Raw genomic sequence first — 57,671 nt, 5'->3', positions numbered from 1 at the left:
CCACCCGGCCACCGGCGTTTTCCACCAGCGCAGCATCCAGCTGTACCGGCCCGGCGCCGCTTAGCAAGCCGCCCCGGTTGTCCAGTGTCGTGCCCAGGTAGTTGACCGCCGAGCGCCCCAGCAGCAGGCCGTTGAGACGGTTATCCAGATGGCCGACGTTAAGTTGCAGGCGCTGCCCGGCACTGACCTTGCCGTGGCGGTTGTCCAGTAGCGCGCTGTCGAGAGTGAGCAGGTCCTGGCCAATGAGGTGGCCTTGACGGTTGTCAAAACTGCCCGCCTGGATCGCCAGTGCTCCTTGGGCACTGACTTGCCCCTGGCCCTGGTTGTCCAGCAGGCCGGCGACGATAGCCGTCAGGCGCGCTTCGCTGATCAGCTTGCCCGCGTGGTTGTCCAGGCTGGCCGCGTGCAGTTCGCCATCGGCGCCGCTGGACAGCTCCCCTTCGTGGTTGGTCAGGGCGCCGTCCAGGTTCAGGTTCAGCGCGTTCTGGCTGGTGAGTGTGCCGGAACTGTTGTCCAGCGCGGCCGCCCGGACTGTCAGGCCCTTGGCCGAGATCAGGCCGCCGGCGTTGTTCAGGGCCTGATCCAGGCGCAGGGTCAGGCCCTGGTCGCTCAGCAGTTCGCCGCCGCGATTATCCAGCCCCTGGGCGTTCAGCGTGAACGCCTGGGCGCTGGAGATCTCGCCGTCCTGGTTGCTGACCTGCGCCAGGTTGTTCAGGACCAGGCGCGGACCACGAATCAAGCCCCCCTGATTGTTCAGAAAGCCCTGGTTCAGATTCAGGTCAAGCGCCGTGGTGCTGGTCAGGCGTCCGCCATTACGCTGATCCAGCGTCGTGAGGCTGGCCGTCAGCTTGTTGTTGCTGGCGATGCGTCCTGCGTCACGGTTGTCCACCTGCCCGGCCTTGAGGTCCAGGGTCTGCAGGCTGGTGAGCTGGCCACCCTGGTTGTTCAGGGCCCCGTCGACGTTCAGGTGCAACTGGGTACCGGCCGTGACCAGCCCGGCGACGTTGTCCAGCGTCGCCACTTGCAGCTTCAGGCCAGCCAGACTCGAGAGTTCGCCCTGCCGGTTGTCCAGGGCTGAGGCCCGGGCGTTCAACTGGCCGGCGCTGTTGACCAGACCACCCTGGGTATTGAGCAGCTGGCCGGCAGTCAGGTCGGCGTTACCGGCGCTGAGCACCCGGCCCTGGTGGCGGTTGTCCAGGGTCCCGGCATTGACCGTGACCTGGCGCTGCCCGCTGAGGGTGCCGCCCTGGTTGTCCAGGGCTTGCGTGGTGGTCACGCTCAGATCACGGCTGGCCACCAGGCTCTTGCCGGCGTTGTTCAGGCTCTGCGCACGCAGGCTCAAATCGCCCTGGGCATTGCGACTGTTGTCGGCATTGACCCCGGCCTCGATGATGCCCTGGTTGTTCAAGGTGCCGCCGCTGGTGAGCGTGATGCGGTCCCGGGCCACCAGGTTGTTGCGGTTGTGCAGGTCGCCCTGGGTTTCAACCTTCAGTTCGGTCCCGGCATACACCGCGCCCTGGGTCTTTAGGCCCTGGGCCTTGATCGCCACTGCGCCCTTGTCGGCCGTCACTTGGGCCATGCGCAACTGGCCGTTGGCGTCGAGCTGGATATCGCCACCGCTGGCGATCAGCTTGCCGTCGAGCTTCACCCCCACGCCGGCTTCGGTGCCCACCAGCTTGATCGCCCCGGCGTACATGCCGCCCAGGGCCGAGGAGTCGATGGCCAGTTGCGGGGAATCCGCCGGGTTGGCGGCCCGGGCGGTGGCCTTGAGGGTCTGGGCGTCGACGTCGTTGGCGCCCGTGACCAGCGCCAGGTGCCGGGCCTGGATCTGGGCGTTGACCTTGGCGCTGCGGGTGATGATCTCGAACTGGTCGATATTGCTCGCGTTGAGCCCCGCACCTTCGATGGCCACGCTGCCCTGGTCCACCTGGTAGCGCTGCAATTGGCCATTCTCGATCACCGGCTTGCCGGTGGTCAGGGTGGTTTTCGGGGTGTTGATGAAGCCGCAGCCATTGCAGGTGACGCCGTAGGGGTTGGCGACGATCACATGGGCCGATTGCCCCGCCACTTCGGTGTAGCCCTTGAGCTGGCTGGGGCTGCCGCCGTTGACCTCGTTGAGGATCACATTGGCCGCGCGGCCACCCAGGTTGGGGTTGCCGAGAATGATCCCGCCCAGTTGCGTGGACTGGGTACGGTCGGTGGCGTTGTTGAGGATCACGCCCTGCTGGCCGACGTTGTAGTCGCTGAACTTGTTGTGGGACAACCCGCCGCCATTGGGCGTGGCGATGTTGACGACAGGCACGCCATTGCCCGCCTGGCCGAGCGTGGTGCCGCTGCCGTTGACCACGATGCCGTCGGCCATCACCACCAGCGGCTGCCAGAACATCATGTTGGCCAGGATGAACGCCAGGCCACGCTTGGGCAGGCCCCAGAACGAATCACGCGATTGCAGGGCGGCGGAGGGCTGGCGGGCCAGGAAGGCAAACTGACGAACGTCCATGTCGGGTATCTCGGGTAAAGAGCGAAATTAGAGAAAAAGATCCAGGCGGAAATAGATCGGGGCTTCGCGGTCACTCAGGGCATCTGGCCGCTCGAGGGAATGGGCGAAGGTCACGCTGGCGGCGAGGTGCTGGCCACGGGCGAACAACTCGATGGAGTCGCTGGACACCCGCCCGTGCTGCTCGGCGTTGTAGCGGTCGTGGCGAATGGCACCCACGTCATACCCCAGCCCCGTGCCGTACTCGGCGAACACCGGGCGCAGCCAGTCCCAGGTCACCGGGCGGCTCCAGCGCAGGTCGTTGCGCCAGTAGTAGCCGCTGTCGCCGTTGAGGCTCTGGTCCTTGTAGCCGCGGATCGAGGACTGGCTGCCCAGGCTCAAGCGCTGGGAGCTGAACAGGATGTCTTCGCTGCGCTGGCTGGTGACCAGGCTGCTGAACACCAGGGACTCGTCCCACAGCTTGAACGGCTGCAGGTAGCTGGCGGTGGCGGTGTACTTGCGGTAGCGGGCGTTGGCCTGGCGGTTGCCGTACCGGTCGCGCTCGGACTGGCGCTGGGCATCGAACAGGCCGACCCCCTCTTGCAGCCCCAGGTCGAGGTTGACGAAGGCCCCGCCAATGCGCCGGCCATGGTTGATGCCCCACTGCACTTCGCTCAAGCGGTTGCTGCTGGTGCTCAGCTTGCTGTCTTCGATGTAGTTGTTGGTGCGCAGGTGGGTCAGGCCGGCGTTGAGCGAAGTCTTGCTCACCGAGTCGCGATGGATCACCCGCTCCACGCGCAATTGGTGGTTCTGGCTGTCGCCGGTCTGCTTGAAGTTGAAGCCCTGGCCCTGGGCCAGGGAACGGTACTCGCTCTGGCTGTAGCTGTAGTTCAGGTTCCACCAGCCCAGCGGCAGGTTGTAGTAGAGCATCGCATTGCGCGAGGTCTTCTGGTGGTCGCTGATGGCGTCATGGCCGCCGCGCAGCACCAGCTGGTCAGCCAGGCCCAGGGGGCTGTCCCATTCCAAGGAGCTGCCCCATTGCTGCTCGCCGGTGCTCTTCTGCCCGTCGTTGCTGCGGGACAGACCGACCCGCCAGGGCTTTTGCGGGGTGTTCTTGACCAGCACCTCGCTGCCGCCCACCGCCTGGCCGGGGGCCAGTTCCATCTGTGCCTGGTTCGACGGCAGGCGGTTGAGCTGGTCGACCATCTGCTCGATCTGCCGCAGGTCGAGCAGTTGCCCGACACTCCCGGGAAACGCCATGTCCAGCTCGCGCGCCGTGAGCCTGCTGCCTTCGGCCGCCTTCAAGCCTTCAAGGCGGCCCTCAACCACCAGCACCTGCAAGTGCCCGCGGGACAGGTCCTGCTGCGGCAGGTAGGCACGACTGGTGACAAGGCCTTTGGCGATGTAGTGGTCGGTAATGACCTTGAGCAACTCGTTGAGCTGGGCCACGCCCAGGCACTGGCCGATGTAGGGCTTGAGCAGGCGTTCGCGCTCGGTGGCGGACAGGGCGTCGGCGCCCTTGAGCTCGATGTGTTCGATGGGGAAGCAGCGGCTGTCGGTCGGGGCCGTCGGCGCCACGGGCAGCGCGCTCTTGCCAGGCAGGTCCTTGAGGTCTTCGAGGCGCCGTTGCTGCTCTTCCAGCAGGCGGTTCTGGCGCTCGCGAATCAGGTCCTGGTCACCAGGATTGTTCAGCGGAGCGGCAGAGACACTGTTCAGTGAGCCGGCCAAAAACACCAGGCAGGACAGCACACAACACAACCTCATCCCGAGGGTAGGAAAATACATGTTCGATCCTTCGAAACAGCAGCAAGAGTCAACAAAGCGGGCGATGCTAATTTGCCACCATTGAGGCGTCAATTAACTATCGACAACTTAGACTGAACACTTTCCTGTCTATAAGAATGATCCATGGCGAACAAAAGAATGCTCTAAATAGTCACCATGAACATGAAAAAAACATATATATCAAAGTGTTATCCGCTATTCGAACCAGCCCTGCAAAACACCGGCAACCCCTTTGATCCCGGGGATTTACCCGCAAAAAAAGCGGTGCATTGACAGCGGCATTTCGGTTTCAGGCACAGGCACTTCCAGGTTGCTTGAAACTCTGGCGTACATGTTGGCGAATAGCGCTGCAGAGCATATCCGGGCAAACAGTCAGCAGTCACCCATGGCGTCAATAATTTACTGTTTTTCGGAAACCCCCTAAAAAATCAAATTAACTAGTTGATATAAAACAAGATTATAAATTTCTCACTGCGCCCCCGGATTGCCGACGAACGGTAATAAAAAACCCGGGCCTCAAAGCCCGGGTTATTCATTTCAAACCAGCCATGCGGGTGGATCGGTCATGGTCATCGCGCTAGGTCTTGCCCTCATCCCCCTCCGAGCGCAGGTGGATCACCCGTGGTGGCGGCTCCGCTACCAGGGGCGGGTGAGGCTGGGCCTCGGGCTGGATGCGGTAGAACTGGGTGGTGACATGGCTGATGCCGCCCTCCGCATCGTTGTGCACGATCAGGCTGCCGGGCTGGCGCATCTGGGCGAAGGTCTCGTCGCTGAGCTTGAAGGTCTCGCTCAGGCGCTTGTCGTCCACCGCCGGGGCCGGCAGGCGTGGCGGGTACTTGCGACTGCGCCGCTGGCGATAGCGGGCCCAGGAGATCAGCAGCACCGCGTTGATCACCGCCACCAACCCATAGAACTGCAAGGTGGTCAGGGCATCGAGTACACCGGCCTCGAACCTGGGCCCTTCGTGGGTGTAGAGCAACGGCCACAGCCCGCGGACCAGTAAATAGAGAAGCGCGCCCCAGGCCACGAGGGTGAAGAAGACATCGACTATCACCAGGAAGGGGCGCTGGCGGGTGCGGATGATTTTCATCAGCGCGCCTCCTCTTTGTCATCGATGGGCTTGATCCCACGGTCCGGGCTGATCCAGCGCGCGCGCTTGCGGTGCTCGCTGAACAACACCTTGGGAAAGCTCACCAGGGTGGTGAACAGGCTGATGAACCAGAACGCCAGGGGATACCAGACCACCCAGAACATGGTTTTCCACAGGTCCTTCTCGTAGCGGCGGTCGATCAGGATGCTCACCGCGAACTGGGTCAGGCAGACCATCGCCAGCACCAGGCCGGTGAAAGCCGGCGGCACGATGGTGTGCACCGCGATGGCCTCGGGCATGACGATGAACTTGCCCAGGGCCCAGAAGATCACCGACAGCAAGAAGGTGAAGGCCCAGCCGGTGGACAGGCAATAGTCGAACAACAGGGTCCACAGGTAGCGATGCCGCCATTCCCAGATGCCACGGATGTTCTTGAACAGCACCTCGGCGCCACCCTGGGCCCAGCGCAGCCGCTGCTTCCACAGGCCGCGCAGGGTTTCGGGCATCAGGATCCAGCACAGGGCGCGGGGCTCGAAGAACACATACCAATGGTCCAGCTGCAGCTTCCAGCTGACGTCGATGTCCTCGGTGATCATGTCCGGGCTCCAGTAGCCCACCCGATGCAGCGCCGTGCGGCGGAAGGCGACGATCACCCCGGAGACGGTGAAGACCTTGCCGAACACCCGCTGGGTACGCTTGATCAGGCCGATGATCGAGGAGAACTCGCCCACCTGCACCCGGCCCACCAGGGTCGAGCGGGTGCGAATGCGCGGGTTGCCGGTCACCGCGCCCAGGCGTGGGTTATCCAGCATCGGCGCCACCAGGTAGGCCGCCGTGTTGGGCGCCAGCAACGCATCGCCGTCGATGCACACCAGGTATTCGCTATGGGCCGCCACCGCGCCCATGCGCAGGGCCACCGCCTTGCCCTGGTTCTGCGCCAGGTGCAGTACCCGCAGGCGGGGGTCGAGGGCGGCCAACTGGTCGAGGATCTGCCCGGTGTTGTCCTTGGAGCCATCGTTGATGGCGATCACTTCGATGTTCGGATAGTGCTGGGCCAGGGCGGCCTGGATGGTATCGGCGACGTTATCCCCCTCGTTGTAGCAAGGGATGAGGATGCTGATCAGCGGCTCGCCGGCCAGCGGTGGCGGCAAGGTCTCGTCGTCCCAAGGCCAGTGCCGCTCCCAGTGCAGCCAGAAATACAGGCCCCCGGCGATCCACAGCGCCGACATGAACAATGGGTAGTAGAAGACGAAATCCATGAGGAATTCGCCAGTCACCACGAAGATCAGGCCCAGGGGCACCCCCATGACCAAGGCCAAGACCACTACAGCGAAGATACGATCCAGCATGATTCATGGACTCCATTTGTTGGAGAGCGCGGGCCGCAAGGTCTTCAGGTCCGGTGAGTTCTCGAGGAAGTTGTCCGGGTAGTAACCGAAGTTGATAGCGCCCTGGCGCTTGAGCCGGCCCATCCAGTCGGCCATCTGCCCGGCCGGTAAATCGCTGGCGGGCTTCTGGGTCCAGTCCCGGGCCTGGAGTTCGAATACCGTGCGCTGCAAGGCACCGGGGCGGGTGCGCACCTGATCCACCAGGGCTTCCAGCCAGGGCCCGGAGTGCCGTGGGCTTTGCCCTTCCATCAACGGCATGGCCATGGGCGCGGTCCAGTCATAGCTGGCGAGAAAATCGTCGAGGTTCTGGGCGAACCAGGTTTCGCTCTGGGGATTGATGATCGGCTCGGCGAACAGGTTGCGCGCGGTCTGCACCTGGGGCCCGCGGATCGCCCGGACCTTGGCCGCCAGTTCATGGGTGAAGTCGATCAGGTAACGACTCTTGAAGCGGGTCCAGCGTTGCAGCGCTGCGGGGTCGTCGCGCAGCCCGGCGATGGAGCCTGGCAAGCCCTGGGCGGCATAGGCACGCAAGGCTTGGGGGCTGGCGTCCTCGAAGTCCGAGAGCACGGCGTCGTCATGGAACAGGATGCCGTCCACCGAGGTCATGCGTGCCACATCCTCGTACAGGTCGCCGATCAGGCGGCGGACCTGCGGGTCGAAAGGCGACAGGCGCCGGTATTGCTTCGGATCGACCGCCACCTGGCCGGTTTGCGGGTCCCAGCGCGTGACCCGGGGCAGCCTGGCGTCCAGGTCGAAACTGAGCACCGGCATCCAGGCATAGACCTTGACGTGGGAGCGGGTGCGCAGTTGCCAGGCGACCCGGTCGAACAGGTCGGCACGCATCGGCAGGTGGCGATTGGGGAAGTACAGCGACTGCACCAGCCCGTCGCCCTTGGGATCGGCGAAGGCCTGGAGGAACACGGTATTGGCCCCCAGGTCGGCCATGCGCTGCACCAGCTTGCCGAGGTTGATCTCCTGCTGCTTGGGGTCCGGGTCGTAGACGTTGTCCAGGTCCACGTGCACCACACGCATTGGGGCCGCGGTCTCGACGCCGACGATGCTGTTGGAGAAATGGATGCCGTCCGGGTCCGAGACCACCAGGAAACGCGGGCTGCTCATCAGGTTGTCGAGGCGGTCCAGGCCATCGTCCAGGGTCAGCGCCAGCTTGAAGCCCTGGCTGTCGACCACCTGCAGCGTCGAGCCATCGGCCGTGCCATAGGGCCAGACCCAGACCCGCGGACGATAGCCGGTGGCGGCCTGGATCTTGTCCGAGATGGTGCTCACATCCTTGCGCATGCGCGCCTGGAACTGCGCCTCGCTTTCATAGCGTCCGGTGCGCGGGTCGTAGCGCCGGGTCGCAGCAGCAGGCTGCATGTTGCCCTGGGGGTTACCGAGGATGCCCAGGTGGCTGCTGTCGGTGTGGGCGGCGATCTCCACCAGGCCGGAGCGGGAGATCTCGCGGATCTGCGCCCAGGTCAAGAATTGCGAGCGCGGCCGCAGGTCGCCGGCGAAGTTCACCGGCTGGTCGGCGGGGGTGTCGATCCAGGTGCCCACCGGGGCCAGGAGGGCCGGCCAGCGATAACTGCGCAGCACCGGCATGACCCGGGTATAGAAGCTCGAATAGCCGTCGTCGAAACTCAGCAGGATGGCCTTGGCCGGCAAGTCCGGGCCGCCCCGCCGGGCCGCCAGGATCTGGTCCACGGTGACCGGCTTGTAGCCGTTCTCGCGCAGCCATGCCAGTTGCTGGAGCATACGGTCGGTGCGCACCGCCACCACGCGCTGGTCCGGGTTGCGATCCTCGATATCGTGGTAGGCGATGCCCAGCACGTGGTTCTTCGGCCAGGGCGCTTCGTTGTTCGGCATCGGCCGTTGCGCCGGGGCGACGAAGTCCGCGGCAGGCTGGGAACAAGCACTGAGCAGCAGTGCGCCCAGCAAGAGGATGCAACGCTCGATCAGGCTCATCGTCACCGTCCTCTAGAAGCGATAGGTAAGGTCCACGGCCAGGCGCAAGTCGGTTTCCCGCTCGCCGTCGTAGGGTCGGTTGATCACGCTCAGCACCGCGCCTATATCGAACACGTCGTTCCAGCTATAGCGCTGGCCGTAGCTGACCAGGCCGACACCGCCGGTGGAATAGTCGCGCTGGCTGTAGGTGCCGACGCCGAACTGGAACTGCTGGCTCCACGAGGTTTCGTAGCGGTGGTAGAGCACATGGTTGACGTTCACCGTCGGCAGGACGCTGAAGTCGGACTTGGGATTGAAGTACGGCGCGTCGTCCCGGGTGTTGTGGCTGGTACCGACCTCCAGGCCCAGGTCGACCTGGACTTCGGGAGAGCGGTACACCCCTTCGCGGCCGGTGAGCAGGGCTTCGAAACGGTTGTTGCCATCACTGAAGTGCGAGGGGCTCAGGGACAGTTTCCACTCCCGGCTTTCATTGGCGCGCCAGCGCAGGAAAGCGCTGCCGCCATTGGCGCTGATGTCGTTCTTGAGGGCCCGCAGCGGCGTCGCGGCGGTGAGGTAGTCGAGGCTGCCGCCGTACTGCCAATGGTCGTCGATGTCCCGGGCCAGGGCTATGCGGGCGCCGGTCTTGTTGCCGTAGCCGTAGGAGTGGTTGGAGACCTCGGCCTCCAGGGTCATGTCGCGGGTGCGCCGTTCCACACCTAGCAGCTGCCAGCGGTGGTTGCCCTTGCCCTCCTGGAAGTCGCCCATGGCGTAGCCGACGCCAGCGAACACGCGCCAGTCTTCATCGATGGGCGGGCTGTAGAGCCGGCTCTCGATGCCGAAATCGCGGCTCCCGGAGACCGCCCCGGCGCCGTTGTTGCCACCGCCATTGCTCTTGCCGCCATAGGTCGAGACCCGCAGCTCGGCCATGTCGTGGACCTCACGCTCTCGGGCCAGGCGCTGCACCGCGCGGTTCTGCGGATAGCGCGCGACCACATCGTCGGTCAGGGCATCCAGCTGCCGCCATTCCTGCAGGTCCTGGGCGGTGTGCCCCTGGGCAACCTCCAGGGCGACGTCGCGCGGCGCCACGCTTTCGACCTCCTTGAGCAGGTATTCGGAGCGGCGCGGCCACTCCCGGGCCAGGTACAGGTTGGCCTGGGCCAGGCGCACATTGACGTCGCCCGGGGCCTTGGTGGCCAGGTCGTCCAGGCGCTGCTCGCTGTCAGGCAGGTTATTGCCGTAGGTGCCGGCCTGGGCCGCCAGCAATTGCGCGTCCAGCCAATCGTCGTTGGGATCGCCCACCGTCTGCCCCACCAGCTGGATGCGCTGGGGTTCGCTGTTGGCCAGGTCGGTGGCCACCTTCAGCGCCGCCTCGGGCTGTTCGCTTTCCAGCAGCGAGTAGTACAGGCCGGTGGTGTCTTCGACGCGGTTGCCCCGGTCGGCATCCGGGGCGCTCAGCACCTTGCGGTACAGGTCGGCGGAAACCTCCGGCTGGCGCTGGTCGAGGTAGGCCGAAGCGACCCAGCGCAGGGCGTAGGTGGGAATGGCCACGCCGGCGGCGGTCAGTTGCTCGTACTCGCTGATCACCTCGGCGGTCCGCGCCCGGGACTTGAGCGCCCCCAGGCGGTCGATGCGCCAGCGGGTCACGTCGTCCTGGGCCTTGGGATCGTTGCCCCAGGCGGCGAACAGCGTGTCGTAGTCGGCGAGGGCGCGATCGGCCACCACGAAGCGTTCCTTCTCGCTGCGGCTGGCCAGCTCCGACAGGCGCACCCGCTCGGCAGCCAGGTCAGCTTCCATGCGCCGCTGGATGACCGGATCGATCAACCCGGGATGCTGGTGCGCCAGGCGCACGGCCGGCTCCGGCAGGCGGGCGCGCTGCAGGGCGTAGATGTACTCGCGCAGTACGTCGGGCCGCTCGCCGGCACGGACGAAGGCCTGGTCGTATTCCACCAGGGCATCCTGGGGCTGGTTGGCCCGGGTCAGGGCGTAGCCCAGGGCCAGGCGCCGGTTCGGATCCTCCGGCTTGGCGGCCACCAGCGCCCGGGCCCGGGCCACGGCTTCTGCGGGCTGGCCAGCGTCGGCCTGGGTCAGCGCCAGGCCCAGTTGCAGGTCGGCGTTCCTGGGGTCGCGCTCCAGCGCCTGGCGATAGAGCCGGGTGGCGTTGTCCCATTGCTTGAGGTTGCGATAGGCCCGGGCGGTGGCGGTCAGGGCCTGCACCGGCAGCACGCGATTGCGCCCCTGGGTCTCGTAGACATTCACCACTTCACTATCCAACCCGGCCCAGCTGGCGATCTGCAGGTGGTCGCTGACCAGCCCGTTGGTCAACTGGTTGGCCGGTACCTGGCGCAAGTGGCTCAGGGCCGGGGCATAACTGCCCGCCCGGGCCTGGATGATCAGTTGGTCATAGGCGGTGTCGGCGAACGCCAGCCCGGGCAACAACAGTTGGCTGCACAGTGCCAGACGAAACAATGGGCGCAGGCCAAAGCGGCGAGCAGGATGAACAGTGCATTGCATTTCGTCAGCACCTTTACATGGCTGGCCGGAGTGCCGCGTCCACGCCTGTACGCCCCGGCGACCGGGACCAAGCGACCCGGCGAAACTTTCCGGGAGAAGTCTTCCACGTAGGTTAGTTCAGAAATTGCGACGCAATAATTATTCAGAATCAGATCGGCAAAACGTGCCCAAGGCCCCGTGCACCGGGGCCTTGGACAGCACGACGCCCGGGCTGTGGCATCCACGGCACCGGGCGTCGAGGGTGATGCAACCGATCGCCAATGGCGATCGAGCGGCGGTCGCTTACTGCTGCGCGCCGGCGCCGGCTACCCTGCTCATGACGAAGCCAATGAACTGCTCGACCGTCATCTTCTGGCCGTTGAAGTTCACTTCGTTGTTGGCGTAGTGCAGCGCCGAGACCACGTTGTTGCCGTCCAGCTTGGCCAGTTGGGTGGCAACGGCCATGGCGCTGAGCATTTCCGCGGTGGCGGCGCCCTGTTCGGCGATCTGCTTGGCGTCGGTCATGCCTTCAGCCTGGGCCTGCAGGGCCGCCACGTCGGCAACCATCGGCTTGGACAACGACAGCTTGGCATCCAGTTGGCTGATCAACTGCTTGCCCAGCTCTGCGGTGGGCAGCTCCAGGCTCTGCGGCTTGGCCAGGTCCAGGCTCAGGCTGAAGCGGCTTTCGCCATTGCCGGTCTTGAGCGCCAGGCTTTCCAGGGCGATCTGAGGCTTGGCGGCCAGGACCTTGTTCACCGCCGCACGGATCTTGGCCTCCTCGGCTTCGCTCATTTGCAGCTCAGGTGCCTCTTCGCCCTTGGCCGAGGCCTCGGCGGCAGTTTTTTGGTACGGCTGCAATACGTTCTGATAGACCTGGACCAGCTCCAGCATGCCCTGGCTGTCCAGGTCCTTCATGCTCCAGAGCATCTCGGCGGAACCCACGGCCTTGCCATCGAAGGCGATCTCGCCCACACGGTAATCCGCGCGACCGGCCACGTTGCTGCCGGTTTCTTCAGTGGATGTCTTCTGTTCGAAGTTCTTCAGGGTCAATACCGACTGCTTGTCGCCGAAAGTAGCCTTCAGGCCGCTGAGCTCCAGGGTGTTCTGGCCCAGGTAGTAGTCGAAGCTGCTCTTGTGCAGGTTGCTGGCCAGGGTCAAGCCTTTGATTTCCATCTTGAGCGGGGCTTTGTCCGGCGAGCTGAGGAACAGGTCCAGGCTGTCCATATAGCCGTCGACCTTGGCCTTGCGGCGATTCTCGCTGACGCTGAAGGTGGCGTTCAGGCCAGAGAACTTGAGGTTGTTCAGCTCATCCAGGGCCAGTTCCATCGGAGCGAAATCCAGGGTGCCCTCGGCGGACAGGTCATAACCGACATTGACCACGCCGTTGAACGGTGCAGCGCCCTTGGTGGCCGCAAACCATTTGTCGGTCTGGGAGTTGTTCACCAGCTCGTAATGACTGGAAGCCATGACGGGTAGCCACTTGAAGCGAACCAGGCGCGAGAACGGCAGCGGGCCGTGCTCGATATGGTCGGCGATCAGCAGTTCCAGGTCACCGTGGAACAACTCGCCCTGGCCCTTCAAGCGATAGCGGGCGTTGCTGCTGAACACACCGCGCTCCAGGGACACCAGCTCCAGGGTCGCAGTGGCGTCGTAGCCGATCAGCGCTGCCTGCAGCTCCTTGTTGCTCTCCACGATCTGCTGCTGCAGAACCCCTTCCAGCTTGGTGCCGGTGTACCAGGCGCCGCCGGCACTGATTGCACCCACTGCGACGACGATTCCTAACAGTACGCCTGCTGACTTATTCATGTTTGACCCGATCGATATCCATAGTTTGAAAGTGTGCTGGTCTTCCCTGAACCCATGACGGGTCGCGGCTCGACTCCGCGTGAAACCGGCGCAGATTAGCATTGGCGGTGGGGCGCAGTGCAACAGTGGTGCAGCTGCAAGCTTCAAGCCGCAAGCGCCAAGCGAAAGCAAAAGGCAGGGGCCCGCTGGCTCCAGGCTTGTGGCTTGTGGCTTGTGGCTTGTGGCTTGTGGCTTGTGGCTTGTGGCTTGGAGTTTGCCGTTAGGAAAATTCGAGCTCGAGGGCATCGAGCTGATGGTCGAAGCTCTTGAGCCGGGCGCTCCAGGTGTAGACCAGCACTTCGAAGTCGCGATCGATCACCGCGCTGTTGCCTCGGGACTCGCCACGAGGGTCGCAGAAATCCAGTTGGTAGCGCTCCCGGGCCATGGCCGTGGCGACATCCGACAGCTCCCGGGCATTGCTCAGCCAGTGGTGGCCGTCGTCGGCTTGCTTGTCGAGCCGCATGCACTGCGCCTTCAGCGCCTCCAGGCTTTTTTCCAGCGGGGTGCCGGTGAGTTCGCCCATGACCTCGGCGAAGGTCCGCCCGGGCTGCCAGTAGCTACCCCAGAAGTATCGGTCAAAAACGGTTTCGACCCGGCGCAGGGCCACCTTGGTGTCCCAGATGGCCACCAGGGTCTTGCTCTGCTCGAGCTGCCTCTTCTTGATTTTCTGGCTCTGGAACGAGGACCACGCCACCACGCCGATGGCCATCACCGCGATCAAGGCGCTGGCGCTGTCGAGAAACACCATGGCCTTGTCGATCTGGTGGGCCAGCATGACCCCGTAGAAGTAGGTGGCAGACAGCAGTATCAGGGCGCAGAGCGCGCACCAGAAGCCCGGAGCATAAGGGTTTTTCATTATTGGAATCCCCATGGCCATCACGCTTTGATCATGGCAAGGCGCCCGGCACTCGGCGTCTTGCCAACTGATCAAAGCATAGCAACGGCCTCAGGGTTTCGTGGCTGGCGGAGCTTGCGTTCGTCCGCTTTCCCAACCGCCGCCCAGGGCCAGGAACAAGTCGATCTGGCTCATCGCTACCTGGGTGTTGGCCGCCGCCAGCTGGGCGCGCATGTCGGTGTAGGTACGAGTGGCCTGCAAGTCGGCGAGGAACGACGCCCGTCCGGCCTGGAAGAAGCGGTGGGTCTGGTCCGCCGCCACCTGTGCCGACTGCTCGGCGTCGGCCAGGGCATCGCGCCGTTGCAGCTGGGCGCTGTACTGGGCCAGGCCGGTCTGGGTTTCGCGAATGGCGTTGAGCACCACCCCGTCGAAATGCGCCAGGGCCGCCTGGCTCGTCGCCTCGGCTTCGTGGATGCGCTCACGGGCACCGTTGGCCGGCACCGTCCAGCTGATCACCGGGCCGAAACCCCAGCGATTGGTGGAAGCCTTGCCCAGGTTATCGAGGATACCCACGGTGCCCACGGTGGCACCGATGCTGATGTCCGGGTACAGGGCCCCGGTGGCTACCCCAATTTGTGCGGTGGCCGCCGCCAGGTGACGTTCGGCCTGGCGTACATCGGGACGGCGCTTGAGCAGCGCGGCGCCATCGCCCACCGGCAACAGCTGGGCGATATGCGGCAGCTCGGCGCAGCTGGCGGTGCCGGCCGGCAACTGGTCCACCGGCCTGGCCAGCAGCATCGACAGGCGGAACAGCCCCGACTGGCGCGCCGCTTCGTAGCGCGGCAACTCGGCCCGCAGGGACTTGAACTGGGTCTGGGAGCGGGTGACCTGGGTTTCGTCGCCGCGCCCGGCATCGCGCAGGCGCTGGGTCAACTCGGTGCTCTGGGCTTGCAGGCCCAGGGAGTGCTCGGCGATTTCCCGTTCTTCGTTGGCCGCGCAGACCTGGGTGTAGGCCCGCACCACATCCGCCACCAGGGTGATGCGGGCGATGTCCGCCGCGGCCTGGGTCGCATCGGCATTGGCCTTGGCCGCCTCGATGCCGCGCTGCAGGGTGCCGAACAGGTCGAACTGGTAGGAGGTGCTGATGGACAGGTTGCCGACGTTGGCCACCGGCACCTTCTCCGGCAGCAGGAAGGCCTCGCCGGACTCCTGCAGGCGCTCGACCCCAGCCTTGACCCCACCGCTCCAGCCGCCGGCGGCCTGGGCTTCGTCCACCTGGGCCCGGGCCCGGGCCAGGTTGGCCGCCGCTACGCGCAAATCGGTGCTGGAAGCCAGGGCCTGCTGCACCAGCTGGTCCAGGCGCGGATCGTGGTACAGGCGCCACCAATCGCCGGGCACCGGGGCCGAGACCACATTGGCGCCCTTGCCCGCCAACTCGCCTTGCAGGTCCGGGCGTTGCAGCGCCGCATCCTTGGGCAACTGGTAATCCGGCCCGACCTGGCAGGCCGAGAGCAGCAAGCCGAACCCGAGCAGGGCCAAACGCGCGCCGTGGTTCATTGCCCGGGCTCCTGCCGCGGCTGGTCGTCGATGATCGACACCGTGGCGGTGCGCCCGGCGATCATGCGAAAGTCCGCCGGCACATCGTCGAAGGCGATACGCACCGGGATCCGCTGGGCCAGGCGCACCCAGCTGAAAGCCGGGTTGACGTTGGGCAGCAGGTTGCTGCCGCTGCTGCGGTCACGGTCCTCGATCCCGGCGACGATACTCTCCACATGCCCGCGCAGGCGCGCACGGTCGCCCACCACGCGGATATCCACGGCCTGGCCGATATGGATGCCGTCGAGCTTGGTTTCCTCGAAGTAGCCGTCGATATGGAAGGAATTGCTGTCCACCACCGACAGCACCGGGCGCCCGGCAGTGACGAATTCCTGGGGCCGTGGCGCGCGGTCGTTGACGTAGCCATCCACCGGGCTGCGCACCACCGAGCGGTCGAGGTTGAGCTGGGCGCTGTCCACCGCCACCTGGGCCTCGGCCAGGGCCGACTGGGCCCGGGCCTCGCGGGATTGGCTCTCTTCCAGTTGCTCGCGCGGCACCAGGTTGCCCAGGCCGCGGTTGCGCTTGGCCTCGCGCTGGGCCTGGGCCAGGGTTTCCTGGCGGTCGGCCAGGTTCGCCCGGGCCTGGCGCAGGGCCAGGTGGAAGCGGTCCTGGTCGATGCTGAACAGCACCTGGCCACGCTTGACCAGCTGGTTGTCCTTGACCTCTACCTGCTGGATCAGCCCGGAGACATCCGGAGCGATCTGCACGATATCGGCACGGATATGCCCGTCCCGGGTCCAGGGCGCGAACATGTAGTACATCACCATGCGCCAGACCACCACGACCGCGAAGGTCACCACCAATAACGTCAGGACCACACGACCGATGGTCAATAAAGGTTTTTTCATGTCATCAGGTATCGGCTGAGAGAGTCGACGACGCCTAGCAACAAGGCGTAGAGACCCACGTTGAACAGTGCCCGGTGCCAGACCAGGCGATAGAAATGCAGGCGTGTCAGCAAGCCATGCACCAGCAGGTACACGCCATAGGTGATGCCCATCAGCACCAGCAGCGTGGGCAGGAACACCCCGCTGATATCCAGATCACCGATCATAGGGGCGCTCCATCGATGCCAGGGGGAAGGGGTGCTTCATGTTCGCCCGAGGCCACGAACTCGACGCCCGGCAACAGCGCCAGGCGCAGGCCGCTGAGGGCGTGCAGCAGGTGCCGGCGGGTTTCGTCGTCGCCTTGCAGCCGTTGGCTGTCCAGGGCCCGGCGGGTGCGATCCAGGGTCATCAGCAATGGGCTCGGCGCCTCGAGGCGCTCACCGGCCTTGAGGCAGGCCTTGAAGTACTCGCCCACCTCGGCCACCACCTGGCGCAACAGGCCCTGGGCCACGCCCTGGACCCGGGGCGCATAGGCCAGCAGATCCAGCACGTTGAGCGCCACCCGCAGTTCGCGCAGGGCGACGCCGGTGTCCTGGCCGGTCATGGCCAGGCGCGGCAGGTGCTGCATCAGCCGGTCGAGCATTTGCGCGCCCATGTGCCGGTGCTCGGCAAGGGTCGCCGGCTCCGAAAGGCTGACGATGTCGCGCCAGCTGAAGCGGGTCAGGCGCTTGGCCGCCAGTTCCGAACCGAACGGCCGGGCGACCAGGGTCCAGATGAAGGCGAACAGCAAGCCGATGGGGCCTGCCAGGTTGGAGTTGGAAAAGTTCAGGAAATCGGCGTCGTAGGCGCCCTGGATACTGATGAAGGACGCGGTGTTGACGATGGTCAGGAGCATGCCCAGGTAGAACCTGGGCTGCACGGTCAGGGTGCCGACGCAGATGAAGGGCACGGCGAACACCAGCACCAGCATGGCGAAATCGTGCAGGTTGGGCAGGATCAGGAACAGGTAGAGGCTGGCGAACAGCACCGACAGCGCAGTCCAGAAGAAGAACCGGTAGATCTGCGGCGCCGGGTCGTCCATGGCGGCGAAGAAACTGCAAGCCACCGCCGCCAGGATCACCGCGCTGCCACCGTCGGTCCAGCCCAGGAGGATCCACAGCACCGAGGCGACGATGATCGCCAGCACCGTGGAGCCCGCCGAATAGAGCATCAGTCCACGATCGAGGAAGGGCGTCAGCCGGCCCAGGCGCCAATGGCGGTAGACCGCGCGCCAGGTGTCCTGGCTTTCGCACTGGATGGCGTGCTGCAGGCTACGGCAGTCCTGCCACAGGTCGATCCACTCGCCCAGGCGGTACAGGGTATTGGAGAACAGCAACTGGCTCCGATCGTCCAGGGCCCGGGCATCGGGTTGCAGGGCTTCGAGCTCGCCGCGCAGGGCTTGCCAGCGCTGCGTCGAGGCATCCTGGGCGGTACTTTCCAGCCACTCGTCGGCCTTGGCCAGCAAGGGCGCGAAGCGTTCGGCCAGCTCCGGCGCCCGGCGCTCCAGGGCAGACAGGGCGTCGTCCAGGGCGTCCACCACCGGCAGCAGGTGGATCATCCGCCCACGCAGTTCCTTGGTGTTGCGCACCGTCTGCGGCCGCGCGCCTTCATGGGGCAACTGGCCGATCATCATTTCCAGGGTGTTGAAGGTCGCCACCATCGAGGCGCGCAGGGCACTGACTTCCTCGGGCTGCACATTGCGGGTGAGGAAGCGCCGGCTGTAGGTCGCGGCATCGGCGAACCACTTGCCCGCCGATCCGACGAATACCGGGGCCAGGCGCCGGGGCCAGAACATGCTGCCGACCACCGCCGCGCAGATGATGCCGAGGAAGATTTCCTCGGTTCGCGCTTGCGCCACGTCCCACACGGCCAGGGGGTTGTCCACCACCGGCAGGGCGATCATCGGCAAGGTGTAGCCGGCCAGCATCAGCGCGTAGTTGTTGGCGGTGCGCAGGTGCATGGACAGGAACAGCAGGATGCCGGTCCACAGCGCGATGATCACCACCAGCAGGTAGGGGCTCTGCACGAACATCGGTACCAACAGCACCGCGGCCGAGGCGCCAAGGAGGGTACCGATGGCGCGGTACAGCGCCTTGGAACTGGTAGGGCCGACGAACGGGCTGGAGACGATGTACACCGTGGCCATGGCCCAATAGGGACGGGGCATCTGCATCAGCATGGCGATGTACAGGGCGATCATCGAGGCGGCGAAGGTGCGCACGCCGTAGAACCAGTCCCGCGCGGGAGGCACACCGGTAAAAAATCCTTTCAAGATGGCTGCACCGGCGAGTGGTTGGCGGATTCGAAGGCCTGGATCACCCGCAAGGCCGCTTCCAGATCCTGGGCACTGATGCCCGCCAGGACTTCGTGACGCAGGCGCACCAGTTCGCCCTCCACTGCCTGCACCAACTCGCGACCGCTGTCGGTCAGGCTCAGGCACTTGGCCCGGCGGTCATGGGGGTCTTCGCTGCGGCAGACATAACCGGCGGTGCATAGCTGGTCCAGCAGGCGCACCAGGGACGGGCTTTCCATGCCTGCGGCCTGGGCCACGGCGACCTGGCGCACGCCCTCGCCCAGCCGCCCGATCATCAACAGGGGCACTGCGCAGGCTTCGGAGACCCCGAAGTTGATCAGGGTGTTCTGGCAGATCCGACGCCAATGCCGCGCCGCGACCACCATGCCACTGCTGATGTTCATGTGAAGAGATTCAAGGGATTTGGGCACAAGACTGTTCGCATACTGATAGTTTGCTAACTATCAATATGACATCAACGAATATTTTCAGTCAAGTTTTGTAACAAATACCCAGGACAGGTTCCGAATGCGCTTCAACGCTTCCTGGCTTGCTCGTAAACAGCCCCGCGCTCGCGCTTACCAACTGCGACAACAGCCACCACAACGCGCTGCTCGATAACCTTATAGACCAGCCGATAACCCGAGGCCTTGAGCTTGATCTTGTAGCATTCGGGTAAACCGTACAGGGCATCTGCGGGGACTTGGGGCATTTGCAGCCGTTGCGCGAGCTTCTTCTTGAATTGCTCGCGAAGCGTATGGCCCAGCTTGTTCCACTCCTTGAGCGCCGAAGGCAGGAACTCGAGTTTATAAGTCATCCAGACTGACCGGGACGGGAGTCTCCTGACTGCGCGCCCGAACGATCTCGGCCAGTTCCAGATCGTCCAAACGCTCCATCAACGCTTCGAAAACTTCGGCAGGAATCATGTAGCCCATGACCCGGTTGTGGTTCAACACAGCCACCGGGCCACCTTGAGCGCCGTTCAATACCGCTGAAGGATTCTTCTTCAATTCAGATACGCTGACGGCTTTGTCAGCCAGGATACTTTGCATTTTCATGACCTCAATTCAGGTCATGATTCTGGTCTAAATTATCGCTCCCAACAACCACAGCTCATCATCCACCCCGTCCCTTCCTCAACAACACATCCAGTTGGTCCACCACCTCGGCCCAGTCGGCATCGTCGAGGATTTCATCACGTAAAAAATCCGCCTGGCTCTTGCTCCAGAAAAACGCATCCGCCAGGTGCAGTTCCGGTTTCAGCGGGGAATGGGTGGTGATGAAGCGGTCGATGCTCACCGGGTCATCGGCCAGCCCCAGTTGCTTGAACAGCGCTGGCAGGTTGTGGGTCGGTGATTCCATGGTAGGGCTCCTGATCAGTGACAGACTTCGCAGACCTCGGCATTGGGCACCATCCGCAGGTATTCGGCCATGCTCATGTGCACCAGGCTGTGGTGGTTTCCGGCCTCCAGGTAGATGTCCTTCTGGCGGGTCAGCAATGGGTCGATGACCACGTCCAGCCCGTAGGACTCGCCCAGGGCCGGCACCGCGCCACGCTCGCAGTCGTTGAACAGGTACGCCAGGGTGCTTTCCCGGGTGACTCGCCACTGGTCGCTGCCGCGTACCTTGCCCAGGTCCAGGTGGCGGCTGGCCGGCAGCACCGCCATCAGGTAGCGCCCGTGCTGGTCGTCGAGGATCACCGACTTGGCCAGGCGCTCCGCCGGCACTCCCGCCACCCGAGCCGTTTCCAGGCTGCTGGCCGAATGGGGATGGGTTACCAGGTCGAACTGGCAGTGGGCTTGCTCCAGACTGTGTTGCACGGTTCTCGCCATACGCATGATGCACCTCGGTGCCCCGGCCACGGGGACAGGACTGTGACTCCCTGATGCAAGTCTAGGCCGGGTGCGGCCAGGTGCCGGAACAACTTCCCAACGGTGATCCCGGACACTCGCGGCGAGCCGGCGTTATCCACAGGCCGGGAGAGCGCCTGCTCAGCGCCCCGGGCAAGCCCAGCCGCAGGTTTCATAGAGCACGGCCTGGGTGTCGCCGCCGGCATGTTGGTCGAGCTTGCGCCAATGAGCTGGAATCACCGGGAATTCGTCCGGATCGACCCGGCTCATCACCAGCCAGACCCGGCCATTGCCCGGCGGCAGGTCGTCCAGGCGATCGAGGCTGACCTCGGCGTTTTCATCGATCAGGGTGCCGAAGCCATAGCGGTTGGGCCGGGTCGACACGCCTGCCGCGCCAGGCGGCGTGAACAGCCGCGGAGCGGTATGGCTGCGGTCGTAGTAACCCCAGGTCAGGTACCAGAACATATCGCCCAGCACCACCTGGTCGCCAGGCAGGGTATGGCGATTCATGTACTCGACCATGTTGTTGAACTGGTCGTCGGCATCCACGGTGTAGTTGTTCTTCAGGCCCACTGCGAACACCGCCAGCACCACCAGCAGCAGCGCCACGGCCAGGATCTTGAAGCGTTGCGCCAGCCGGTCGACGGCCAGGGCCAGGCACAACGGCAGCCCGAGGGCTGGCACCGTCAGGTAGCGCTCGATGAACACCGGGGAGATGAACGACACCGCGAACACCAGCAAAAGAGGCAAGACGCTGTAGATCACCAGCAAGGTAGCCAGGCGGGACCGGCTGCGATCGCTGCAAAGCAGGTAGGCCAGCACCGCCGCCAGTAATGCTGGCAGGCTGACGAACAACCACCAGGGCATGCCTTCGCCATCGTCCTGGGCCAGCAGTTGCCAGATCATCGAAGGCAATGAACGCAGGGTGACCGGTGGCTCCCAACCGACATCGCCGCCGGCCTTCAATTCATCCATGTGCAGCAGCAGGTCCACCAGCCCCGGCAGCCAGGGCAGGAACAGCAGCACGATGACGACGTTGGCCCACCACCAGCTCCGGCGCCGCAGGAAATGCCGGGCCGTTTCTTCCTGGGGCCGGGCCAGGGCCAGGTAGAGCCAGTGCGAGACCACGCAGAACGCCGTGAAGTAGTGGGTATAGAAACCGGCCGCCATCAGCAACGCGTAGATCACCAGGTAGCGGCGGCGATGTGGCGCCCGCACCCAGTAGACCAGGGCCAGGGTCGCTCCCAGCAGCCACACCCCCAGCAGCGAATACATGCGCACTTCCTGGCTGTAGCGCACGGCGGTAGGCAGCAGCGCCAGCAGCAGGCAGGCCAGCAGCGTGGCCCGCCGGCCGGCCACCAGGTGCATCAACCAGGTCCCGAGGAATACCGCGAGCGCCCCAGGCAACGCACTCATCAGGCGAATCGACAGGATCGAATCGCCGAACAGGCCGATCCAGCCATGCAGCAGGAGGAAATACAGCGGCGGATGGACATCGTAGGCGGCGTGGCTCCAGATGCCCGCCAGCGGGAACTGGGCCAACAAAACACTGGATCCCTCGTCGCCCCAGATCGCCGCCGCCGTCAGCTCGTAGAAACGCAAGGCCAGGGCCAGCAACAGCAGCGGCACCAGCCAGGGCTCACGAAGCAATTGCGCCAGGGGCTGCGAATGCGTGACAGCCTGGCGATACCGCTGCTTGGCCGTTTGCTCGGTACTCGGTACGCCCATCACCACCCTCTGCCGATAGATCTGCGCTCCCGCCCGGAGCCATGACGCGCTGATTGTAGGCCAGAACCCCCAGGGCTTGTGCGTAATGCCGATCAGTCAAGGAGCTTGTAGGAGCGAGGCTTGCCGGCGATGGACTTCAGGGCCTTGCGCCTATCCAGTAGACACGCGCTACCGGTAGCGACCCTCGCGAACAAGCGAGCATCGACCGGCTGCTCCTACAGGGGATCACCTTGCTTAAGTGAACAGCGTGACGTGGCTTGCCCGTGACCTACAGTTGCACGCACCTCGATTCATCACCCGCCTTCGCTACGCGCGCAGCCGCGCTGTCGATCGGCGCACAGCAGAACCGGGCGGATGGCCATATAATCCGCGCAACGGGCCGTCCGCCTCACTCATCAACAGCTGAAGGCTTGTCCTGATGGCCTCCTGAATTAGGGACAATTCATGCGCATCGCTCTCTTCTCGTCATTGCTCCTGGCCACTCTCTGTGCCGGCCAGGCCCAGGCCAGCTCCGACGACTTCTGTGCACCGACCTGGAAGCTCTACTCCCACCGACTGGACGGCTGCAGCAACCTGCCCTTCCTCAGCCCAGGCAACGACAGCCGGGTCAACCTGCGCCTGTTGATGGCCGACCAGGGCAGCCTGGCGCTGGTGCCCCGCGCGCTGACCAAAGATGACCTGAGCCTGGGTTTCGGCCCCGTGCCCTTCCCGACGTACCGCTTGCGGCCACTGGACCCGGCGGACGAGCACGACGGCGACAGCGCCAAGGCAAGCCTGTCTCCCGCTGCCACCGAGCTCAACAGCCGGCTGCAGGCCCTGGGCATCTCCCGCGACAACCAGAAGGCCGCCGGGGACAACTTCATCGAGGGCGAAGGCAGCCGCTGCCGCAGCAACTCGGACGCCAGCGCCCTGGCCTTCGTCGCTCAACTGGACAACCCGCAACTGAGTCCCGCTGACCGCCAGGCCCTGGCCCAGGCCCGGATCAAACTGCTGGGAGCCTGTTCCTGGGAAGCCAACCCGCTGGCCGACCTTCTGCCGGCAAACCTGGCTTCTGCCCCGGCTCGCGACCTGGCCAGCTATCTGCAGGCGAGCGTCCAGTTCTATGACGGTCACTTCGATGACGCGACCAGGGGCTTCACCAGCCTCAAGGACAACGCCCTGCCCTGGCTGGCCGAGACGGCCACCTACATGCTGGCGCGCACCGCTCTCAACCAGGCCCAGCAGAGCGCGCTGGACGAATGGGGCACGGTCAACCTCAAGCTTGTGGATAAGTCGGCGCTGCAACAAGCCGGGGCAGGCTTCGATGCCTACCTGAAAACTTATCCACAGGGGCTCTATGCTGTGTCCGCCCAGGGGCTGATCCGCCGTGTGCACTGGCTGCAAGGCGATACCCGGGCCCTGGCCGATGACTACGGCCAGCAACTGACCCGGAGATCGGACAACTCCGACGACAAGCGCCAGGACGACCTGGTGGCGGAGATCGACTACAAGCTGCTGGACAATCCCGATGCCGATATCCGGGTTCCGCTGCTGCTGGCGGTCCGGGACCTGATGGACATGCGCAAAGATCCATCGTCCAGGCTGACCCGCGAAGCCTTAACGCAACACAAGGCCCTGTTCAGCGAGCAACCGGCCTTGTACGACTATCTGCAAGCGGCCTTCACCTTGTTTGTCGAGCAGCAACCTGCAACAGCGCTCAAGCAATTGCCGACGCAGATTCCGGCCCAACTGGACTACCTGGCCTTCAGCCAGCAGACCCTGCGCGGCATGGCCATGCAGGCCCAGCAAGACTGGAAGGGCGCAACGCAGCTGTGGCTGCAACTGCTGCCCCTGGCCAAGCAACCGTTGCAACGCGAACAACTGGAACTGGCCCTGGCCTACACCTACGAACGCAGCGGCGAACTGGCCAAGGTGTTCGCCGCCGACTCGCCGATCGAGTCCGCCCAGGTGCGCGCCATCCTCCTGCGCCACGTGGCCTCGCCCGAGCTACTGCGCCAGCAAGCTAGCCAGGCCGATTCGCTCGAGGAACGCAACACCGCGTACTTCGTCCTGCTGTACAAGAGCCTGACCCGTGGCCGGTACGCCGCCTTCAGCGAAGACTTGCACAGCGTCAACCAGGGCCTGGATACGAGCCAGGGCAAGGGCGTCCTGTCCAACGACAACATCGGCAACTACCTGGGCTACATCTACGCCGACGGCCCTTCGCTGCAGGTGTTCAACTGGAATGGCCAGGGCGAGGCGGGCGAGAGCGCCAACTACACATGCCCGGGCATTGCCGAAACCGCGGCGAGCTTGCAGAAAGACCCCAAGTCCCCCGCTGGCCTGTTGTGCCTGGCGGAGTTCATACGGCTGAACAACTTCGACCAGATGCCCCTGGATACCAAGCCCGAGGCCGAGCGCCTGGGCGGCACTCCGGACCAGTTCCCGGGCAGCACCTACTCGCGGCTCGACAGCTACCGCAAGGTGATCGACAACCCCAAGGCCAGCCGCGATGAGCGGGCCTTCGCCCTGTACCGGGGGATCTACTGCTACGCCTCCTCCGGCAACAACCGCTGTGGCGGCCAGGGCGTGGAGCCAGAGGTACGCAAGGCCTGGTTCCGCCAGTTGAAGACCAAGCTGGGGGACACCCAGTGGGCCCAGTCGCTGCGTTACTACTGGTGAGGAAATACCTAGGCTGCTGCCTGCTGCCGCTGTGGCTGTGCTGGACGAATCCGGCGGCCGCAGCGGTGGACGCCGCCGACCACGATGCCTTCTGGCTGTGGAGCGGCGTCAAGACCCAACCGGTGCTGGCCCAGGCCAGGACCCTGTACATCCTCCAGGGCCAGGTCAGCCGTTCACGGCGCCAGCCGGCACGGGGTGTCGAGCTCATCGCCCAGGGCCTGCCGGTGTCGCGACTGCGCCAGGAACAGGTGTGGGTGGTGTATCGCGCCCACACCCTGGCCTGGCCGGAGAAGGTCTACCAGCAGTTGCTGGGCCAGGTGCAGCGCTGGCAGAACAGCGGCACCCGGGTGGTGGGTATCCAGATCGACTTCGACAGCGGCACCCGTGACCTGGAGCGCTACGGGCAGTTCCTGCGGGACCTGCGCCAGCGCCTGCCGGCGCAGTACCGCCTGAGCATCACCGGCCTGATGGACTGGGGCAGCAACGCCGACCCGCAAGCCATCGGCCAACTCCAGGGCGTGGTGGATGAAGTGGTGGTGCAGACCTACCAAGGCCGCCACAGCATCGCCAACTATGGCGCCTACCTGCCACGCCTGGACCGCATGGGCCTGCCCTACAAGGTCGGGTTGATCCAGGGTGGCGCCTGGCAGGAACCCCAGGCGCTGCGCGACAGCCCCTGGTTCAAAGGCTACGTGGTGTTCCTGCAGAACCCTGGCTAGCCAGCGGATACACCGACTCCCAGCCACCGCCCAGGGCCTTGTACAAACCGACCATGGCCAGGGATACCCCGGCGGAGCTTTCCACCAGCTGTTCCTGGGTGGCCAGCAAGGCGCCCTGCACGGTCAGGACGTTGACGAAGTCCACCACCCCCTCGATGTACTGCTGCTGCGCGGTACGCAGGGCGATCTGGTTCTGCCGCACCGCCTCGGCGAGGCTGTCGCGCCGCAGTTGGCTGGCGTTGTAGCGAGTCAGCTGGTCGTCGATTTCATGCCAGGCCCGCAGCACGGTCTGCTGGTAGGCCACCGCCGCTTCCTGCTGCTGGGCTTCACGCAGCTTGAGCACGCCGCGCAGGCGACCGCCGTCGAACAGCGGCAGGCTGAACTGCGGGCCGAAGCTGTACTGCCGGGAGTTCCAGGAGCCGAAGTCCGCCAACTGCATGGCCTGGGAGCCGAAGTTGCCGGACAGGGTGATGCGCGGATAGAAATCCCCCTTGGCCACGCCGATGCTGGCCGTGGCCGCATGCAACCGCGCCTCGGCCTGGCGGATGTCTGGACGGCGCTCGGCCAGTTGCGAAGGCAGGCCGATCGCCAACCGCACCGGTGGCTGCGGCACTGGCGCATCGCCGGCCAACTCCTTCTGCAAGGCCTGGGGCGGCTCGCCCAACAGCAGGCTCAGGGCATTGATCAACTGCGCCTGGCGCTGCTGCAACTCCGGCAGGCGCGCCTCGATGGTGGCGACCTGGGCCGCGGCCTCGGCCACGTCCAGGTCGGTGGCCACCCCGTCGGCCAGGCGCAATTGCGAAAGCTTCAGGCTGTGGCGCGCAACCTCCAGGTTCTGCTCGGTGACGGCCCGGGTGCTTTGTACGCTGCGTAATTGGATGTAGTCCTGGGCGGTTTCCGCCAGCACCGACAGCAACACTACGCGCCGGTCATTTTCCGCCACCTCCAGGCTGGCATCGGCGGCCTCGGTCTCGCGCCGCACGCGGCCCCAGAAATCCAGCTCCCAGGAGGCCGAGAAGCCGGCCTCCCAGAGGTTGAAGTCGGACTTGCCCTGGTGCCCGGAGGGGTCGTTCAGGCCTTCGGCGCTGTTGCGCTTGCGTCCATAGCCGCCATTGGCGGCAGTGCCAGGATAGCGTTGGGCGGTGATCACCTGGCGCGCTGCCCTGCTCTGCTGCAAGCGACTGGTGGCCAGTTGCAAGTCGAGGTTGTCGGCCAGGGCCCGACGGCTCAGGGCCGACAGTTGCGCATCGGCGAACACTTCCCACCAGCGCTCTTGCAGGGTGCTGTCCACCGCCTGGCTGTCGGCGGCCTGTGCCGGCGTCGGCCAGGCCTGGAGCTGGGTGGCTTGGGGCCGCTGGAAATCCGGGCCGACAGTGCACGCGGCCAGTGCCAACAAGCTCACTGCCAGCAGAGTACGGGCCCCGTGGCTGCTGTATTCAAGGCTCATCGCTGGGTCACCTCACGGGCGCTGGTGGCGGAGCTGCGGGTATCGACGCTGGCTTCCACCGACATGCCCACACGCAGGCGCTCGGCCATTGCCTGGTTGGGGTCCAGGAGAATCTTCACCGGGATGCGCTGCACCACCTTGGTGAAGTTGCCCGTGGCGTTGTCCGGCTTCACTGCGGCGAAGGTCACGCCAGTGGCCGGGGCCAGGCTTTCGACACGGCCATGCAGGGTCTCGCCGCCGAGGCTGTCGACACGCACCTCGGCCACTTGCCCGGCACGCATGGCAGCGAGCTGGGTTTCCTGGAAATTGGCCACGACATAGGCCTGTTGCAGCGGCACTACGGCGAGGATCTTGCTGCCGGGGGTGACGTAGGCACCGACCCGCACCGCGCGCTCGCCGACCATGCCGTCGACCGGGGCGACGATGCGGGTGTAGGACAGCTCGTAGCTGGCCATTTCCAGGGCCGCCTGGGCCCGTTTCAGGCCACCTTCGGCGGCATCGCGCTGGGCGGTGAGGACTTCCACCTGCTTGCGTTCCGCCGCCAGGGCCGCCGTGGTCGTCGCCAGCCGGGCGCTGGCCTGGTCGATGCGGGTACGTGCTTGCTGGGCGTTCTGCACGGTGCCGGCGCCGACCCCGGCCAGGTGGTTGTAGCGATTGAGCTCATGCTGGGCGAAATCCATCTCGGCCCGGGCAGCCACCACCGCGGCCTGGGCCTGGGCGATCACCGAGCTCTGGCGGTCCAGGGTCGCCCGGGCGTTCTGCAATTGCGCCTTGGCCACCAGGGTCTCGGCGTCCGCCGCCTGGGCCGCGGCCCGCAGGTCGCGATCATCGATCAGCGCCAGCAGTTGCCCGGCCTTGACCTGCTGGTTGTCTTCCACCAGCACCTCCTTGATGAACCCCGCCACGCGGGGCGCCACCAGGGTGTAGTCGGCGACGATGAAGGCATCGTTGGTGCTCTGCTCGCCGGAGCGGCCGAACAGCCCCGGCGCCACCAGGTAGGCCAGCACGCCGAGGGCCGCTACCGCCGCCACCGCGATGGCGATCTTGTCTTTGCTTGCAATAGTCATGGGAATTCTTCCGTATCAATCAGCGTTCAAACAGGCGCACGCGGCGGATACATCCGCGTCGGCAGCCAGAAAATCAGCAGGATCAGCGCAGCGGCCACCCCTGCCATGCACAAAAAGAGGTCGGCACAGGTCAGGACCACCGCCTGCTGGTGCAGGCGCGCGGCCAGGCCGGGCACCCGGTCGTCCACCAGGGGCGAGTTGCCCAGGCTGTCCACCAGCATGGTGGAGTGCACATGCAGGCGGTGCGTGGTCAGCGCGTCCAGGACCCCAGTGGCGACCACCGCCGCCAGGCCCTTGACCGTGTTGAACCAGGACGATGCGAAAGGCCCTTCCACCGGTGCGATGCTGCCCGTGGCGAGCATCAGCAAGGGCAGCACCGCCATCGGCTGGCCGAAGATCTGCAGCAGTTGCAGCACATAGAAATCATCGCGGATCCAGGCCGAGGTCAGGTGCGTGCCCCCCAGGCACGACAGGGTCAGCATGCCCAGGCCGATCCCCAGCACCCAGCGGCAGTCGACCCAGCTCAGGTTGCACAAGGCCGCCACCAGCGGCAGCGCAATCAGTTGCGGCAAGGCCATCACCAGCATCACCGGCGCCGTCTGCAACGGCCGGTAGCCCTGGACCTGGGCCAGGAAGGAAGACGGGATGATGATCACCGCGGTGAGCACCACCAGCACCCCGGCCAGGGTCAGCAGGGAGAACGACAGGTTGCGGATGCCCAGCATCTGCAGCTTGAAGAAGGGAATCGGCTGCGACCATTCATTGATCATGAACAACACCAGCAGGATCAGGCCGCCACCGAGCAACAGGGTGATCAATGACGACTCGAACCAGTCCAGGCGATTGCCCTGCAAGATGCCGATCACCAGCATGCAGATCGCCGGGAAGCCCAGCAGCAGGCCGCGCCAGTTGAATTGCTTGAAACGCTCCAGGCGCAGCGGGTCCTGGGGCAGGCCGTAGGCGACCGCCGCCATGGCCAGCAAGCAAGGCCCCACCACCTGCCAGAAGGCCCAGCGCCAGCCCACGTACTCGGTCCACAGCGCCGCCAGCGGCGTGCCCAGGCTCGGGCCGAAGGTGGCGGTCAGGGCATAGCTGGCCAGGCCGTAGAGCTTGACGTTGGCCGGCAGGAAACGCAGGGCCACGGTCATCAGCATCGGCGGCAAGGCGCCACCAGCCAGGCCTTGCAGGGTCCGCAGGAGCAACAGGCTTTCGTAGTTGGGGGCGAAGGGACACAAGATCCCCAGCAGGGTGAACAGCGCGATGGCACAGAGGGTGAAGCGCCGCAGGGAAAAGGTCACCGAACACCATGGCGCGAACGCCATGGCAGCCACCGAGGTGGCGGTGTAGCAGGCCACCAGCCAGGTGCCTTCGTCATAGCCGATGAACAGCGCGCCGCGGATATCCGCCAGGGCGATCTTGGTCACCATCTCGTTGAGGCCGGAGACCAGCACCGCCAACAACACACCCACCAGCCCGATGACAATCCGCAGCCCAAAGGCTTGCGCAGGGGGGGCCGCCGGCTTGCTGGCGGCTTCGACCGAAGCAGGCGCAGCGACAGCGAGGAAACTCATGGACGTACTGCTCCAGATAAAGAAATACCAGAGCAGTTTATGAACAGCCAGTACTGACGAAAACTGACTTATCGGAACTTAATAAATGCACCAAACGCAATGATCGGCGCCCCTGCGTCAGGATCCCTGCTGGGCTTGCTTCCAGGTCTCGTGGCAGCAGGTGCGGACCACCTCGCGAAACCACTTGTGGGCCTGGTCCTTGTCATCTCGCGGATGCCAGGACTGGTTGAGGATCAGGGTCGGCAGGGGGATCGGCAGTACGAAGGAGCGCAGCCGCAGGCCCAGGCGCCGAACGCTGAGTTGGGACTCCTTGGGCACCGGCAGGATCAGGTCCGAGTCCGGCAGCATGAACATCGCGGCGTGGAAGCCCGGGGCGATCATCGGTACCCGGCGCTTGAGCCCCAGTTCGGCCAGCGCTGCGTCGATCGGGCCACGGGCGATGCCGCGCCGGGACATGCTGATGTGGGGATAGGCGGCAAACCGCTCGGCGGTGATCTCTTCGGCCAGCAACGGATGGTCTTCACGCACCAGGCCGACGAAGTTGGTGGTGAACAGGTTCTGCACCTTCACTTCCGGGCTCAGGGGCCGGGTATTGCTGATGCGCAGGTCGATCCGCCCTTCGCGCAGGGCCTCGTCGTCACCATCGCCTACGGGGACGAAGCGCAGCTCGCACAGCGGCGCCTGACGCTCGAGGATATCGATCAGGCGACCACCGTAGACACCGACGAAGAAGTCGTTGGCACGCACGCTGAAGCGCCGCTGCAGCGAAGCGAGATCGATGGTGTCCGCCGAACGGAACACCAGTGCCGCCTGCTCCACCAGCTCATGCACCTGGGCCCGCAGCTCCAGGGCCTTGGACGTCGGCACCAGGCCGCGCCCGGCGCGCACCAGCACCGGATCGCCCAGGGCTTCGCGGATTCGCGTCAGGGTCCGGCTCATGGCCGCCGGGCTGAGGTTCATGCGGCGCGCGGCGCCCACCACGCTGCCCTCGTCCAGCAGGATGTCGAGGGCCACCAGGAGATTCATGTCCGGAAGTTGCATTCTGAGCACTCATGACTGATCGATGATGACTGGAACGCAATCCTAGCAGGATTGCGGGTCGCGATCCTGAGCGGGACCAACCCACGCCACGGCTTGCCGGGACAGACGGCCCCGAAGGGCCGTCCGGCGAACGAGCATGGCGCAGGGTAGGGATCAGCGTTCGTGCAGGGCTTCGGCGCGGGCGCGGATGATCGGCTTGAGCAGGTAGCTGAGGATGCTCTTCTTGCCGGTGATGATGTCCACCGAGGCCACCATCCCGGGGATGATCAGCAGCGGCTTGTCGTCACTGCCCAGGTGGCTGCGCTCGGTGCGCAGCTTGATCATGTAGTAGGTGGTCTTCTTGTCTTCGTCGGTGATGGTGTCGGCGCCGATCTGCTCCAGGCGGGCCTTGAGGCCGCCGTAGATGGTGTAGTCATAGGCGCTGAACTTGACGATCGCTTCTTGCCCCGGATGCAGGAAGGCGATGTCCTGGGGACGGATCTTGGCTTCCACCAGCAAGGTGTCGTCCAGCGGCACGATCTCCACCATGTCGCTGCCCGGCTGGATCACCCCGCCGATGGTGTTGACCATCAACTGCTTGACGATGCCGCGCACCGGTGTTGTGACCATGGTCCGGCTGACCCGGTCCTCCAGGGCCTTGCCGGTGGCGCTGGCCTTGTTCAGTTCGGTGCGGGCCTCGTTGAGCTGGGTCAGGGCCTCGCTGCGGAACTTGCCGCGGGTTTCGTCGATCTTGCGCTGCACTTCCTTGATCGCCGACTCGGCGCGTGGAATCGCCAGGGTGGTGGCGTCCAGCTGGCCACGGGTCTCGACCTCGGCCCGCTTGAGCCGCAGCACTTCCACCGGCGACACCGCGCCCTGGGCCACCAGCGGCTCGGACATGTTGATTTCCTGGCGTTGCAGGCCCAGTTGCTGGCGGTACTGCGCCTGCTTGGAGTTGAACTCGCGCAGCTCCTGCTGCTTCTGGATCAGTTGCTCTTGCATGCCACCGATCTCGTCATGCAGCTGCTGGCGCCGGCTCTCGTACAGGGACTTCTCGCTGGCCGCCTGGCCCGGGGCATCCCGCAGCGCGTCCTCGGGGAAGTTCAGCGGACGCTCCTCCACCTCGGCGCTCAGGCGCTCGACCCGCAGCAGCATGGACAGGCGCACGGTCTCGGTTTCGCCGACGTTGGACTGGAAGCGCGTGTCGTCCAGGCGGATCAGCGGCGCGCCGGCCTCTACCACCTGGCCTTCCTTGACGTACAGCTCGGCAACGATCCCGCCTTCAAGGTTCTGGATCTTCTGCACCTTGGAGGAAGGAATCGCCTTGCCCTCGCCCTTGGTCACTTCGTCGATCACCGCGAAGTTGGCCCACAGCAGCATGAACAGGAAGAAGGCGATGATGCCCCAGATGGTCAGGCGGATGACCCGTGGCGTATCTTCGATCAGGGCCTTGTTGACCTCGGGCAGCGGCTGCCCCTGGAGGGAATCGCTGCCCTTGAAGTAACGGCGGATCGAGTCCCTGATTTGCGGCTTAAGCAACACTGATCTGCCCCTTCTTCAACGCTTCCATGACCACTGCCTTCGGACCATCGGCCAGGATCTGCCCACGGTCGACCACCAGCAGCCGGTCGACCAACGACAACAGCGAGGCCCGGTGGGTCACCAGGACCACGGTCTTGGTCTGCACCACCGCTTCCAGGCGCTGTTTCAAGCGCTCCTCACCGGTGTTGTCCATGGCGCTGGTGGGCTCGTCGAGCAGCAGGATCTGCGGGTTGAGCAACAGGGCGCGGGCCAGGGCGACGTTCTGTCGCTGGCCGCCGGACAGGTTCTGCCCGCGCTCGCCAACTTGCAGTTCGTACCCCTGGGGATGCAGGCGGGCGAACTCGTGGACCCCCGCCAGCTCGGCGGCCTGCAGCACCAGCTCGTCCTCGACGTAGCGGGCGCCGGAAGTCAGGTTGTCGCGCAGGCTGCCGGCCAGCAGCTGGATGTCCTGGGGCACGTAGCCGATGTTGTGGCGCAGCTCGCTGACGTCGATTTGGCGGATGTCCACGCCGTCCACCAGCAAGGCTCCGGAGTCCGGCTGGTAGAGGCCCACCAGCAACTTGGCCAGGGAGCTCTTGCCCGAGCCGCTGCGGCCGATGATGCCGATCTTCTCGCCCGGCTTGATCACCAGGTTGATGTTCTTCAGCGCCGGATTCTGCTGGCCCGGGTAGGTGAAGTTCAGCTGCCGGCATTCGATGGCGCCCTGCAGCACGCTACGGCTCAGCGGACGCTCGCCGAAGTTGCGCTCCTGGGGCAGCTCCATCATCTGGTCCACCGAGGTCATGGTGACGCGGGCCTGCTGGTAGCGGGTCAGCAGGCCGGACAGCGAAGCCAGCGGGCTCAGGGCGCGGCCGCTGAGCATGTAGCAGGCGATCAGGCCGCCCATGCTGAGGTTGCCGTCGATGATCTGGTATACGCCGAAGATGATCATCACCACCCCGGCCAGTTGCTGGATCAGCAGGGTGATGTTCATCGCCAGGCTGGAGAGCATCTTGACCCGCAGCTCGAGGCGGCTGAGGGTGCCGATGGTCTGCTCCCACTGGTACTGGCGCTCGCTCTCGGCGTTGTTGACCTTGACCGCATCCAGCCCGGCCAGGGTCTCGATCAGGCTCGACTGGCGCTCGGCGCCCAGGGCCATGGTCTTTTCCATGGTCGCCACCAGGGGCTTCTGCAATGCATAGCCGATACCCAGGGCAATGGGGAAGGCCAGCACCGGGATCCACACCAGGTGCCCGCCGAGGATGGCGATCACCAGGAAGATCAGCAGGGTGAAGGGCAGGTCGATGAGACTGGTAAGGGTCAGCGAGGCAAGGAAGTCCCGCAGGCTCTGGAACTCGTGGATGTTCTGGGCAAAGCTGCCGACCCGCGGTGGACGGTACTTCATGGCCATGCCGACGATGCGCTCGAACAGCGTGGCGGAGATGATCAGGTCGGTCTTCTTCCCGGCAAGGTCCAGGCACAGACTGCGCAAACCCTTGAGGATCAGGTCGAAGACATAGGCGCCGATGATGCCGATGGACAACATCCACAGGGTCGCGGTCGCCTGGTTGGGCACCACCCGGTCGTAGACGTTCATCACGAACAGCGGCGCGGCCATGGCGATGATGTTGATCAGCAGGCTGGCGGCGACGGCATCGATGTACAGCCAGCGCGAGCGCTTGAGGGTATCGCGGAACCAGGAGCGGGCCCGAGGGATCAGCGAACCGTGGTTGACGTCGAACTTGTGCTGGGGCTGGGCGAAGAACACCTGCCCGATATAGTCGTCGGCCAGCAGCTCGCGGTTGACGCAGACCTCGCCGCCATCGCTCTCGCTGAGCAACAGCCGCGCCTGGTCATCGCCCTGCCAGCCCAGCAGCACGGCGCTGCGGCCGTCCTTGAGCAACAGCAGGGCGGGCATGGCGATGCTCGGGATCTGTTCCAGCTTGCGCCGCAGGACGCGGCCCTGGAGCCCGGCCCGGGCCGCTGCGCGAGGCAGCAGCGCGGCGCTCAGGCGCTGGGACGGCAATGGCAGGCCGGTGGTCAGCATTGCCGCGCTGGCGGGCTTCTGGTGCAAGAAGCAGAGGGTCAGCAAACCGTCCAGCAAAGGGTCGTCATGCATACCGCGTGGATCATGATGGAGCTGCACTCGACGGACTTCTGATTCCACTCTCGACACTCTTGGCTGGCTATAAGGATGAAATTAGCTCAATTCATCCCAGGCAGCTGGACCTTGGGCTTCACGTCGTTCTGCACGACGGAAGCCATGGGTGCGACCACTCCCTGGCTCTTGAGCAACTCGCCAATGGTCGCCTTGATTCGATACTGAGTAAATAACTGAATGTTCTTGATCTCGGCCAGGCGACGGGAAGCGGTGAACAGTTCGTTTTCACTGTCGAGCAAGTCCAGCAAGGTACGCTCGCCCAGGCTGAACTGCTTCTGGTAGGCGGTACGCACCGCGGTACTGCGATCGACGTATTCCTGGGCGATCGGCACCTGGGAGTTGGCGTTGTTCATGGCGTTCCAGGCCAGGCCCAGTTCTTCGTTCAGCACCCGCAGGGCATTGTTGCGGATATCCAGGGCCTGGTTCGACTGGTAGGCCTTGGACTCCAGGTCAGCCTTGTTGCTGCCGCCGGCGAACAGGTTGAAGCGCATGCGCAGCATGGCCTGCCATTCGTTGTTGTGGCCGTTCTGGCCGTCCAGGTCGTTGTCCGCGGTGCGTCCCAGCTCCGCATCGAAACGTGGGTAGAACGCCGACTTGGCCGCTTCGTACTGCTTCTCGGCCGCCACGATATCGGACTCGGCCGAACGCAGGATCGGGCTGTTCTCCAGCATCTGGCGGCGAGCCTCGTCGAGGTTGGCCGGCATCATCGCCATGAAGCTGGCAGGACGCTCCAGCTGGTCGGGCAGTTCCCCTACCGCACTCAGGTAGTTGGTCTGGGCGTCGGCCAGGTTGGTCTGCTCGGTGATCAGGTTGTTGCGGGCCTGGGCCAGGCGAGCTTCGGCCTGGTCGAGGTCGGCGCCGCTGCCTACGCCACGCTGGGTGCGCAGCTTGATCTGGTCGTAGATACGTTCGTGGTTGCGCAGGTTGTCTTCGGCCAGTTGGACGAACTGGCGACGGGTCAACACGTCCAGGTACACCTGGGCCACGGTCAGGCCGGTGCGCTCGGAGGTGCCCAGCAGAGAATAGGCCCGGGAGTTGACGGTGGCTTGTTGACGCCCAACCTCGCTGGAGGTGGCAAAACCGTCAAAAACCATCTGCTGAAGACGTAAACTTGACTCACCACGGGTCATGCTTTCCCAGTGATTGCTGCCACTACCCGCGCGAGTAGTGGGGTTATCTGTGCCTTCACGGCCATAGCCGGCGAGCATGTCGACACGGGGCAGGTACCCCCCCTTGGCGGCTTTCAATTGGTAATCGGCAGCCAGGCGGCTGTTCACACCGGCCTGGATTTCCGGGTGCACATCCAGTGCTTTCTGCATGGCTTCAGGGAGTGTCTGCGCCTGTACGAAACTGGCGGCAAGAGCGAAGGGCAGGGCCTTGAACAGGTGAAAACGCATGGTAAGAAATTTCCTCGGACGGTATGTCCAGATTCACGTCAGAACGTGGAACCACATCGAATGACTACAACCACAACGACCGTCTGTCGGAAAGTTCAAACTAAGAACTGGTTCACATACTTCAAGTCAGGTTACCGCGTGAATATCAATGTGACATTAATAGAGCGATTGTTTAGGATGGCACCCATAAGGTCAATAGTTTGGCATAAACTTAATCTCGAAAGAATATAGCCAAAATATTGACAATCCACCTGTCAATTACCCGTTCCCAAATACACAGCAATGTACCCCCAGACTGAGCTGCGGCCAGCGCCCGAGCCGGTACATGGAAGTCGAATGAGCGGTACACCGGAGAGTCCTTAATGAGCAGTGTTGTTGCCATCGTCAAAAGCATTGTCGGTCAAGTTTTCGTGGTATCCCCGGAAGGGATCCGGCGTGTACTCATCGAGGGTGACCGCCTGTTCGTGGGCGACCAGGTGGATACCGGCCCAGCGGGCGCCGTCAGCCTGGAGCTGACCGATGGCCGTACGCTCGACCTGGGACGTGACACTCAATGGAGCGGTGCCGCTCCGGACTCCGGCGCCGACCTGGCCCAGGCCGCCGCGCAAGCCGCGCCTTCGGTCGAAGAACTGCAGCAGGCCATCGCCGCCGGCGTCGACCCGACCACCGACCTTGAAGCCACTGCCGCCGGCCCGACCGCTGCCGGTACCGGGGGCAATGCCGGGGGCGGCCATAGCTTCGTCCAATTGCAGGAAACCGCCGGCCGGGTAGACCCCACCATCGGCTTCCCGACCGCCGGCCTGGGCCGGGCCACTTCGGCCCTGGACAACAACTTTGGCGGCCTGGCCAACAGCAATGGCACCACCAATGGCAGCGGCAGCGATAGCCTGCGTCCGGCCACCCTGACCCTCAACGCCACCCCGACCATCACCGAAGCCGGTGGCACCCTGGTCTACACCGCCACCGTGACCCAGGCTCCGCTGACTGACCTGAGCGTCACCCTGTCCAATGGCGCGGTCATCGTGATCAGCGCCGGCCAGCTGACCGGGACCGTACAGGTGCCCATGGCGCCCCAGGACAACGTCTATATCGACCCGGGCCAGATCAGCGTAAGCGTCACCGGCACCACCGGCGGCGGTGGCCTGCAGGTCACTGTCGATCCGAACCCGGCGGTGACCCAGATCACCGATACCATCGACACCACCACGGTAACCGTGACCGCCGATGCCAGTGTCACCGAAGGCGGGCAGATCACCTACACCGCAACCCTGACCAACCCGGCGCAGACCCCGGTGACCATCACCTTGTCCAACGGCTCGGTGATCACCATCGAGGCGGGCAAGTCCAGCGGCTCGATCAACGTCCCGGCACCAGCCGATGACGTCTACAAGAATGGCGACAAGGTTGAAGTCGGCATCACCAAGGCCGATGGCGGCAACTTCGAGAACCTGGTTGCCAACCCCGACAAAGCGGTGACCACGGTTACCGACACCATCGACGATACTGGGCTGAACTTGAGTGCCACCGGCACCGTGGCTGAAGGTGGCTCGATCACCTACACCGCGACACTGACCAATCCTGCCGGTACTCCGGTGACTGTGACCCTGAGCAACGGCGCGGTCATCACCATTGAAGCGGGCAAGACCACCGGTACCGTGACCGTCCCTGCTCCGGCCGATGACGTCTATAAAGACGCCGGTAAAGTCGAAGCCACCATCACCAAAGCTGAAGGCGGTAATTTCGAGAACTTGGTGCCGAGTACAACTCCGGCTGTTACTGAAGTTACCGACACCATCGATGATTCGACCGTGTCGTTGAAGGCGACTCCGTCGGCGGCTGAAGGTGGCCAAATCACTTACACCGTGACCGTCACTGCCCCAGTGACTGGCTCGCCGGTCGTAGTGACCCTGGCCAATGGTGAAAAAATCACCATTCCAGTCGGTGAAACCACCGCCTCGATCAACGTCACCGCTCCAAACGACGCGCTGGTTGGCCACACTTCGGTGACCAACTCGATCACCGATGTGAGCGGTGGTAACTACGAAAACCTGGTCGCCGATAAGACCCCGGTGAATACCAACGTCACCGATACCGTTGATGACACCGGTCTGAGCTTAAGCGCTACCGGGACTGTCGCCGAAGGCGGTTCCATTATTTACACCGCCACCCTGACCAACGCCGCGGGCAGCCCAGTCACCGTAACGCTGTCTAACGGCGCCGTAATCACCATCGAAGCGGGCAAGACCACCGGTACCGTCACCGTTCCGGCTCCGGCAGACGACGTCTACAAAGACGCCGGTAAAGTCGAAGCGACCATCACCAAGGCTGAAGGCGGCAACTTCGAAAATCTGGTGACCAACCCGGCGCCAGCGGTCACGAACGTCACTGACACCATCGATGACTCGACGGTGACACTGAAGGCAACGCCTTCGGCAGCCGAAGGCGGTCAGATCACCTACACCGTGACCGTCACCGCCCCTGTGACAGGCTCTCCAGTCGTGGTGACCTTGGCCAATGGTGAAAAAATCACCATCCCAGTGGGTGAAACTACTGCTTCGATCAACATCACCGCACCGAACGATGCGTTGGTCGGCCACAGCTCCGTCACCAACTCCATCACCGATGTGAGCGGTGGCAACTACGAGAACCTGGTCGCCGATAAGACCCCGGTGAATACCAACGTCACCGACACCGTCGACGACACTGGCTTGAGCTTGAGTGCTACTGGAACTGTGGCTGAGGGTGGCCAGATCACCTACACCGCGACACTGACCAATGCCGCAGGTAGCCCAGTCACCGTAACGCTGTCTAACGGTGCGGTGATTACTATTGAGGCGGGTAAAACCACTGGCACCGTGACCGTTCCGGCGCCTGCCGATGACGTCTACAAGGACGCCGGCAAGGTCGAAGCGACCATTACCAAAGCCGAGGGCGGCAACTTCGAAAACCTGGTGACCAACCCGGCGCCAGCGGTCACCAACGTCACTGACACCATTGACGATTCGACGGTGTCGCTCAAGGCGACTCCGTCGGCGGCTGAAGGTGGCCAAATCACTTATACCGTCACCGTGACCGCGCCAGTTACCGGCTCGCCTGTGACCGTGACCCTGGCCAATGGTGAAAAAATCACCATCCCAGTGGGTGAAACCACCGCCTCGATCAACGTCACAGCTCCAAACGACGCACTGGTTGGCCATAGCTCCGTCACCAACTCGATCACTGACGTGACTGGCGGTAACTACGAGAACCTGGTTGCCGATAAGACCCCGGTGAATACCAACGTTACCGACACCGTTGATGACACCGGTCTGAGCTTGAGCGCTACCGGGACTGTCGCCGAAGGCGGTTCCATCGTCTACACCGCAACCCTGACCAACGCCGCGGGCAGCCCAGTCACCGTAACGCTGTCTAACGGCGCCGTAATCACCATCGAAGCGGGTAAAACCACCGGTACAGTCACCGTTCCGGCTCCTGCCGATGACGTCTACAAAGACGCCGGTAAAGTCGAAGCGACCATTACCAAGGCCGAAGGCGGTAATTTCGAGAACTTGGTAACCAATCCGGCCCCAGCCGTCACTAACGTGACCGACACCATCGATGATTCGACCGTATCGCTGAAGGCGACCCCTTCGGCAGCTGAAGGTGGACAGATCACCTACACAGTGACCGTCACTGCCCCAGTGACTGGCTCGCCGGTCGTAGTGACCCTGGCCAATGGTGAAAAGATCACCATTCCAGTGGGTGAAACCACTGCCTCGATCAACATCACAGCACCGAACGACGCGCTGGTTGGCCATAGCTCCGTCACCAACTCCATTACCGATGTGAGTGGTGGTAACTACGAGAACCTGGTCGCCGATAAAACGCCGGTGAATACCAACGTCACCGACACTGTTGATGACACTGGTTTGAGCTTGAGTGCTACTGGTACGGTCGCCGAAGGTGGCCAAATCACCTACACCGCCACCTTGACCAACGCCGCCGGCACTCCGGTCACCGTGACCTTGTCCAACGGCGCGGTGATTACCATTGAAGCGGGTAAAACCACCGGTACTGTCACTGTTCCGGCGCCTGCCGATGACGTCTATAAAGACGCCGGTAAGGTTGAAGCCACCATCACCAAGGCTGAAGGCGGCAACTTCGAGAATTTGGTGCCGAGTACAACTCCGGCCGTCACCAACGTCACCGACACCATCGATGATTCGACCGTATCGCTGAAGGCGACCCCTTCGGCAGCTGAAGGTGGACAGATCACCTACACAGTGACCGTCACTGCCCCAGTGACTGGCTCGCCGGTCGTAGTGACCCTGGCCAATGGTGAAAAGATCACCATTCCAGTGGGTGAAACCACTGCCTCGATCAACATCACAGCACCGAACGACGCGCTGGTTGGCCATAGCTCCGTCACCAACTCCATCACCGATGTGACTGGCGGTAACTACGAGAACCTGGTCGCCGATAAAACGCCGGTTAGCACCAACGTTACCGACACCGTCGATGACACCGGTCTCAGCCTCTCCGCTACTGGAACTGTGGCTGAAGGTGGCCAGATCACCTACACCGCCACCTTGACCAACGCCGCCGGCACTCCGGTCACCGTGACCTTGTCCAACGGCGCAGTGATCACCATTGAAGCGGGCAAGACCACAGGCACTGTCACCGTTCCGGCTCCGGCTGACGATGTGTACAAGGACGCCGGCAAGGTCGAGGCAACCATTACCAAGGCTGAAGGTGGTAATTTCGAGAACTTGGTTACCAACCCGGCGCCAGCGGTCACGAACGTCACTGACACCATCGATGACTCGACGGTGACGCTGAAGGCAACTCCGTCGGCAGCCGAAGGCGGTCAGATCACCTACACCGTGACCGTCACTGCACCCGTAACAGGTTCGCCTGTGGTCGTGACCCTGGCCAATGGCGAGAAGATTACTATCCCAGTCGGTGAAACCACCGCCTCGATCAACGTCACCGCACCGAACGATGCGTTGGTCGGCCACAGCTCCGTCACCAACTCCATCACCGATGTGACTGGTGGTAACTACGAGAACCTCGTAGCCGATAAGACTCCAGTTAATACCAACGTCACCGACACCGTCGACGACACTGGCCTCAGCCTCTCTGCCACTGGAACCGTGGCCGAAGGTGGCCAGATCACCTACACCGCTACCTTGACCAACGCTGCCGGCACGCCAGTCACCGTGACCCTGAGCAACGGTGCCGTAATCACTATCGAAGCCGGTAAAACCACTGGCACCGTGACCGTTCCGGCGCCTGCCGATGACGTCTACAAGGACGCCGGTAAAGTCGAAGCGACCATTACTAAAGCTGAAGGCGGCAACTTCGAAAACTTGGTGACCAATCCAGCCCCAGCCGTCACCAACGTCACTGACACCATCGATGATTCGACCGTTTCGCTCAAAGCGACTCCGTCGGCGGCTGAGGGCAGTCAAATCACTTACACCGTGACTGTCACTGCCCCAGTCACCGGTTCGCCGGTCGTAGTGACCCTGGCCAATGGTGAAAAGATCACCATTCCAGTGGGTGAAACCACCGCCTCGATCAACGTCACTGCACCGAACGACGCCCTGGTTGGTCACTCTTCCGTCACCAACTCGATCACTGATGTGAGCGGTGGCAACTACGAGAACTTGGTCGCCGATAAAACGCCGGTTAACACCAACGTCACCGATACCGTTGATGACACTGGCCTGAGCTTGAGTGCTACTGGTACGGTCGCCGAAGGTGGCCAAATCACCTACACCGCTACCTTGACCAACGCTGCCGGCACGCCGGTCACTGTGACTCTGAGCAACGGAGCCGTAATCACCATCGAGGCGGGCAAGACCACTGGTACCGTCACCGTCCCTGCCCCGGCAGATGATGTGTACAAGGACGCCGGCAAGGTCGAAGCGACCATTACCAAGGCCGAAGGCGGTAATTTCGAGAACCTGGTTACCAACCCTGCGCCAGCCGTCACCAACGTCACTGACACCATCGATGATTCGACCGTGTCGTTGAAGGCAACGCCTTCGGCAGCCGAAGGTGGCCAGATCACCTATACCGTGACCGTGACCGCGCCAGTTACCGGCTCGCCTGTGACCGTAACCCTGGCCAATGGTGAAAAAATCACCATTCCAGTGGGTGAAACCACCGCCTCGATCAACGTCACTGCACCTAATGACGCACTGGTTGGTCACTCTTCCGTCACCAACTCGATCACTGATGTGAGCGGTGGCAACTACGAGAACCTCGTAGCCGATAAGACCCCGGTCAACACCAACATCACCGACACTGTCGACGACACTGGGCTCAGCCTCTCCGCCACTGGAACTGTGGCTGAGGGTGGCCAGATCACCTACACCGCGACACTGACCAATGCCGCAGGTAGCCCAGTCACCGTAACGCTGTCTAACGGCGCCGTAATCACCATCGAAGCCGGTAAAACCACCGGTACCGTGACCGTCCCTGCTCCGGCCGACGACGTCTATAAAGACGCCGGCAAGGTCGAAGCCACCATTACCAAAGCCGAAGGCGGCAACTTCGAAAACCTGGTGACCAATCCAACCCCAGCCGTCACCAACGTCACTGACACCATCGACGACTCCACCGTGTCGTTGAAGGCGACGCCTTCGGCAGCCGAAGGTGGCCAGATCACCTACACCGTGACCGTCACTGCACCTGTGACTGGCTCGCCTGTGACTGTCACTTTGGCCAATGGTGAAAAAATCACCATTCCAGTGGGTGAAACCACCGCCTCGATCAACATCACTGCACCAAACGACGCGCTGGTTGGCCATAGCTCCGTCACCAACTCGATCACCGATGTGACTGGCGGTAACTACGAAAACCTGGTCGCCGATAAGACCCCGGTAAATACCTACGTCACTGACACTGTTGATGACACCGGTCTGAGCTTGAGCGCTACCGGGACTGTCGCCGAAGGCGGCTCCATTATTTACACCGCCACCCTGACCAACGCTGCCGGTACTCCAGTCACCGTAACGCTGTCTAACGGCGCGGTGATTACTATCGAAGCGGGCAAGACCACTGGCACCGTGACCATTCCGGCTCCGGCTGACGACGTCTATAAAGATGCTGGAAAAGTCGAAGCGACCATCACCAAAGCTGAAGGCGGTAACTTCGAGAACCTGGTGACTAACCCGGCGCCAGCTGTCACTAACGTGACCGACACCATCGATGATTCGACGGTGACGCTGAAGGCAACACCTTCGGCGGCCGAAGGTGGCCAAATCACCTACACCGTCACCGTGACCGCGCCAGTCACCGGTTCGCCTGTGACCGTCACGTTGACCAATGGTGAAAAAATCACCATCCCAGTCGGTGAAACCACCGCCTCGATCAACGTCACCGCTCCGAACGACGCCTTGGTTGGTCACTCTTCCGTCACTAACTCGATCACTGACGTAAGTGGCGGTAACTACGAGAACCTGGTCGCCGATAAAACCCCGGTTAACACCAACGTTACCGACACCGTTGATGACACTGGCCTGAGCCTGTCCGCCACCGGAACCGTGGCCGAAGGTGGCCAGATCACCTACACCGCTACCTTGACCAATGCTGCTGGTACTCCGGTCACCGTGACTTTGAGCAACGGTGCGGTGATTACTATCGAAGCAGGCAAGACCACCGGTACCGTCACTGTTCCGGCGCCGGCCGATGACGTCTATAAAGATGCCGGTAAAGTCGAAGCGACCATCACCAAGGCCGAAGGCGGTAATTTCGAGAACTTGGTGCCGAGTACAACTCCGGCTGTTACTGAAGTTACCGACACCATCGATGACTCGACTGTGTCGCTGAAGGCAACGCCTTCGACCGCTGAAGGTGGCCAAATCACTTATACCGTCACCGTGACCGCGCCAGTTACCGGCTCGCCTGTGACCGTGACCCTGGCCAATGGTGAAAAAATCACCATTCCAGTGGGTGAAACCACCGCCTCGATCAACGTCACCGCTCCAAACGACGCGCTGGTTGGCCACACTTCGGTGACCAACTCGATCACCGATGTGAGCGGTGGTAACTACGAAAACCTGGTCGCCGATAAGACCCCGGTGAATACCAACGTCACCGATACCGTCGATGACACTGGCCTCAGCCTCTCTGCCACTGGAACCGTGGCCGAAGGCGGTTCCATCGTCTACACCGCCACCTTGACCAACGCTGCCGGTACTCCGGTCACCGTGACCCTGAGCAACGGCGCCGTAATCACCATCGAAGCCGGTAAAACCACCGGTACCGTGACCGTCCCTGCTCCGGCCGACGACGTCTATAAAGACGCCGGAAAGGTCGAAGCCACCATCACCAAAGCCGAAGGCGGTAATTTCGAGAACCTGGTGACCAACCCGGCGCCAGCCGTCACTAACGTGACCGACACCATCGATGACTCGACTGTGTCGTTGAAAGCAACCCCATCGGCGGCTGAAGGCGGTCAGATCACCTACACCGTGACCGTCACTGCACCCGTAACAGGTTCGCCTGTGGTCGTGACCCTGGCCAATGGCGAGAAGATTACTATCCCAGTCGGTGAAACCACCGCCTCGATCAACGTCACTGCTCCAAACGACGCCCTGGTTGGCCATAGCTCCGTCACCAACTCGATCACTGACATGAGCGGTGGCAACTACGAGAACTTGGTCGCCGATAAGACCCCGGTGAATACCAACGTCACCGATACCGTCGACGACACTGGCCTCAGTCTCTCCGCCACTGGAACTGTCGCAGAAGGCGGCTCCATTGTTTATACCGCCACCCTGACCAACGCTGCCGGTACTCCGGTCACCGTGACCCTGAGCAACGGCGCCGTAATCACCATCGAGGCGGGCAAGACCACTGGTACCGTCACCGTCCCTGCCCCGGCAGATGATGTGTACAAGGACGCCGGCAAGGTCGAAGCGACCATTACCAAGGCCGAAGGCGGTAATTTCGAGAACCTGGTTACCAACCCTGCGCCAGCCGTCACCAACGTCACTGACACCATCGATGACTCCACCGTATCGTTGAAGGCAACACCTTCGGCGGCTGAAGGTGGCCAAATCACTTATACCGTCACCGTGACCGCGCCAGTTACCGGCTCGCCTGTGACCGTGACCCTGGCCAATGGTGAAAAGATCACTATCCCAGTCGGTGAAACCACTGCCTCGATCAACGTCACTGCACCTAATGACGCCCTGGTTGGTCACTCTTCCGTCACCAACTCGATCACTGATGTGAGCGGTGGCAACTACGAGAACTTGGTCGCCGATAAGACTCCAGTTAATACCAACGTCACCGATACCGTTGATGACACTGCTTTGACCCTGTCCGCCACCGGAACCGTGGCCGAAGGCGGTTCCATTGTTTACACCGCCACGCTGACCAACGCTGCGGGCAGCCCAGTCACCGTGACCCTGTCTAACGGCGCCGTAATCACCATCGAAGCCGGTAAAACCACTGGCACCGTGACCGTCCCTGCCCCGGCAGATGATGTGTACAAGGATGCTGGCAAGGTCGAAGCCACTATCACCAAGGCTGAAGGCGGCAACTTCGAGAACTTGGTGCCGAGTACAACTCCGGCTGTTACTGAAGTTACCGACACCATCGATGATTCGACCGTGTCGTTGAAGGCGACTCCGTCGGCGGCTGAAGGCGGTCAAATCACTTACACCGTGACTGTCACTGCCCCAGTCACCGGTTCGCCGGTCGTAGTGACCCTAGCCAATGGCGAGAAGATCACGATCCCGGTGGGTGAAACCACTGCCTCGATCAACGTCACCGCTCCAAACGACGCGCTGGTTGGCCACACTTCGGTGACCAACTCCATCACCGATGTGAGTGGTGGTAACTACGAGAACCTGGTCGCTGATAAGACCCCGGTGAATACCAACGTCACTGACACTGTTGATGACACTGGCCTCAGCCTCTCCGCCACCGGAACCGTGGCCGAAGGCGGTTCCATTGTTTATACCGCGACACTGACCAACGCTGCTGGTACTCCGGTCACCGTGACCCTGAGCAACGGCGCCGTAATCACCATCGAAGCCGGTAAAACCACCGGTACCGTGACCGTCCCTGCTCCGGCAGACGACGTCTATAAAGACGCCGGCAAGGTCGAAGCCACTATCACCAAAGCCGAAGGCGGTAATTTCGAAAACCTGGTTACCAACCCGGCGCCAGCTGTCACGAACGTGACCGACACCATCGATGATTCGACCGTGTCGTTGAAGGCGACTCCGTCGGCGGCTGAAGGCGGTCAAATCACTTACACCGTGACTGTCACTGCCCCAGTCACCGGTTCGCCGGTCGTAGTGACCCTAGCCAATGGCGAGAAGATCACGATCCCAGTCGGTGAAACCACCGCCTCGATCAACGTCACTGCACCTAATGACGCCCTGGTTGGTCACTCTTCCGTCACTAACTCGATTACCAATGTCAGCGGCGGTAACTACGAGAACCTGGTCGCTGATAAAACACCGGTCAGCACTACCGTGACCGACACCATCGACACCACCAACCTGTCGCTGACAGCTACACCGTCCGTGGCTGAAGGTGGCCAGATCACTTACACCGCGACACTGACCAACGCTGCCGGCACTCCCGTCACCGTGACCCTGAGCAACGGCGCAGTGATCATGATCGGTGCCGGCAAGACCACCGGTACTGTCACCGTTCCGGCTCCGGCCGACGATGTGTACAAGGACGCGGGCAAGGTCGAAGCGACCATCACCAAGGCCGAAGGCGGCAACTTCGAGAAGCTGGTCCCAAGCACCACGCCAGCCGTGACCGATGTCACCGATACCATCGATACCTCCACCGTGACCCTCAAGGCCACGTCTTCGGCGGCCGAAGGCGGAACCATCACCTACACCGCCACCGTGACCGCGCCGGTCACCGGTTCGCCGGTGACCGTCACCCTGGCCAACGGTGAGAAGATCACCATCCCGGTTGGCGAAAGCACTGGCTCGGTGAGTATCACTGCCCCGAACGATGCCCTGATCGGTCATAGCTCCGTGACCAACTCGATCACCGACGTCAGCGGCGGTAACTACGAGAAACTCGTAGGGGACAAGACTCCGGTCAATACCACCGTGACCGATACCGTCGACACCACGACCCTCAGCCTCAGCGCTACCGGCACCGTGGCCGAGGGCGGCTCGATCGTCTACACCGCCACCTTGAGCAACGCCGCCGGCACTCCGGTGACCGTGACCCTGAACAACGGCGCCGTCATCACCATCGCCGCGGGCAAGACCACCGGCACCGTGACCGTCGCCGCGCCAGCCGATGACGTGTACATCGACGCCGGCAAGGTCAACGCCAGCATCAGCGGCGCTACCGGTGGCAACTTCGAGAAGCTGGTCACCGACACCACTCCAGCCGTGACCAACGTCACCGATACCATCGACACCACGTCGGTCAGCATCACCGGCAGCGCTTCGGTGGTCGAGGGCCAGACCGCCAGCTACACCGTGAGCCTGACCCATCCGGCGCAAACCGAAGTCACCCTGAAGATCAGCTACAGCGGCACGGCCACCGACGGCTCGGACTTCACCGGCGTCTACACCGTGAAGATCCCGGCCGGCGCCAGCAGCGCCACCTTCAACGTAGCGACCATCGACGACAAGATCACCGAGAGCACGGAAAACTTCGTGGTCAAGATCGACTCGGCCACTGGCGGCAACTTCGAAAAACTGGTGGTCAGCGGCACCAACGGTAGCGTCACCACCTCGATCATCGACAACGACGCGCCGCCAGTCATCGACCTGGATGCCAACAACTCCAGCGGTGCCACCGGCGCCGACTACAAGGTCACCTTCACCGAGGGCACCAGCGGCCCTGGCGTGTCGATCGCCGATACCGACCTGAGCATCACCGATCCGGACAGCACCATGCTCACCGGCGCCACCATCGTGCTGACCAACCGTCAGCCCGGGGACTCGCTGAACCTGGGCAACAGCGTCAACGGCATCACGATCAACGCCAACAGCAAAGACGGTTCGATCACGCTGACCCTGTCGGGCAACGCGACCCTGGCCGACTACATGCAGCAGATCAAGAACATCACTTTCACCAACAACAGTGAAGATCCGAGCACCACGCCACGGACCATCACCGTGACCGTGACCGATGGCAGCAACTACTCCAACGTCGCCACCACCACGGTCAACGTGGTGGCGGTCAACGATGCTCCGGTAGCCACCGGCGGCGCAGTGACCGGTACCGAAGACACCGCGCTGACCCTGACCTGGAACAACTTCGGCGTCAGCGATGTCGACAGCCCGGCGTCCAGCCTCGGCGTGAAGATCACCCAGCTGCCGAGCGACGGTAAGCTGCAGTACCTCGACGGTTCGACCTGGAAGGACGTGGCCAACAACCAGACCTTCAGCAAGGCCGATATCGATGCCGGCAAGCTGCGCTTCACGCCTGATGCCAATGAATCCGGCACCAATGGTTACGGCGGCAACGGCGTGGGCAACCAGCAGGCGGATTACGCGCAGATCAAGTTCCAGCCCACCGACGGCCAGGCCCTGGGCAACACCGGCACGGTGAACATCGACATCACTCCGGTGGCCGATGCACCGAGCCTGGGCGTGGCGAACAACAATGTGAACTCCGTGGGCCTGCTCAAAGAGACCTGGACCAGCCTCAACGGCCTGGGAACCAACGGCAACGGCATTACCGGCGACGCGCTCAAGGCGGTGTTCGACAACTCCGGCAAACCGACCAGCAGCACGACGGTGACCAATGCCCAGTCCGATGGCAGCGTCGCAGGTGGCAGCGGTTCGAAAACTTCCGGACTGATCTACCTCGAGGCCGGCAAGACCTACAGCTTCAGTGGTACCGGCGACGACAGCCTGCTGATCACCATTGGCGGCAAGAACGTGGCCACCGCACTGTGGGGCTCGGGTGGCGGTATCAGCGGCTCGTTCACCCCGACCACCAGCGGCTACTACACCCTGGACATCTACCATGCCAACCAGAGCGGCCCGGGAAGCTACGATGTCAACCTGTCGGTCAATGGCGGTGCGGCAGTCGACCTGAACAGCGCCAACATCCCGATGTACCCCAACGAGACCGCGCTGAACAATGCCGGCGTCACCCTTTCCGAGCTGCATGGCAGCAACGGTGAAGGCTACTACGACGGCTACAAGCTCAATGAAGGTGCCGAAGGTGGCAGCGTCAAGGTGTCGAAGATCACCACCGCCCTGACCGATACCGATGGTTCGGAAACCCTGAGCGTGAAGATCAGCGGCATGCCTGAAGGCTCGGTCCTGAGCGACGGCGCCGGCCACAGCTTCACCGTGACCGCGAGTTCCGGCGAAGCCAACGTCACCGGCTGGAACCTGGGCAGCCTGACGGTCACTCCGCCGCCTTACTACAACGGCACGTTCAACCTCAATGTGACGTCGACCTCCACCGAGTCCCTGGGCGGTTCGGCCAGCACCTCGGCGCAGATCCCGGTCAAGGTCTACCCGGCCGTATACAACCCGGTGGTCGGCACTTCCGGCGACGACACCTTCACCGGCACCGAAGGCAACGACATCGTGGTCGCCGACATCGGTGGCCTGACCGTGGTCCCGGGCACCAACTACAACATCGCCTTCATGGTGGACAGCTCGGGCAGCATGAGCAGCTCGTCCATCGCCGCAGCCAAGGAATCCCTGACCGCGGTGTTCAACACCCTGAAAAACAGCATTGGCGGCGCCGGTTCGGGCACGGTGAACATCTTCCTCGCGGACTTCGACACCCAGGTCAACAAGACGGTGTCGGTGAACCTCAATGACCCGAACGCCCTGAACCAGCTCAAGGCAGTGCTGGACTCCATGAGCTCCGGCGGCGGTACCAACTACGAGGACGTGTTCAAGGCCACGGCCAACTTCTTCCAGAGCAACCAGGCCACCAGCAACACCAATGCCAAGAACCTGACGTACTTCATCACCGACGGCAAGCCGACCTACTACCAGGCCGGCGAGCAAACCAACCCGACGCTCTACAGCGGTGGTCCGAAGCTCGATGACTTGATCAACGTCAACAACTACAAGCTGGGCGACACCATCAATACCACGTACCTGGACAACACCCACGCCTACAGCGTGAGCAGCAACGGTACGCTGACCCTGCAGACCTATATCAATACCGGCTGGGGCGGGGGTTATTGGAGCGCCAGGGAGCTGGGCACCGTGCACGCCCAGGGCGACGGCACCTACGAGCTGTCGTACCGGGACGGTTCCGGCAACAGCACCGACTGGTACACCACCAACAACTCCAATTCCGGCTTCGCGTTGTTGAGCAAGCTTTCGGAAGTGGAGGCCATCGGCCTGAACAACGGGGTCAGCCTCAACGACCTCAAGCCGTACGACACCGATGGCAAGCCGCAGACCAATATCGATCCGAAGGACCTGGCCAACTCGATCATCGGCCATACCGAGGCCACCATGCCGGGTGCCGATACCATCAGCGGCGGCAATGGCAACGACATCCTGTTCGGCGACCTGGTGAGCTTCAACGGTGTGGCCGGCGAGGGCTACCAGGCCATGCAGGCCTATGTGGCCAAGCAGACCGGGGTCGATGTGAGCAAGGTCAGCGCCAGCAACGTGCACCAGTACATCACCGAGCACTACACCGAGTTCGATGTATCTGGCAGCCACGACGGCAACGACACGCTGCTGGGCGGCGCCGGCAATGACATTCTCTTCGGCCAGGGCGGCAACGACCTGCTGGACGGCGGCAAGGGCAATGACATCCTGCTGGGCGGCACCGGTAACGACACTCTGATCGGCGGCCAGGGCAACGACATCCTGATCGGCGGTTCGGGAGCCGATACCTTCGTCTGGAAGGCCGGCGACACTGGCAACGACGTGATCAAGGACTTCAAGGCCAGCGAGGGTGACCGGATCGACCTGCGGGACCTGCTGCAGGGCGAAAGCGCCAGCACCATCGACAACTTCCTCAAGATCACCACCGTGGACGGGGTCTCGACCCTGCAGGTCAGCTCCGAAGGCAAGCTCAACGCCGCCGGCGGCCTGGCCAACGCCGACGTGACGATCAAGCTGGAGGGCAACAACTGGTCCAATGCCAGCATCAACTCGTTGATCGCCGGCAGCGATCCGACCATCAAGATCGACCACAACAACAGCTGATCGGCTCCTGGCCACCGCCGCTCGCCAGCGGTGGCCAGGCCCCGGCAGACAGCAAGCGCCGTGACGATTGGCCCGGCACAACGCATACTCGCCTCCTGAGTACCGCGTTGGCCTATGCTGCCGGCGGCTAGACGCTGAGAAAAATGCCTGAGGGATATGCCATGTTCTACGTGCAACGCGATGCACAAGGTCAGCTGATTCGCGTGGAAGCCGCCGCTTACGCCGAAGCCACCGAGACGCTGCCCGCCGACCACCACGAGATCCAGACCTGGTACGCCAACGAGGCGGTGGAAGTCAGCCTGAAGCAACTCAAGCACAGTGACCTGGATATGATCCGGGTGCTGGACGACCTGATCCAGGTCCTGACCAGCAAGGGCGTGATCCGCATCACCGACTTGCCGGAAGCGGCCCAGGTCAAGCTGCTGGACCGTAGCAACGCCCGTGAGGCGTTAGGTGGCTTGAGCCGCTTGATCAACGATGATGAAACCGGATTGATCTGAATCCGCCCTACCGGCCTGCCGGCGTGGCGTGATCCGGTTCCTCAGTTCCAGGGCGCAGGTTCGCCGAACAACTGTCCCTGTACTCCGAACAAGCCCATTTCACGGATCACCTGCAGCTCGCCCTGGGTCTCGACCCGCTCGGCGATCAGCGGCAGGTCGATGCTGTGGGCGGCACGCTGGATGGCTTCGATGAACAGGCGCTTGTCGCTTTCCTGGTCGATATCGCGGATGTAGCTGCCGTCGATCTTCAAGTAGGCCAGGCCCAGCCGCGCCAGGTTGCCGATCATGCTGAAGCGACCGCCAAAACGCTGCAGGCTGAGGGAGAAGCCCAGCTCCCGCAGTTGCCGGGTCAATTGCTCCAGGCGGACCTGGTCCGGCAATTGCTCCTCGCCGATCTCCAGGGTCAGGCGAGGACCCAGGTCGGCGTGCTGGCGCAGAAGATCGAAGACCCGGTTAAGCGCATGCGGATCGGCCAGGGTGGCGGCCGACAGGTTCAACGCCAGGGCCTCCGAATGGCCTGCCAGGTGCCCGAGCACCTGTTCGAGCATCAGCAGGTCCAGGCGCGAGGTCCAGCCGAAACGCTCCAGCCAGGGCAGGAAGCGCCCGGCGGGGATGGTCTGGCCCTGTTCGTCGAGCAACCGCGACAACACCTTGTTGTGCAGTACCAGCGAGGTATCCCGGGCCGCCACCACCGGTTGGAAATACAGCTGGAAGCGCCGCTGCGACAGGGCCTGGTCCAGCAGCTTGTGCCAGGCATGGTGATCGTCCCCGACCTGGGCGCTGGCACTCTGGTCAAGACAGGCCCAGCTGGCATCGCCCTGGGCCTCGGCCTGGGCCAGGGCCTGGTCGCCAAGGCTGAGCACCGCCTGCGGCGAGTCGCCATGGGCAAAGGCCGCCAGGCCAATGGACGCGACCGACGCCACATCGGTGGCGCCCGTGGCGTGCAGGTTGCCCAGGGCGCTGTCCAGGTTCTGCGCCAGCTGGATGGCTTCCTCACGCACCAGCCCCGGAGCCAGCACCGCGAACTCGCCACCACGGACCCGGGTGACCAGGTTGTGGGTCTCGGGGTACTTGTCGCACTCGCGCAGCAGCTGTTCACCCACCGCCACCAGCAACTGGTCGGTGCGCTGACCACCCAGGCGCTGGTTCAGTCCGGCCAGATCCTTGACCCGCAACAGCAATAGGTAACCGGAGCTGGCCTGCTCCGGATTGCTGACCCGGGCATGCAGCTGCATTTCGAAATATCGCCGGTTGGCCAGCCCGGTAAGGCTGTCCTGGTAGGACTCGGCGCGCAGTTTTTCGCTGCGCTCGGCCTGCTCCTGGAACAGCGCCTTGAGCTTCTCGACCATCTGGTTCATAGCCTGCACCACCCGGCGCAGCTCGGGGGTCCGCGGCAGCTCCGGCAAGCTGAGGAACTCGCGCCGGGCAATGGCATGGGATTGCTTGACCATGTAGTCCAACGGCCGTAGTTGACGACGCAACAACAGCGCCCCGAGCACCGCGCTCACCGCTCCGCAGATCAACAGCCAGCCCAGGCTGCCCAGGGCGCTCTGCCACAGCTTGGCCACGGCGAACATCGGGTGGCTGAGCACCTCGACCCGGGCCGCCTGCTCCCAGCCGCGGCTGACGATGGCATCGCCACCGGCCGGCTCCAGGCCGATGAGGCTGACGAACCACTGGGGCACGTTGCCCACCTCGGGAATACCGCTGCGCTCGACGATGGTCTTGTCGGTGGCCAGGTCCACCACCCGGATGCTGGCGTAGTAGCCGCTGTCGAAGATGGAGCTGACCATCAGCTCGACCATCGCCGGATCGTCGATGTTCGGCGTCAGCGAAAGGGCCAGGGCGGTGGCCGCATCCTGGGCATGGGAGCGCAGTTGGTTGACGTACTGGGTGCGCGAGCTTTCCAGGCTGACCATGAAGCTGCCGCTGAAGGCCACCACCAGGAACACGCAGATTGCGATCAGCAGTTGTTTGAACAAAGACATCTGGGCTCGTGCTCCTAGTTAGTCGTCTCGACCGGGAATCCTTCGGCCTGCATTTTCTTCAGTACATCCTGCCAGCGCGACAGGCGCTTGGTATCACCGACGCGCTTGTTGCCCTTGGCTCCCGGCAGCCACAGCCCTTCGGCATTGAAGGAGTACACCGGCAACAGGTCGGTCCGTTCGCTGGCCGGGCGGATCGAGTCTTCCAGGCTGTCGAGTACCAGCGGCATGGCATCCGGGGTGGAATAGTAGGTCAGGACCATGTGCGCGCGGTTCTGGCGCAGGGCCTTGACGTAGGTGATGCGCAATTTGTCACTGGAGACCCCAAGGCGGCGCAGGCTGAAGTACTTGGCGATGGCATAGTCCTCGCAGTCGCCGGCGCCCTTCCACAAGGCCTCGATCGGTGTTTCCCAGTAGTCCACCTGGTGCCAGAGGTCGATGTCCTCGACATATCGCATGTTCTTGTTGAAGAACAGGTTGACCACCTTCAGTTGCTCGCGTTCGGCCACCTGCTTCTGGGTCGCCAGCAGGTGCTGCCAGGCGTCGATGCGTTGCTGGCCTTCGCCCAGGGGTCCATAGAGCGCCGTAGCCCGCCGGCTGATCAGGGAGAAGTCCCAGTCGGCGTGCAGGCCGCCCAACAGCATGCCGGCCAGCAGCAATGCCGAGCCGAACCAGCGCAGGGTCCGGGAAAGAGCTAAACGTGCCGCCAATGCGTCGCATCCATGGGAGCTATCGTGAATCGGCTGATGGTGAAGGCTGGCCCGGCAAAAAACAATGGCACCTTGAAATCAGTCACCGGCAGAATGTGCTCCGCAGCGGGCAGCCGTCGCCTGCTGTGCACGAGAGCCTGACGAGCGCGTGCATTGAGCAGCATCAGCCACTATTTTAGTGCCCTGTCGCGCCGGGAGAGGAACTGCCGGCCCCCATGCTTAAGGAAAAGCTGTGGATACCGATACCCGACAATGGACCCTGGTGGTCAACTCTGGACAAGCCACGCAGATCCGCCTGATCTGTTTTCCCCAGGCCGGGGCGGCCGCCGAGCAGCTGCGAGTCTGGTCCAGCGGGTTGGCCGACCATATCGAACTGGTGGTGGTGAACTTGCCGGGGCATGGTCCACGGCGCTACGAAGCCCCCTGTGACGACTGGCCGAGCCTGCTGGAGAATACCTTTGCAGCGCTGGCCCCCTGGCTGCACAAGCCCCATGCATTGTTCGGCCATGGCCTGGGGGCGCTGCTGGCCTATGAGGCCAGCAAATACGCCCAGGAGCGGTTCCCCCGGCAGACCCGCCACCTGTTCGTCTCCGGCTGTCGCAGCCCTGACAGCTTGCCCCGTCGTCCCCTGCTGCATACCCTGCCCGATGCGGCCTTTCGCGAGGCGATCCTGACCCTGGGCGGCAGTCCCCTGGAAATCCCCCGTGGACAGGACGACCTGCAAGCCTATGAACAATTGCTGCGCACCGGCCTGAAACTCTTCGAAACCTGGTACGACACCTCCAGCGGCTGCCTCAACGTACCACTCACGGCCTTCTACGGAAGCGAGGACCCACTGGCGACCGCCAGCCACATGCTCAATTGGCGAGAGTTCACCACCCGTGAGTTCGAGCTGATCGAGGTGCTGGGCAACCACTTCTTCATCAAGTCCCAACGCCAGCGCCTGCTGCAGGTGATCAATACCCACCTGGGGCTGTTAGGCGAACCCCTCGGCTGAATCCCGGCCATGAAAAAGCCCGCCCTGCCATGAGGCAGGAGCGGGCTTTGGAAACCCCGGGGCGGGCTTCAGATCTTGAAGCTGTCGACCAGTTGCTTCAGGCGGCTGGCCTGTTGCGATAGGGCATCGCAATCCTTCAGCGTTTCGTTGAGGTTGGCGACACCTTGCTGGTTCAGCAGGTTGATCTGGCTGATGTCGATGTTGAGGGCTTCCACCACCGCGGTCTGCTCCTCGGTCGCAGCAGCCACAGACTGGTTCATGCCGTCGATTTCGCCGATGCGCTGGGTCACGCTGATCAGGCGGGCACCGGCCTGGTTGGCCACTTCGACGCTCTCTTCGCTGGAAGCCTGGCTGGCGTTCATGGTCGACACCGCCTCGCGGGAACCGATCTGCAGGGAAGTGATCATTTTGTGGATCTCTTCCGCCGATTCCTGGGTGCGATGCGCCAGGTTGCGCACCTCGTCGGCCACCACGGCGAAACCACGGCCGGCTTCACCGGCGCGGGCCGCTTCAATGGCGGCGTTGAGTGCCAGCAGGTTGGTCTGCTGGGAGATGCCCTTGATCACGTCGAGGATGTGCCCGATGTTGTCGGTGCTGGCGTTCAGGGTCTCGATCTGGGTGCAGGACAGGCTGATCTTCTGCGACAGCTCGGTCATCGCCTGGATGGTCTGCTCGACCACTTGGCGCCCGTCTTCGGCCTGATCGCTGGCGCCACTGGCGTGCTCGGAGGCATCGGCAGCGTTACGGGCGATTTCCTGGGTGGCGGCACCCAGTTCGTTGATCGCTGCCGCTACGCTGTTGGTACGGGCGCTCTGCTCGTCGGAGCCGATGATCGAGGCGTTGGATGAGGTCATTACGCGCTGGGACAGATCGTGGACCTGGCGAGTGGCCGAGGACACTTCGGAGATCGAGGCGTGGATACGTTCCACGAACTGGTTGAAGGAGCTACCCAGTTCACCGAACTCATCCTTGCTCGCCACCACCAGGCGGCGGGTCAGGTCGCCCTCGCCCTGGGCAATATCCTGCATCGCACGACCCATGGTCACCAGTGGACGCATCAGGACCTGGATCAGCAGGGTCAGCAGCACGGCGATCGTGCCCACGGCGATGAACATTGCAATCAGCGCCGAGGTACGGAACTGGCTCAGCGGCGCATAGGCCTTGTCCTTGTCGATGGACAGGCCGATGTACCACTCGGCGTTCGGCAAGCCGGTCACCGGAGTGAAGGAAAGAATGCGCTCTTGTTTGTTCAGGACCACTTCCTGGTTGCCGTTCGCGATCCGTACGTTGGCGCCAGGGTAGATGTCCTTGAGGTTCTTCATCACCTGGTCCTTGTCCGGGCTGACGATCACCTGACCGTCGGCGCTGACCAGGAAGGCATGGCCGAGGCCGCCGAAGTCCACCGAGTTGATGATCTTGACCAGGGTCTCCAGGCTCAAGTCACCACCGACCACGCCCAGCAACTCGCCCTGTTTCTTCACCGGCATGGCGATGGTCACCACGAGGCCACCGACGGCCGCCATGTAGGGCGGGGTCAACATGGTCTTGTCGGCAGCGACAGCTTGCTTGTACCAGGGACGCTGGCGTGGATCGTAGCCGTCGGGCATCTTCGCGTCGGGACGCTGGGTGAAGGTGCCATTGGCCTGGCCAACGTAGGTGAACTGGAAGTTCGTGGTGAAGGCTGGCTGGTCGACCAGGCCCGGGAAGTCAGCGTTATGCCCCTGGTGAGCGACGTTCTGCGCCAGGTTCTCGAGCACCAGGATCCGTCCGCTCATCCAGTTCTGCACACTGCTGGAAGTGAGCTCGCCGGCTTGCTGGATAGAAGATTCGAGGTTCTGTCGAATGGTAGTGCGTTGCAGGTAGTCGTTGTACAGAGTGAACAACGCAAAAGCCAGAACCACTATGCCAGAGGCGGCCAAAAGGATTTTATGGCTGAACTTGAGATTCATTTCATGGGACTTCTTATGCCGAAAATGGGGATGCGTACGGAATGCAACATTCCAGGTAACAGCGCAGGCGACATTCTCTGACCGCTCTACTTGGTGCACGCATGTCTCAACACTCTGTCGGCAAGAATCCTCGAACCCTTAGGGAATTATCTGAATTACTCGCCTGAATTATCAGAATCCCGCCGAATGGCACGCTAGAGCGGTCGTGGCTCTTGGGTAGGGATACTTGTCCACAGGAAGTAGCGGGCTGGCATTGCCTGGAGGAATAGCACCACGGCCAAGGGCTGTGGATAAGTCGCCGTGAGGTTGCCTCTGCAGGACTGCGTCGAAGTGCAGCAGGCGAAACCCGGGGGATATTGATGACCATGCCATGGCTGGGCTGGGCTGGGCTGGGCTGGGCCGAGGAGCTTAAGCATGGGCCTGGATGATCGGCTTGCGCATGGCTGGGGTCGGCATTAATGCTGCGAGGAACACGCCGGGAAAAGGAATGCGCGAGGGCCTTGGCTCGCCCTGGTTTTCTTCCCTGGAAAAACAAAACCCCAACTGCTTTCGCAATTGGGGTTTCGGAATTCAATCTTGACGATGACCTACTCTCACATGGGGAAACCCCACACTACCATCGGCGATGCATCGTTTCACTGCTGAGTTC

At 63.3% G+C, this 57,671-nt stretch carries 33 protein-coding genes, 1 rRNA gene and 1 pseudogene (1 of these 35 running past the window's edge); 5 read left to right on the top strand and 30 right to left on the bottom strand.

The window, feature by feature from the left end:
* The 18 genes from AC3WK8_RS11740 to AC3WK8_RS11655 form a co-directional block, all read right to left on the bottom strand.
* Nucleotides 1-2,500, bottom strand: partial view of a two-partner secretion domain-containing protein gene (locus tag AC3WK8_RS11740; protein WP_103324799.1) — the beginning only. The gene continues 9,662 nt to the left of window position 1, outside the view; only the first 2,500 of its 12,162 coding nucleotides appear in the window; the start codon lies at nt 2,498-2,500; its stop codon lies beyond the left edge, outside the window.
* Between the two features lie 27 nt (nt 2,501-2,527).
* Complete coding sequence (locus AC3WK8_RS11735) at nt 2,528-4,261, bottom strand: ShlB/FhaC/HecB family hemolysin secretion/activation protein (RefSeq protein ID WP_085598067.1); 1,734 nt, start codon at nt 4,259-4,261, stop codon at nt 2,528-2,530.
* Between the two features lie 577 nt (nt 4,262-4,838).
* A complete protein-coding gene (pgaD, locus tag AC3WK8_RS11730; protein ID WP_085598066.1) occupies nt 4,839-5,351 on the bottom strand; it encodes a poly-beta-1,6-N-acetyl-D-glucosamine biosynthesis protein PgaD in 513 nt (170 codons plus the stop codon).
* Nucleotides 5,351-6,700 (bottom strand): poly-beta-1,6-N-acetyl-D-glucosamine synthase, encoded by a 1,350-nt coding sequence (pgaC, locus tag AC3WK8_RS11725; protein ID WP_085598065.1) that lies wholly within the window; start codon nt 6,698-6,700, stop codon nt 5,351-5,353. The genes pgaD and pgaC overlap by 1 nt, the downstream gene beginning before the upstream one ends.
* A 3-nt stretch (nt 6,701-6,703) precedes the next feature.
* Nucleotides 6,704-8,701, bottom strand: coding sequence for a poly-beta-1,6-N-acetyl-D-glucosamine N-deacetylase PgaB (pgaB, locus tag AC3WK8_RS11720; RefSeq protein WP_103324800.1), 1,998 nt, complete (start codon nt 8,699-8,701; stop codon nt 6,704-6,706).
* Nucleotides 8,702-8,713: 12 nt separating this feature from the next.
* Entirely contained in the window at nt 8,714-11,191 is a 2,478-nt protein-coding gene (pgaA, locus tag AC3WK8_RS11715; protein WP_103324801.1) for a poly-beta-1,6 N-acetyl-D-glucosamine export porin PgaA, read from the bottom strand.
* Nucleotides 11,192-11,473: 282 nt separating this feature from the next.
* Nucleotides 11,474-12,976, bottom strand: coding sequence for a YdgA family protein (locus AC3WK8_RS11710; protein WP_103324802.1), 1,503 nt, complete (start codon nt 12,974-12,976; stop codon nt 11,474-11,476).
* A gap of 259 nt (nt 12,977-13,235) precedes the next feature.
* Nucleotides 13,236-13,871, bottom strand: coding sequence for an NADH:ubiquinone oxidoreductase subunit N (locus AC3WK8_RS11705; RefSeq protein WP_085598060.1), 636 nt, complete (start codon nt 13,869-13,871; stop codon nt 13,236-13,238).
* Between the two features lie 90 nt (nt 13,872-13,961).
* Nucleotides 13,962-15,407, bottom strand: a complete 1,446-nt coding sequence (locus tag AC3WK8_RS11700) for an efflux transporter outer membrane subunit (RefSeq protein ID WP_103324803.1) — start codon at nt 15,405-15,407, stop codon at nt 13,962-13,964.
* On the bottom strand, nt 15,404-16,294 hold the full coding sequence (locus AC3WK8_RS11695) for an efflux RND transporter periplasmic adaptor subunit (RefSeq protein WP_031321298.1): 891 nt from the start codon (nt 16,292-16,294) through the stop codon (nt 15,404-15,406). Before AC3WK8_RS11695 ends, AC3WK8_RS11700 begins: the two co-directional genes overlap by 4 nt.
* Nucleotides 16,291-16,500, bottom strand: coding sequence for a DUF1656 domain-containing protein (locus AC3WK8_RS11690; protein ID WP_022643266.1), 210 nt, complete (start codon nt 16,498-16,500; stop codon nt 16,291-16,293). The genes AC3WK8_RS11695 and AC3WK8_RS11690 overlap by 4 nt, the downstream gene beginning before the upstream one ends.
* On the bottom strand, nt 16,497-18,584 hold the full coding sequence (locus AC3WK8_RS11685; RefSeq protein WP_103324804.1) for an FUSC family protein: 2,088 nt from the start codon (nt 18,582-18,584) through the stop codon (nt 16,497-16,499). Before AC3WK8_RS11685 ends, AC3WK8_RS11690 begins: the two co-directional genes overlap by 4 nt.
* Nucleotides 18,581-19,009: a MarR family winged helix-turn-helix transcriptional regulator gene (locus AC3WK8_RS11680; RefSeq protein WP_022643265.1), complete on the bottom strand. Its 429-nt coding sequence runs from the start codon at nt 19,007-19,009 to the stop codon at nt 18,581-18,583. The genes AC3WK8_RS11685 and AC3WK8_RS11680 overlap by 4 nt, the downstream gene beginning before the upstream one ends.
* Nucleotides 19,010-19,140: 131 nt before the next feature.
* The gene (locus AC3WK8_RS11675) at nt 19,141-19,422 is read right to left on the bottom strand and encodes a type II toxin-antitoxin system RelE family toxin (RefSeq protein WP_103324805.1); all 282 of its coding nucleotides are present in this window, start codon (nt 19,420-19,422) and stop codon (nt 19,141-19,143) included.
* Nucleotides 19,412-19,657, bottom strand: a complete 246-nt coding sequence (locus tag AC3WK8_RS11670; RefSeq protein WP_085598199.1) for a type II toxin-antitoxin system prevent-host-death family antitoxin — start codon at nt 19,655-19,657, stop codon at nt 19,412-19,414. The genes AC3WK8_RS11675 and AC3WK8_RS11670 overlap by 11 nt, the downstream gene beginning before the upstream one ends.
* A gap of 64 nt (nt 19,658-19,721) precedes the next feature.
* A complete protein-coding gene (locus AC3WK8_RS11665; protein ID WP_022643262.1) occupies nt 19,722-19,967 on the bottom strand; it encodes a DUF2789 domain-containing protein in 246 nt (81 codons plus the stop codon).
* 14 nt (nt 19,968-19,981) lie between these two features.
* Entirely contained in the window at nt 19,982-20,443 is a 462-nt protein-coding gene (locus AC3WK8_RS11660; protein WP_085598056.1) for an aminoacyl-tRNA deacylase, read from the bottom strand.
* 153 nt (nt 20,444-20,596) lie between these two features.
* Nucleotides 20,597-22,183, bottom strand: a complete 1,587-nt coding sequence (locus AC3WK8_RS11655) for a glycosyltransferase family 39 protein (RefSeq protein ID WP_085598055.1) — start codon at nt 22,181-22,183, stop codon at nt 20,597-20,599.
* 444 nt (nt 22,184-22,627) lie between these two features.
* Here AC3WK8_RS11655 and AC3WK8_RS11650 point away from each other — a divergent pair, with 444 nt between their 5' ends.
* Together AC3WK8_RS11650 and AC3WK8_RS11645 are read left to right on the top strand one after the other, a co-directional pair.
* Nucleotides 22,628-24,844: a PA5441 family protein gene (locus tag AC3WK8_RS11650; protein ID WP_103324806.1), complete on the top strand. Its 2,217-nt coding sequence runs from the start codon at nt 22,628-22,630 to the stop codon at nt 24,842-24,844.
* Entirely contained in the window at nt 24,814-25,563 is a 750-nt protein-coding gene (locus tag AC3WK8_RS11645) for a DUF3142 domain-containing protein (protein WP_103324807.1), read from the top strand. Before AC3WK8_RS11650 ends, AC3WK8_RS11645 begins: the two co-directional genes overlap by 31 nt.
* Here the strand turns inward: AC3WK8_RS11645 and AC3WK8_RS11640 are convergent.
* From AC3WK8_RS11640 to AC3WK8_RS11610, 7 genes are all read right to left on the bottom strand, one after another.
* On the bottom strand, nt 25,526-27,010 hold the full coding sequence (locus AC3WK8_RS11640; RefSeq protein WP_103324808.1) for an efflux transporter outer membrane subunit: 1,485 nt from the start codon (nt 27,008-27,010) through the stop codon (nt 25,526-25,528). The two genes, AC3WK8_RS11645 and AC3WK8_RS11640, sit on opposite strands and share 38 nt — an antisense overlap.
* The gene (locus AC3WK8_RS11635; protein WP_085598051.1) at nt 27,007-28,077 is read right to left on the bottom strand and encodes an HlyD family secretion protein; all 1,071 of its coding nucleotides are present in this window, start codon (nt 28,075-28,077) and stop codon (nt 27,007-27,009) included. Before AC3WK8_RS11635 ends, AC3WK8_RS11640 begins: the two co-directional genes overlap by 4 nt.
* A 26-nt stretch (nt 28,078-28,103) precedes the next feature.
* Entirely contained in the window at nt 28,104-29,648 is a 1,545-nt protein-coding gene (locus AC3WK8_RS11630) for an MFS transporter (protein WP_103324809.1), read from the bottom strand.
* A 117-nt stretch (nt 29,649-29,765) separates the two neighbouring features.
* Nucleotides 29,766-30,689 (bottom strand): LysR family transcriptional regulator, encoded by a 924-nt coding sequence (locus AC3WK8_RS11625; RefSeq protein ID WP_085598049.1) that lies wholly within the window; start codon nt 30,687-30,689, stop codon nt 29,766-29,768.
* A 153-nt stretch (nt 30,690-30,842) separates the two neighbouring features.
* Nucleotides 30,843-32,210, bottom strand: a complete 1,368-nt coding sequence (locus tag AC3WK8_RS11620; RefSeq protein WP_085598048.1) for an HlyD family type I secretion periplasmic adaptor subunit — start codon at nt 32,208-32,210, stop codon at nt 30,843-30,845.
* A complete protein-coding gene (locus AC3WK8_RS11615) occupies nt 32,200-34,356 on the bottom strand; it encodes a type I secretion system permease/ATPase (RefSeq protein ID WP_103324810.1) in 2,157 nt (718 codons plus the stop codon). The genes AC3WK8_RS11620 and AC3WK8_RS11615 overlap by 11 nt, the downstream gene beginning before the upstream one ends.
* A gap of 38 nt (nt 34,357-34,394) precedes the next feature.
* Complete coding sequence (locus AC3WK8_RS11610) at nt 34,395-35,747, bottom strand: TolC family outer membrane protein (RefSeq protein ID WP_022643250.1); 1,353 nt, start codon at nt 35,745-35,747, stop codon at nt 34,395-34,397.
* 362 nt (nt 35,748-36,109) lie between these two features.
* On the opposite strand from AC3WK8_RS11610, the gene AC3WK8_RS11605 reads away from it, so the two are divergent.
* Together AC3WK8_RS11605 and AC3WK8_RS11600 are read left to right on the top strand one after the other, a co-directional pair.
* Nucleotides 36,110-50,881 carry a LapA family giant adhesin gene (locus AC3WK8_RS11605; protein ID WP_103324811.1) on the top strand — a complete coding sequence of 4,924 codons (14,772 nt, stop codon included), beginning with the start codon at nt 36,110-36,112 and terminating at the stop codon, nt 50,879-50,881.
* Between the two features lie 161 nt (nt 50,882-51,042).
* Nucleotides 51,043-51,381, top strand: coding sequence for a tryptophan synthase subunit beta (locus tag AC3WK8_RS11600; RefSeq protein WP_085600775.1), 339 nt, complete (start codon nt 51,043-51,045; stop codon nt 51,379-51,381).
* A 41-nt stretch (nt 51,382-51,422) separates the two neighbouring features.
* On the opposite strand, the gene lapD is transcribed toward AC3WK8_RS11600, so the two are convergent.
* On the bottom strand, nt 51,423-53,369 hold the full coding sequence (gene lapD / locus AC3WK8_RS11595; protein ID WP_085600777.1) for a cyclic di-GMP receptor LapD: 1,947 nt from the start codon (nt 53,367-53,369) through the stop codon (nt 51,423-51,425).
* A gap of 14 nt (nt 53,370-53,383) precedes the next feature.
* Complete coding sequence (gene lapG / locus AC3WK8_RS11590; protein WP_031321178.1) at nt 53,384-54,076, bottom strand: cysteine protease LapG; 693 nt, start codon at nt 54,074-54,076, stop codon at nt 53,384-53,386.
* A gap of 232 nt (nt 54,077-54,308) precedes the next feature.
* Here lapG and AC3WK8_RS11585 point away from each other — a divergent pair, with 232 nt between their 5' ends.
* Nucleotides 54,309-55,073, top strand: coding sequence for a thioesterase II family protein (locus AC3WK8_RS11585; RefSeq protein ID WP_085600779.1), 765 nt, complete (start codon nt 54,309-54,311; stop codon nt 55,071-55,073).
* Nucleotides 55,074-55,141: 68 nt separating this feature from the next.
* Here the strand turns inward: AC3WK8_RS11585 and AC3WK8_RS11580 are convergent, their stop codons facing one another.
* The 3 genes and pseudogenes from AC3WK8_RS11580 to rrf all read right to left on the bottom strand — a co-directional run.
* Nucleotides 55,142-55,927 carry a methyl-accepting chemotaxis protein gene (locus tag AC3WK8_RS11580; protein ID WP_371857946.1) on the bottom strand — a complete coding sequence of 262 codons (786 nt, stop codon included), beginning with the start codon at nt 55,925-55,927 and terminating at the stop codon, nt 55,142-55,144.
* 69 nt (nt 55,928-55,996) lie between these two features.
* A pseudogene (locus AC3WK8_RS11575) lies at nt 55,997-57,022 on the bottom strand (HAMP domain-containing protein); the annotation flags it as partial.
* A 574-nt stretch (nt 57,023-57,596) separates the two neighbouring features.
* A 5S ribosomal RNA gene (rrf, locus tag AC3WK8_RS11570) occupies nt 57,597-57,671 on the bottom strand; the annotation flags it as partial.

The sequence above is a fragment of the Pseudomonas sp. FW507-12TSA genome (assembly GCF_058781435.1).
This window is presented reverse-complemented; position numbering and strand designations above follow the sequence as displayed.

What these genes read in the sequence shown, in the direction of transcription:
- AC3WK8_RS11735 (WP_085598067.1), bottom strand. Translation starts at nt 4,261, where the DNA reads ATGTATTTTCCTACCCTCGGGATGAGGTTGTGTTGTGTGCTGTCCTGC.
- pgaD (WP_085598066.1), bottom strand. Translation starts at nt 5,351, where the DNA reads ATGAAAATCATCCGCACCCGCCAGCGCCCCTTCCTGGTGATAGTCGAT.
- pgaC (WP_085598065.1), bottom strand. Translation starts at nt 6,700, where the DNA reads ATGCTGGATCGTATCTTCGCTGTAGTGGTCTTGGCCTTGGTCATGGGG.
- pgaB (WP_103324800.1), bottom strand. Translation starts at nt 8,701, where the DNA reads ATGAGCCTGATCGAGCGTTGCATCCTCTTGCTGGGCGCACTGCTGCTC.
- pgaA (WP_103324801.1), bottom strand. Translation starts at nt 11,191, where the DNA reads ATGCAATGCACTGTTCATCCTGCTCGCCGCTTTGGCCTGCGCCCATTG.
- AC3WK8_RS11710 (WP_103324802.1), bottom strand. Translation starts at nt 12,976, where the DNA reads ATGAATAAGTCAGCAGGCGTACTGTTAGGAATCGTCGTCGCAGTGGGT.
- AC3WK8_RS11705 (WP_085598060.1), bottom strand. Translation starts at nt 13,871, where the DNA reads ATGAAAAACCCTTATGCTCCGGGCTTCTGGTGCGCGCTCTGCGCCCTG.
- AC3WK8_RS11700 (WP_103324803.1), bottom strand. Translation starts at nt 15,407, where the DNA reads ATGAACCACGGCGCGCGTTTGGCCCTGCTCGGGTTCGGCTTGCTGCTC.
- AC3WK8_RS11695 (WP_031321298.1), bottom strand. Translation starts at nt 16,294, where the DNA reads ATGAAAAAACCTTTATTGACCATCGGTCGTGTGGTCCTGACGTTATTG.
- AC3WK8_RS11690 (WP_022643266.1), bottom strand. Translation starts at nt 16,500, where the DNA reads ATGATCGGTGATCTGGATATCAGCGGGGTGTTCCTGCCCACGCTGCTG.
- AC3WK8_RS11680 (WP_022643265.1), bottom strand. Translation starts at nt 19,009, where the DNA reads ATGAACATCAGCAGTGGCATGGTGGTCGCGGCGCGGCATTGGCGTCGG.
- AC3WK8_RS11675 (WP_103324805.1), bottom strand. Translation starts at nt 19,422, where the DNA reads ATGACTTATAAACTCGAGTTCCTGCCTTCGGCGCTCAAGGAGTGGAAC.
- AC3WK8_RS11670 (WP_085598199.1), bottom strand. Translation starts at nt 19,657, where the DNA reads ATGCAAAGTATCCTGGCTGACAAAGCCGTCAGCGTATCTGAATTGAAG.
- AC3WK8_RS11665 (WP_022643262.1), bottom strand. Translation starts at nt 19,967, where the DNA reads ATGGAATCACCGACCCACAACCTGCCAGCGCTGTTCAAGCAACTGGGG.
- AC3WK8_RS11660 (WP_085598056.1), bottom strand. Translation starts at nt 20,443, where the DNA reads ATGCGTATGGCGAGAACCGTGCAACACAGTCTGGAGCAAGCCCACTGC.
- AC3WK8_RS11655 (WP_085598055.1), bottom strand. Translation starts at nt 22,183, where the DNA reads ATGGGCGTACCGAGTACCGAGCAAACGGCCAAGCAGCGGTATCGCCAG.
- AC3WK8_RS11650 (WP_103324806.1), top strand. Translation starts at nt 22,628, where the DNA reads ATGCGCATCGCTCTCTTCTCGTCATTGCTCCTGGCCACTCTCTGTGCC.
- AC3WK8_RS11640 (WP_103324808.1), bottom strand. Translation starts at nt 27,010, where the DNA reads ATGAGCCTTGAATACAGCAGCCACGGGGCCCGTACTCTGCTGGCAGTG.
- AC3WK8_RS11635 (WP_085598051.1), bottom strand. Translation starts at nt 28,077, where the DNA reads ATGACTATTGCAAGCAAAGACAAGATCGCCATCGCGGTGGCGGCGGTA.
- AC3WK8_RS11630 (WP_103324809.1), bottom strand. Translation starts at nt 29,648, where the DNA reads ATGAGTTTCCTCGCTGTCGCTGCGCCTGCTTCGGTCGAAGCCGCCAGC.
- AC3WK8_RS11625 (WP_085598049.1), bottom strand. Translation starts at nt 30,689, where the DNA reads ATGCAACTTCCGGACATGAATCTCCTGGTGGCCCTCGACATCCTGCTG.
- AC3WK8_RS11610 (WP_022643250.1), bottom strand. Translation starts at nt 35,747, where the DNA reads ATGCGTTTTCACCTGTTCAAGGCCCTGCCCTTCGCTCTTGCCGCCAGT.
- AC3WK8_RS11605 (WP_103324811.1), top strand. Translation starts at nt 36,110, where the DNA reads ATGAGCAGTGTTGTTGCCATCGTCAAAAGCATTGTCGGTCAAGTTTTC.
- AC3WK8_RS11600 (WP_085600775.1), top strand. Translation starts at nt 51,043, where the DNA reads ATGTTCTACGTGCAACGCGATGCACAAGGTCAGCTGATTCGCGTGGAA.
- lapD (WP_085600777.1), bottom strand. Translation starts at nt 53,369, where the DNA reads ATGTCTTTGTTCAAACAACTGCTGATCGCAATCTGCGTGTTCCTGGTG.
- AC3WK8_RS11580 (WP_371857946.1), bottom strand. Translation starts at nt 55,927, where the DNA reads ATGACCTCATCCAACGCCTCGATCATCGGCTCCGACGAGCAGAGCGCC.